The following is a 44,226-nucleotide window of genomic DNA, read 5'->3' as shown; positions in this document are numbered from 1 at the left end:
TCAGCTCTGAGGCTTGCTCTTCTGTCAACACAATCTCGGGGGCAACTCGCACTGGCGCACTCCATTTCAGGCCGTAGTAGACCATTGGAGTCACCCCAAATAATTAAGTTCAATTAAGAATCAAACACTACACTAGCTTGACGTGAGCGGACGCTAAATGCAACACGCCCAGGCTTCGGTTGCGGGAGGAATGCGGCCTGGGCAATGCCCGAAAAGCCCGCCCGCAGGGACTCTCGCCTGACTCGTTCAACGAGCGCCGATCTTGAGCTTCGCTCGGATCGCGGCCAAATGCCGCAGTGCTTCCTCGCGCGTTGAACGCTCCATCCCTTCTGGGATGCTCAGCCCAAGCACCTTGGCGACGTTCGAGACGAACGGTCTTCTGGCTCCGGCCAGTTGATCCACCGCCGCAGCAATGGCCTCATCGCTCACCCGACTGCGCAGCCAGGCGAGCGTTCGCCGGTCGCGGTCATTGAGCACAAGGATGCAGTCCTCCGGGCTGCTGCCTTGCAAACTGCCCTTGCCGGTCTGCTGACCGGCTGCGGACGGCGACTCGCCTGCTGGCTCGCTCGCCGAAGTTTTTGAAGATGTCAGGGCGGAAGGCATTGGAAAACCATAGCACACAGCCTCAAGTTTGCGTATAGTTTTGCACACACGCAAACCACAAAAGACCAGCCCCAGATGCAGTTCAAGATCATTCGCTATCGCGATCAGCAAGGCGTCTATCACGAGGGCAATACTGTCCAGTGCCTGCGCCGAGCGCGAGAAGTGACGCCGGACTTTCCCGAGGGGAAAAACGTGCAGCGCGTGGTCGCCAAGTTCGACCGCGCGGTGCGCGAGCTGCCTGCGGACGTGGCGGACATCCTCACCCCCGAAGAACGCAAAGAGTGGGCCGTCTGGCGTGAACGGCAGGATGAGGCGCACCTGCAATCGGTAGCTCAGTACGAACTGGACACGCTGGCCGAGAGCGTGCGCGTCGCCCGAATTGGGCTCGCCAAAAGCTACGCCGCGACCACGATGCAGAACGCCGTCAACATCCGCAAGGAAGTTCGGGCACTACTGCGTGTCATGACTGAACAGGGCTTGATGCCGGAACCTGTGCGTGGCCGCCCTGAAAAGGACGAAGAGAGCGAGATCGAATGGCTCCCCAACTTCGCCACGCCGGGCACCCCTGAATTCGAGTCCTACCAGCGGCTGCTTGAAAAGCACGCGCGCCGGAAGGCAGATAACCAAGGAGGCTGACATGCGCTACTGGACTTTCGATGCCAACACCTGCCGCTTCGAGCGCGCGAGCAAGCAAGCCGCTTTGCATGTGGCCGACGTGGCCGTGGTCAATGATGACAGCGACGTGCAGGTCATCCGCGACCACCAGCCGCCCAAGCGCTGGCCCAGTGGTGAGCCGCTGTTCGTGGCTGGAGTGGAGTTCGAGCGCGAGCTGTTCGAGTAGCTTAGTACGTCCTAGCGTAGATATGAACGCACACACGCACGGATTCAAGGCCATCGCACTGGACGCCTTCGGGACGGTGATCCAGTACGGCCAGCGCCTGGCCCCCTACTCCCGACTGCTCGCTGGACGAGGGGAGGGCGCGGCACGCCTGCCCTTCCTGACCCGCGACGTGCCGGTGGCCACCTTCGCGGCCGAGCTGGGCGTGGAGCACTTACTGCCCGACATCGAGGCCGACCTGGCTGAAGAGTTGGCCGGCCTGCGGCTTTTCGCCGAGGTGCCCGAGCTGCTGGCCCGAGCGCGCCGCGCCGGGCTGCGCCTGGCTGTATGCAGCAACCTGGCGGCCGAGTACGGCCCGGCCGTGCGCGGCCTGCTGCCTGACATGGATGCCTACGTCCTCAGTTACGAGGTCGGCGTGGCCAAACCTGACCCGGCCATCTTCCGGCGCGTGTGCGACGCGCTGGGCTGCGCGCCTGGTGAGGTGGTTTTCGTGGGGGACTCCAAGCGCTGCGACGTAAACGGCCCGCGAGCCTTCGGCATGCAGGCCCAGCACCTCGACCGCAAGCGCGGACAGACACTGCTCGATGTGATGGACGACCTGGAGGACTTGGCCATCGCAGAGCAGCGCCTGGCCGACATTCATGCGGGCAAATCCAAGACCGTACCCCTGGACGATGTGATGCAGATGTTCGGTGACGCCTACGACTCGCTCAAGGCAAACCCCGGTGCGGGCCTATCTGCTGACCAAGTTCGCGCCCGCCTGGCGGCACAGGGCGGTCAGGCACCGGACATGGCCAGCATTCCTCGGCGACCAGAGCCAATGACAGTCGCCGACCTGATCTCGACCCTGCAAGGGTTACCGCAAGACCTCCCGGTGATGCTCGCGGCCGAGGACGGAATCGACCACGCGCGCTCAGTTCGGGTCGCCGACGTGGCAAGACACCAGCGTGATTGGGCCGGTACGCCTGTTGGCCAGTACCGAGAGCTGCCCGATGACGACACGACGGGAGCGCCTGTCAGCGCCGTCATCATCGACCTGGACGGGATCACGCCATGAGCCACGCTGAAACACTCACACCGCCACTGCCAGAACGGTTTGCGGCATCCTCCATCGCCGAAACGGCACGCCTCGAAACTGCCGCCGAGACACTGGCTGAGTACATCGGGTACTTGAGCGTGGAGATCGACGTGGAGCAAGAGCAAGCGATGCCCAACGCGGAGCGAATCAAGGCGCTTGAGCACGAGCTGACCACTGTTCTGGGTGAGCGCCGGGCGCTGACGCCAAGCAATCGCAACATCATCAACCGGGCGCTCTACATCTATGCCCCGGTGTTGAAGCGGATGCGCGGGGGCACACCGTGACGCGCGACGAATTGCTGGCAGCCGTACCTGTTCGCCGCACTGCGGCCGATGGCCCCTTTATCGCCCTGGCCGACATTCCTGCGCCGTGGCGCGACCAGTTCGAGCAGGCGCTACGTGGTAGCGCCGCCCCGGCCATGCCCGATGTAGGCCCGTGTGCGTGGGCATGGGACTGGCAACAGTGGGTCATGGGGAGTTGGCACCGCGACAGCCGCGTTGAGGGCCTGCAACCATGACCGACTACGCCGTCATGCAAGCCCTCTACCGCCTGGCCGACTACCCGGTTCTCGCGGCTCTGGCCAGCACGAGGACGGCCGCAACAAGGCTTGATGGCCGTGCCTGCCTGCATCTTTACAAGGAGGCGCTGGGAGCTATCGACTGGCCGACCGTCTCCGACACCGAAAAGAACTTGATGCGCCGGCTCGGGCTGTTCGCCATCTGCCCGAGCTGTGGCGCTGCCGCCTTGGTGCGCAATACCCGCGACCATGCAGTCACCCGCAGCGACGGCCAACCTGTGACCATCAAGGCGCTAACCGGCGACTACTGCGGTGCATGCGGCGAGGTGATCCTGGACGCGACGGAGGGACAACGCTACATGGACGCGATGCGACGGGAGGATGAGCAATGACGGCCGCCGAACTGATTGAGCACCTGCGCCAGGTGCCTGCTGACACGCCTGTACTTGTGGAGGGCTATGAGACGGGCTGGGACGCCATTCACGAGGTAAAGACATCCAATGTCGTGCGCTATCGGCGAGCCCAAGCCTGGGACGGCGAATTCAAGGATGCCGCCGAGTTCGGTCAGGAGGGCGATGCGGCCATCGTCGTCGTAGGACGCCGGGAGGCGCACCGAAGATGATCCTATTCCTGGACTACGACGGCGTGCTCCACCCAGACGCGGCCTACCTGGTACGCGGACGGCCAGAGCTGCGCGCCGATGGCGAGCTTATTATGTGGGCGGGCCACCTGGTGGACGTGCTGGCAAGCGCGCCTCAAATCCGCATCGTCCTGAGCACGAGTTGGGCGCGCGAGCTGCGTTTCGCCCGCGCCCGCGACTACCTGCCCGCCGAGCTGCGGCAGAGGGTCATTGGTGCCACCTGGCACTCCGGCATGTCAACTGACGACGAGCACCGGCCGCTCGGCCGAGACACCTGGTGGGACACGTCCACGCGCTACCAGCAAATCCGCCGCTACGTGGATCGCGCGGGCATCACTGACTGGATCGCCCTCGATGACCAGCCGGAAGGCTGGGCCGATGCCGACCGCGACAAGCTGGTGGCCACCGACAGCAATCTTGGCCTGTCCGCGCCTTCGGCGCGCGCTCGCCTTGCTGCGGCCGTTGGCAACATGGCCAGCGCGTGGGCCGTGGCTGACGCGATGGCTGAAGTGCTCACCATTCCGCAGGTCGCGCGTAGCGCGTCCTGCGCTGACCTGGTGCAGTGGGTCGAGTGGTGGCAGTCTTCCTACCTCAGTGCCATCGATCTGTAAGCGTCTGGCGAACGCATCTTGACAGCCCGTCAACCGGACGGAATCAGGCGGAGGCAGGAACCCAGCAATGCGGCAACAGCTCGCCAATCTGGTTGGCCTTGTGCGTGGGCAGTCGCCGCAACACATCGCGCAGGTAGGCATGCGGATCGTGCCCATTGAGCTTGGCCGACTGAATCAGACTCATGATGGCAGCCGCACGCTGCCCCGCCAGCAGCGAGCCCGCAAACAGCCAGTTCTTGCGCCCAATCGCAATCGGTCTGATCTGGTTCTCGATCCAGTTGTTGTCGATGGGCAGCCGGCCGTCGTCGATGAAGCGCGTGAGCGCCTGCCAGCGCTTGAGGCTGTAGTCCAACGCCTTGGCCGTGGCACCACCATTGGCCACCTGGCTGCGCTGCGCCAGCATCCAGCCGTGCAGCGCATCGGCAATGCGCCGTGACTTGTCCTGGCGGATGGCTTGGCGATCTTCGGCGCTGAGGACCTGGGTTTCTCGCTCGACGTCGTATAGCAAGCCAATGGTCTGCAGGGCTTGCCCCGCGATCTGGCTGCTGCCGTTGGCATGCAGCTCGAAGAACTTGCGCCGGGCATGCGCCATACAGCCTACCTCGGTGATGCCGTTGGCGAAGCTGGCCTTGTAGCCGCCGTAGTCGTCGCAGATCAGGCTGCCCTTCCAGTCGCCCAGGAAGGCGCGCGCATGCTCGCCTGAGCGGCTTTCTGCAAAGTCGTAGACCACGGCCTTCATGGCTTCGAACACACCGGGGCTGTAGGCCCACAGGTAGGCCCGGTGCGTCTTGCCTGTTCCGGGCTTGAGCATCTCTACCGGCGTCTCGTCGGCGTGCAGCACCGAGTAGGTCAGCATCTCGGCCTTGAGCGCGTCGACCAGGGGCTGAAGCTGCACGCCGCATTGCCCCACCCACTGCGCCAGCGTTGAGCGTGGCAGCGGCACCCCCTCTCGGGCGTAGATCTCTTCGAGCCGGTACAGCGGCAGGTGGTCGCCATACTTGGCCACCAGCACGTTGGCCAGCAGGTTCGACGTCGGGATGCCCTTGTCGATGATCTGCGCAGGCACGGGTGCTTGCACCAGCTTCTGGCAGGCCAAGCAGGCCCACTTGCCGCGCACATGGCGCTCCACCGTAAAGGTGCCGGGCGTGTAGTCCAGCTTCTCGCTGACGTCTTCGCCGATGCGCTTCATCTGGCAGCCGCAGCCGGGCGTGGTGCAGGCGGTGCTCTCGGGCTCGTGTTGGATCTCCACGCGCGGCAGGTGTGCGGGCAGCGCAGCGCGACGGGGCTTGGCCTTGGGTGTATCGGCCGTGTCGCTCTGCTCGGCCGGTGTTGGGCTCAGCGCCTGGAGTTCGGCCTCCAATGCGGCCAGGTCGGCATCCAGGGTCTCGTCGAGCAGGCTGCGCTGGTCGGCATGCAGCTTCTCGCTCTTGGCGGCGAACTGCACCCGCTTGTAGCGGGCGATCTCGTGCGTGAGCAGGTCGATCTTGGTCTGCTTGAAGTGGATCTCCTGATCCTTGCCGACCAAGCTCTGCTGATGTGCAGCAAGTTGTTGATCCTTGTCCACCAGCTTGGCCATCAAGCCCTCGGCCAGGGCGCGCAGTTGCTGCGCGTCCATGTGCTGAAGTTGCTGGGGATCGATGACCATGGCCGTCATCATCACAGCCATCCGGCATGTTGGCCATCGTGGGCTTGAGGGATTGCGCCACAGTTGATGCGATGTCGAGCACTGCCATCCAGCCACCCGATGAACAGGCCAGCCAGTGCGCGTTCACACCACCCGGATGGCGCCATCGGCCTGCAAGCGCTGCCAGGGCAGGCCCATGATCAAGGCTTGCCACTGCGCCGGGTTGAGCTCGATCTGTGCAGCCAGGCCGCCCTGCGGCCACACGAATCGGCCTTGGTGCAGGCGTCGCGCCAGCAGCCACAGCCCCTGGCCGTCGTGCACCAGTACCTTCATGCGCGTGCCGCGCTGGTTGGCGAACAGGTAAGCGTGGTGCAGGCGTGCGGCACCAAAGACTTCGACCACGCGGCCCAGGGCCTTGTCTGGCCCGGCGCGCATGTCCAAGGGTGCTGTGGCCAGCCACAGCGCGTCGATGCGGATCATGTCGGCGGCCTCGTCTCATCGCAGCCACTCGCGCAGCCAGGCACCGCACTCGGCTGCGGCGGATGCAGGCCATTGCATGATCACGGTGCTGGAACCTCGGCGCAGCTCCAGGCGGATGGACTCTGTGGTCGATGAACTGACCCGAGGCATGGGCACTTCGACGAAGGCGCTTGACGTTGCGCTAACGACGGACACCGCACCCCTTGCCCTTGCCCCTGCGCCATCTCGCAGCCAGCGGCGTACCAGGTTGGCATTGAGGCCATGGGCCAGCGCCACACCGGCCACAGATGCGCCCGGTTGTTGGCAGGCCAGAACGACCTGGCTCTTGAGTTCTGGCGCATGGTTGCGCCGGGTGCGCTTCGCTGGAGTGTTCTGCATAGTGTCCACTTGTCTGCTTGGTGGACACTATCCTCACGGTTCAGGATGGGGCGCTCAAGATGCCTTCACCGGACGCATACATCGATCTAACACCCGCTCAAATTGCCCATGCGAAAGCCGGTCGCTGGTGGCCGCCAGTGTCTGACGAGCAAATCCGCGAGATGCCTCCTGCCATCGCTCAGAGGCGCATCCCATGACAGCCCGCGACAACGAAGCCGCGATGCTGGAATGCTGCGCCCTGATCGCGACGGGCGCTCTGGACTCGCCGCGCACGCCAGCGGAAGCGAACGTCTGTCGCGTAGCCGGAATGATCCTGGGCCGACACCTGTATGACGCCCGTCAGCGCCTGTCTCAGGCCGCCGATGCGTACTTCGCTGCGCACCCCTCCGAGCTGCTGGAGTCCGCAGAGACAGTGCGGCGCGGCTGGATCACTAACCTGCCACGGCTCCGTGACCGCTTGGAGCGTCGCTTGCAGGAAGTGGGGCAGGGGGCGTCACCGTGATCTACTTTCTCGGCGACACGCATGGCTGCTTCGATCACGTCCTCGACGTGGTTGGCCAAGATCGACCGGCCGCCATCGTGTTTCTGGGCGACTTGCAGGCGCAGCGCCCCCTGGAGATCGAGCTGGCCCCGATCCTCGGCATGACCGAGGTCTGGTACATCCACGGCAACCACGATACGGACTCCGAGGCCGACTACGACAACCTATTCGGCTCGGCCTTGTCCGACCGAAACCTGCACGGCCGAGTGGTTGAGATCGACGGGCTGCGGATCGCTGGCCTGGGCGGCATCTTTCGAGGCCAGGTGTGGGCACCGCCTGCCGAGTGGCTGCATGAGCGGCCGGATGACTTCGCCGCACGCTGCGGCAAAGGCAACCTCTGGTGCGGCGGCGTGCCGCGCAAGCACCGCAGCTCGATCTTCCCGTCCGACTACTTCGGCCTGGTCGGGCAGCGCGCCGACATCCTGGTCACGCATGAGGCCCCCAGCTCGCATCCGCATGGGTTCGACGCCATCGACGAACTGGCCCGCAGCCTCGGCGTGAGCAAGGCATTCCACGGCCATCATCATGATCGCCTTGACTACAGCAGCCATCGCCAGCGGCTTGGGTTCGATGCCTTCGGGGTCGGATTCTGTGGCATCAGCGACGCCAACGGCCGCACAGTGCGGCCTGGCGACTTCGACGAGGCGAGGGCGCATCGTCAGTCCACGTAGATACGTATTGGCGTACTACGTAGATACGCACAAGCATCAGTTCATGTGGCGCGGCCGAGTGAAGTATGGTAAGGTAATACCCAGTGATACTTTGATGGAGGCCGCTATGACCGCTGCTGCCGTTCGCCCCGTGGCGATCAAACTCGACGAGGACACCAAGGCCCGCGTGAAGCGCCTGGCTGATGCGCGTGATCGCACGTCGCACTGGCTGATGCGCGAAGCGATCACCCAGTACGTTGATCGCGAGGAAAAGCGCGAGGCCTTCCGCCAGGACACCCTCAAGGCCTGGGAAGAGTACCGCACCACCGGACTGCACGCGACCGCCGACGAGGTGGAAGCCTGGTTGTCGAGCTGGGGCACGGATAACGAGTTGCCCGCGCCCACATGCCACAAGTAAGGTTCTCACCGCCCGCCATTCGTGACTTGGAACGCCTGCGCGAATTCCTCCGGCCGAAGAGTCCCATTGCGGCCAAGCGGGCAGGTGAGGTGATCGTCAAGGCTGTACAGGTGCTGGGCTTACAGCCCAAGCTCGGCCGCCCCATCGAGGACATGCCCGACGAGTTCCGCGAGTGGATCATTGACTTCGGCGATAGCGGCTACGTTGCCCGCTACCGCATCGACACGGATGCCATCACGATCCTCGCCGTGCGGCACCAGAAAGAGGTGGGCTACTGATGGCGACACGCTTCGGCCGCCGCGCTGCGGATGGCACCTTTGAGTACCACGACAGTCACGAGTCGTTGGTCGCTGCCAAGCGCAGCGAAAACAGCGACGCACGCGCTGGCCTGTTCGGGTTCATCGGATTGCTGATCGGCGGCGTGCTGACCCACATCGCGCTGCTCAAGCTCGGCACCGATTGGCCCAAGTGGCTGCGCTTCGGCCTCGTGGTTGTCGGTGCTGGCGGCTCGGCCTACGTGCTGGCCAAGCTCGCCGACCTCATCTGGAACATCATCCTTACGCTCGTGCTGCTCGGCGTGCTCTACGGCATCGGCTCGCTGATCTGGAAAGCGGTGTAGTGGTGGCTGCTGAGATCACACCCAGTTCGGGCAACGTCTTTGCAGACCTGGGCCTGCCCGATGCCGACGTGCTCAAGCTCAAGTCGGGCCTGGTCATCGACATCACCAAGGCAATCCGCGACCTTGGTCTTTTGCAGGAGGACGCTGCCGAGCGCATGGGCATCAGCGCCGAGCAGCTCGCCAGCCTGACGCACAGTGGATTTGCGACCTTCGCTGAGCAGGACCTGCGCACCTGGCTCGCCCGTCTCAAAGGCTGAGGCCGGAAAAAGAGCGGCCCCGCATTGGGGCCGCCGAACTTCGCTTGGCGAAGCCCGCCGAGGGAGGAGCGACGGGGGCCGAAAAAAGGGAGGTTGGCCGGGTCGGATTATCGGTGCAACCTGCGATGGCGTTGCACCTCGTAACCACCCAGCAGCCGCAACACCACCTCAGCGCGGGGCGACCAGCGAGCTGATCGGCACCCACTCCTGCTGCGGCTTGCCGAACATCTGGCGCTGCATCGCGTCGTACTGGATCAGCGCGAGCGGTGGCCGCAAGTCGATGATGATGCCCTGGTTGGTCTTGTCGCCGATCTTGGGCTCTGCGCGCAACCGGCGTGTGTCCGCAGCCTCGCGCTCCATGCGCTGCTGCAAGTCCTTGCGGGATTCCTCGGCGCGCTCCTTCTCTCGCGCGTTGTAGAAGTCCGCGAACTTTGACGCCTGCTCGGGCGTGTAGAACGCAATGACCGGCGCAGGCAGCTTTTCCGGCTCATAGGGACCATTGCGATAGCCGCTGTAGGTGCGCACAAGCATCACAGCGATCAACTGCGCAGGCCCTGTCAGTGACGCCTTGCCGTCGAGGCAGAGCAGCGTCGTGTGCCCGTACCGTTGGCCGTACAAGACCAGCTCCTGATTGGCCCAGGCGGAGACAGCAGCATAGAACGATTGCGCTACGCCGCCCGTCTGGGGCAAAGGCACATTCAGAGCCTTGCCACCGTGGGCCTGACACCATGCGCCGAAGCTCGCCTTGGTCTGCTCCAAGCCTGGCGTGTTAGCACGATAGGCGCTGCGCTTGAGCGTTGGCGTCTTGTACTCAGCATCGCCGATCACCGTGCCTGGCACCGATGCGATGAATGCTGGCCAGTCCATCGAGGCTTCCCTGGCGACGGGTGCGGCGCACCCTGCCACGATCACAGCGGCGAGTGCCGCAAGCGTCATTTTTGTCATCACGTCTCCCTGTGGGTCAATGGTTCGTTGGTCTGGGTCGCACTCGCCTTGTGCGCCGCCCATATTCTCTTCACCTGCGCCGTGCTGCATCTCGCCCGCTTGGCGGTCGTGGCGATGCTCAGGCCGTCACCGCGCAAGTCAATCACCAACCGTCGCAGGTTGGGGTCGGCTCGTCGGCCCTTGTACTTCCCGGCGCTCCTGGCCAGCTCGATGCCTTGGCGTTGCCGCTCACGCCGATCCTCGTAGTCGTCGCGGGCCATTTGCAGCGCGAGCTTCAAAAGCAACTCCTGGATGGACTCCAAGACGATGCGCGAAACACCTTCGGCGTTCGCAGCCAGCTCAGAGAGATCGACGATGCCAGGTACGGCCAGGCGCGCGCCCTTTGCACGGATCGCTGCCACCAGCCGCTCGGCTTCGGCCAGAGGCAGGCGACTGATGCGGTCGATCTTTTCGGCCACCACCACTTCGCCAGGTTGGAGGTCATCAATCATGCTTAACAGCTCGGGCCGGTCGGCCCGCGCGCCGGAAGCCTTCTCCTTGTAGACCTTTGCGACGTAGTACCCGGCCGCACGGGTGGCCTCAACGATGGCGTCCTGGCGCTGCAAGTCCTGATCGTCGGTGCTGACGCGCAGATAGACCCGCGCACCTATTGTGCTGGTCATGTTGGCTCTTTTGGGCATACCGTAATGAGCGCATTCTATCGACGTAGGCGCGTTTATGGAACCACAATCTAAATGCGCCTAGCTCAATAATGCACTCTATATGAGCCTATTGGGTGATGCTTATGCCATGCATGGCATAATGACGCATGACCACACCCAAGCCTCGCGCCTCGTCTGACACCTCGCGGTCTGCACCCGATCCCACGACGACCCGCGTGCGAGATGAGCTGATCGCCAAGATCAAAGCCCAGATCGCCGCAGGCGGCTGGACGCAGCAGAGAGCGGCGGAACTGTCGGGTCTCACGCAGCCGCGCATCAGCGACCTGCTGCGCGGCAACACGTCACGGTTCTCGCTTGATGCGCTGGTCAGCATCAGCGCCGCGTTGGAGCGGCACCTGTCAACAACCGAAGGGGGCACGATGGAATACACCGAAGCCGATGGGCAGCGCCTGGTTGCCGAGTTCATGGCAAAACTGGCAGCACGGCCCGTCAAAGGCCGCTACCCGGCCGCCACCGAAAGCTCGACCACCGAGCGCGGCGGCAAGCTCATCGCCACAAGCGGCTTTTCCACCATTGGCGGCCGTGTCGCGATGGTGGGGGACATCGTGCGCTACGCCGACGGCAGCGAGGCCCGCATCGTCTCAGGTGCCGGTATAGCCGCAGTCTACGAGGGCCGCCCGCTGGCCTTGGTGGGCAGCGAGCTGGACAACGGCGACCGCATCACCGGGCCGGTTCACAACGGCATGGTGATCGTGCAGTACGCCGACGAAGAGCCGATCAAGGGCCTGCTCGATCCAAGCTACGTCCCCGTGCTCCCCAATGGGAGTCACCCATGAGTCGGCCGTTCATCGTGATGGGCGACAAGACCAGCCACGGCGGCACGGTCATCAGCGCCGACTTCACCAGCGACATCCACGGCAAGGCGATGGCCCGCGTGGGTGACATGGTGGTGTGCCCCAAATGCAAAGGGGTCTTCCGCATCAAGACGGGGGCCGAAGACATGGTGGACGGCGACGGGCGTGGCTACGCCCGCCACATGGACACCACGGAATGCGGCGCTTACCTCATCTCAAGCCAGGCCACAGCCACCTGGTCGAACAAGTCGTCGATGGGCGACCCAGCGGCCGATGCCAAGACCGAAGCCCTCGGTGCGGCCTCCCAGGTCGCGGCATCGACCGACTCCGGCATCTGCCTGGACTGCCTGCGCAAGGCCGCCCACTTCGGCAGTCCCACCGTGATCCGGGAGTGACGATGCTCGACGTGCAATCACGGTGGGAGCACCTACACAACACCATGCCTGCGCTGCGGCTCTACGCCCTGGTCGATGGCGTGCAGTACCAAACCCAGCTCTGCAAGCGATTCCAGCCTGGCAGCGGGCTGTTCCCGCTGTTCGCTGGAACGCCGGACGCGGCACTGGCCCACGCAGGCCCTTGGCTGGTGGACACGGCCATTGCAGGTGAGGCGACGGTCGCCGAGCTGGCCACGCTCGAACGTGATGCGCCGTCGCTCACCTGGCTGATCGCCCCACAAGACATCGAAGGCCTCGGGCAACTGCTGCAACTGCGGCTCGACGTGAACCTGCCAGATGGCCGCAGCGCCTTGCTTCGCTTCTGGGACCCGCGCGTCCTGGTCAACCTGGCGAGCACGCTCGACGGCACGCAGCGTGAAGAGTTCTTCGGCCACATCCATGAGTGGCACCTGCTGCACGAAGGGCAGCGTGTTTGGATCGGGAGGCAACATGCTGACGCTCACTGAGGCGCAGTGGCAGACCCTGCAACAGGGCGAAGCCCGCCAGTTCGTGGCGGCCGTGTGTGATGAGTTCCTGGCCAACCGGCCGGAGATGCGCGAACAGCCGGGCCGCGAGGTGGTACTGGTGCGGATGCAAGACGCCTACGACTACGCTGCCCGTGCAGGCTTCACCAGCACGCCGCACATCGTGCGGCTGATGTACCTGTCTGCGGACGCTCCGCGCATCCACGATGACCCGCTGGTCGATCACTACCTGCGCAAGCCTGGTGCCACGCCGGAACAACGGCTCGACGATCTCGATGCCGTCATGAAACACAAACTCAAGGGAGATCGTTGATGGCGTCACTGGCCGTACCGCTGATCGAGGGCGTGGTCGTCCGTGTCTTGGCTGCACTCGGCGTGGGCGTCGTCGCCGGCGCGGCAGGTGAAGCCGCGAAGGAACAGGCGCGCAAGCGCCAAGAGGAAGCCGACAAGGCGAAATCTGCGCCCATCGCTCGCACCGACGCGACGACAAAGACTCGAACAAAGTGCAAGGACTGCCCGCCAGACAAAGGGGCTCCGTTCCAACGCAACTTCACTGTTCGTAAACCGTGGGTTGACTATCAGGCCAGGATCACAGGGATGCCGAACGGCCCGACGTTCATCATGGAATGGGCCTTCGCCGGTACGAGGTTCGACGGTTTCGTGTCGGCCGAGTGCCTGCTACAGGACGCCAAAGCGGGATACGACCAATTCTTCAATGAGTGGCGCGAGTTCAAGTACGACTTTCAGGAGCGAATCTTTGTCGAGATGACCGAGGATGCCGTCACTCAAAACGCCAAGGCAGTTCCTAAGCCCCCCGTGCAGCTTTGGTGGTACTTCCAGGAGCCAGTCTCCTACCGATACATGCAGCGGATTCTGCAAGCCGCCGCCCCTCAAATCGAGGTCGTGTTCCAGCCATGAATCCACACCTGAACCACCAGATCGAAGTCCGCTTTAAGACCAGCGGCGCGGAAGGAACATCGTTTGAGTTCCACCTGCAACGGATACAGGCTTTCTTGAGGTTTGTCGCGAAGTTCGACCCTCTCCTTCAAGATACCGAGTGGCTGATCGCAACCGGCGTCCGGGACACCTCGTACCTGTACTCGGTGTTTGACGCGAACGGGCCGACTACATCGGCGCTCGCTGTGCTTCAAGAGCGGTCGAAGAAGAACGATGCGGTCAAGAGCCTGACCTTGTGGAACGGGCAAGAGGATCGAGCAAAAGGGGCATCCATCACCTGCATGTTCGGCCGCCAAGATGGAGTCGCAAGCAGCTTCAAGCTGTCCATGAGATCGCCCAGAGACCAGATGCGGCTAGGAGGCTGGAGTCAGGTGGGGGAGGCGCTTAGCTCAGCAGCAAGCGTCTTTGCGCCGATATATGGGGTGGTAGAGACGATGTACTACGACGCCGTGTTCAAAGATCGTCCGGGTGTCGGATGGATGCTCTACCTTCCCCGTGTGCTGACTGTCCAGCAAGTCCCCGAGGCACGCGCGCTCGTGCCTGTCATGGGCAAGGACGAGAAGGGCAAAGACAAGCAGCTCGGGACGATCATCGTCAGCGTCACCGATGAACCGTTCTCGGACGAGAACCCCGAGCACGCCAAGATCGCCAACGCCATCGAGATTCGGCTAGTCGATCAAGATTTGCTGCCTCGCTTCACGGACTTGTGACGATGACAACGACATACTGGGTCGTCGATGTAGAAGTAGAACCCGACCAGGCGCAGGAGTGCGCGGTCAGGGTGCAGCGATGGCTGATCCAAGAAGGCATCGTCCTTCCCTCCCGACCTCAAACGACAGAAGCTTCCTCCATGAACTTTCGTCGCGGATCAAAGGTGCTGCTTCCCCCTGGTCCGAAGGCGTTGGATTGGTGTGCAGCCAATGAGGTATTCGGGTCTTCCTCCTGGGTTGAGATAGTGACCCAGAAGCGGGTTTTTGACCCAGGGGCCAATTTTTCCGATCTGATTGAATGCTCAAACTGCGCATCCCGTTTTGACAGCGGCAAGCTGGAGTGGATGACTGCCATCGATGGTTGGTGGGAGAGAGATGATGGATCGCTGACTTGTCCCGCGTGCAAGACCACGAACGACATCGGCCAGTGGCGATTTCCAGACTCCAGTTGGGCATTTGGCTATCTGGGCTTCGGCTTCAACGAATGGTATGTCGATGAGCGCATCATGAAGGCCATCAGTTCCGTGCTCCAGCACAGGTGCGTGTTTGTATGGAGTCACATCTAAATTAAGAAAGGCCATCATGCCCCAGCTCGACGAACTGAACCCCATCAACCTGAGCAAGGCCCAGCCGCCCATCACGTTCGCGGCGGCCAACGCTCGCTTCCTCTCCCAGTTCCCGGACGGCGCGGACGAGCTGTGGTCGGCCGACATCAAGGCCTGCCGCCACGGCGCGCTGTGCGAGGTGTTCGAGGGCATTCTGTTCGTCGAGTCCACCCGCTCGGGCCACGGCACCGCTCACATCTTCGGTATCGAGTTCGAGGACGGCTACCCCAAGGGCCTCAATCCAGCGCTGGCCACCAAGCAGCAGGCTTTCATCGAGTTCCTGCGCGGCGAGAACGCGAAGGACGATGAGGTGCTGGGCTGGACGCGCAAGCTCTTCACCGGCCACGAATACGCGGCCGAGGGCAAGGCCACGGCCGCGTACCTCGCCGTGCGCGAGTCGAAGCTGCACATCGGCGTCGGCTACCGCAACGACGCGGGTGAATACGAGCTGGTGGCCGTCGAGTCCGAGAGCTGGGTGGAGGCCGCAGGCCTGCCGTTCGACGAGCTGGGCAAGGACTGAGCATGCTGGGCTGGTGGATCGTCATCTCGACGCAGAGCCCGGAAGAGCGCGACCGCGCCGACCAGGACAGCAGACGGGCCGCGATCCTGGCCAACTGGGAAACCAGCGTCAACGGCAGCCGCTGGGTGCATCAGCTCGTGGAGCAGGGCAAGGCCACGCAACTGTCATCCGGTGGCTACCCCAACCGTTTTACCGCCAAGGCCTGCGACGTGCTGCCGCTGATCGCCAACAGCCTGCCCCAGCACGACGGCCCCCCGGTCATCGGCGAAGATTACGTGTTGCCCGGAAGCTGGACGGGCAACGTCATCATCCACCCCGACCGGATCGCGGCTTGTCCACCCGACAAGCTGCTGACCATCGACGTGTGGGATCAGTCATAACCCATCAAACCAAGGGAGCCCATGAAAATCAAAAAGCAACTTGCCATCCTCGCCGCCCTCGGCACCGTCACGCTGGCCGCCTGCGGCAGCAAGACCGACGCCAACGAAAAGAACTTCGGCGCGGCACTGACCCAGTATTTCGACAAGAAGGGCGACCTCTGCCTGAACACCAAGCGCTGGCCGGTGGATCTCAACGAGTATGACGTGCGTTTGCAAAAGACCACCGCGACAGGCCCTGGCGGGCAGATGGCCGCGCTCGAAGCCGCTGGCCTGGTCAAGGGCGAGGACACCGAGGTGGACATCATGGGGATCATGGGTAAGCCCACCGGCACCAAGGCCAAGGTCAAGCGCTACACGCTGACCGACGCGGCCAAGCCCTTCGCGCAGGAGCGCGAGGTGTCGGCCATCGGTCTAAACGGTCGCACCACCGAGAAGCAAACCGACCTGTGCTGGGGCAAAAAGGCCCTGGACAAGGTGGTGAAGTGGGAAGGCCCGATGAAGCTGGGCGACTACCAGGAGGCCAGCATCACCTACCTCTACAAGGTGAACAACGTCGCCGAGTGGGCGAAGCGGCCCGACGTGCAGGCCTCGTTCCCGGTGGTGAAGAGCATTCTCGACGCCGCTGGCACCAAGCCCGCCAAGCACCCGATCAAGCTGACCAGCGAGGGCTGGGAGGCCAAGGGTCTGGACTGATGGCGCTGCCCGCCTTCGACGACGCCTGGCGCGGCAAGCAGCGCATCAAGCCTCCCGTCTGCGTGCTGGAGGTGCGGGATCGGGACAAGCCCGATGGCGAGCCGATTGCCAGGCTCTTCGTTCACCGCGAGGAAAGCTACCGGCTCGACGACAGGGACGGGCAGGTGTACGAGGCCTCGATCCGCCTGTCGTACCAAACCATCGAGCCCAAGCACTCGCTTCGATCCCGCGTCAGCGGGGATTTCAAAGCCAGCTACTCGCGCGGCTTCCGCGAAGGCGAAGCATCGGTGTCGCTGGTAGATGGCGCGCTCTTTTTCGATCCAATCGAGCTGCGCGGCCAGCGAATCGGCACCTACCTCATGAACGAGATTGTGGTCTGGGCGCAGCAGTGGCCCGAGGCCAGGGTCAGGTCGATCAAGCTGCTGTCCGGCCAAGCGCAAGACGACAACCGGGCCAGGCGCAATCGCTTCTACGAGCGCTTCGGCCTGACGTTCGCGTACAGCGATCCCGAACATGAGGAAGGGGTGTCGAAGCCCATGCCGGTCAAGGAACTGACCCCAGTCACGTCCTGGGAGGCCAACATCCGGGAGCGCGATCCACGCGAGTACCTGGCCGAGCTACTGCACGAGCGCGAGCACATGGTGATGGAGGCGTCACGGCGTGATACGGTCATCAAGAACCTGTCCGCGAGGCTGGACGAGGCCAATCGCCACCCCGTCCGCTGGGCTGCGCGCCGGTTGTGGTGGCGGTTGCAGCCCATCCTCCTGCAAGGCGCAATGCTGCTGGCGGTGGGGGCACTCGTCTGGGTTGGCCTCCGGTCGCGATAACGCAAATACGTATCTGCGTAGTGTGCGTCAGCGAGTGTCGATCAGTTGGACGTTGGCCGCCGCCATGACCAGCGCCCGCACCTCGATGGCATGGACGATCAAACGCGCGCCGTCATCCGCCTCGATCTGCACCATGTCGCGCCCCGTGGCGATGAACTCGGCGCGCAGGGCGCGGCCGATGTCGGCAAGCGCGTCAAGGTGGATCTCACCTGGCACGCTGGCCAGCGTGCCAGTGGCCGCGCCGGTCGGCGGCAGATAGAGCATTTCCAGACCCGAGCCAGGTAACAAGTCGCGCAAAGCGACCACGCCCGGCGACTTGGCCAGGATCGCATCCAGCGCCCGAAACGTGGCCACGAGCCGGGCAGGGGAGGAACCATCGTGACGCACCCTGTCCTCGACCCAGCGCGCCGCGGCTTCCAGCTCCTCGGCCGCAAAGCGTTGTGGCAGTTGAGGTGTGAGCGTTTCAGCGTGCCCAGTCATGCGCCCATCCTCGGCCCGTCGTGGGCCAGCTCGGCGGCCGGGTCACGCCCCTCCAGCCGCAGGAGCTGACCAAGGTACGGCCGCAGCTTCGCGATGCTGGCAGCGGCTTTCGGGCTGTGGAGTGCGTACTCCGCTGTCCGCCGCGCGTAGTCAGCCCAGTTCCGGCTCTCCGGCCTGGCACGGATCGACGGCGCGCACGCCGCGATGGCTTGGCGCACGGCGGCCTCATCGTGTCCGGTGGCCGCCATTCGCTCCGCGATCATGGAGTCCACGATGGACAGGTTGGGCTGGTCGCCGCGCCATCGGGCCATGATGTCCCTGTGATGGGCCGCGTAGACCTCGCTGGGCAGCGTGCCGACAGGCGTAGGCGCAGCGCTGCGCGCCCCGGCCTGGCGAGCGGCTTCCGCGAGCTGCTGGCCGATCTCCTGAGCCAGCGTCTGCGCCTTGGTGCAGGTGCAGGGCACCGCGAACACCAGATTCACCTCGGGGAAGGTGCCGTCCTGACGCTGGTACTTGGGTGCGGGCGCTCCCTCTTCCCATTTGTGATTGCAGAAGCCGGGCGCTCGGTGGGGGTGGATCGCACCGCTCAGCTTCGGGTCGCCATACGCCTTGTTCAGCCGGGCGCTGAGCGCATTGGCCACCGCTCGCTCAGCGTCCTCATCGTCGCTGCCCTTGGACACGTTGAGCACGGCCTGGAAGCGATCAGGGCTCGACTCCAGCACCGCCGCAGGCTTGTGGCCGTCCGCAAGCATGCGGGTGAGCGAGGCACGGGTCAGGTCATCGACGAGGATGTGGTGCATCGCGTCAGACCTGGGCGTGTAGTAGATGTTTTCGCGCTTGGCGTGGGCGGCGATCAGCGCGCCCATGCGCCCGCACACGTCCGCCGCTGCAACACCTTCACGGGGGCCGACGAGTCGGGCCAGCCGCTTGTCGGCCGTCATCTTGATGCAGGTGAGCGTGTACCGTGTTCAGCGAGACGTGGATGTGAATGTTGTCCGTATCCTGATGGACGGCCGCCATCATCTGGTGCCCCTTGCACCCGCTCTCCGCTTCGAGGATGTCGAGCAGTTCTTCGACTTGTTCAGGCGACGGTTCCTCGCCCTCTTTGAACGAAAAGACGTAGTGCTTTACCGGCTGGGCCGCCCGCACGGACTCCATCGCCAAAGCAACCATTTCAAGCTGCTGGCCAGCGAAGGTCTGCGACTGGAACCCCCTCGTGGTGAAGTACATCACCTTCTCGCCTTCATGCGCGGCGTGCTGGTAGTCCGTCAGGTCACGGATCTGCTGCGCCTTGCTACGCCCGGCGGCCTTGTCGGCGTCGATGGGGACTTCCTTGCCGATCACGTCAGTGCACCTCGGCGGAAGGCTCACGCGGGTGGGCGGCAAGCTGGTCGATGTAGTTGCGCACGGCGTGCAGGGCCTGCGCGGTCGAATGGCTACCTTCTCGGATGAGAAAGTAGATGCCGGATTTCGTTAAACCGGTTCTTTTCTCGACCAGCGGCCGACGAAGGATGACGACATCCTGTTGCTCTTTGTTGTTTTCCACTGTGAACCTCACCGCACCTCAATGAACGATGCGATCACAGTAAAAGCGAGTCAAAAAAGCAGAGAGAACGAATTTCGACCGCTTCACCAGCAGCGGAACACGGTTGTCAGGGAATGCGGCTCATTAGGGCAGGAAGCCGTTTCTCCCAGTACGCGACGAGTTCTTGTTGCTTGTGTGTCTCGCGCGCCTCGACGCCATCCAAAGCGGCTGAGAAGTCAGCGGGCAGGTCGTTCGGTGTGTCCAACAAAATTCCATTGGACAGCAACTCATTGGCTGCCTCCCAGGCGTTCACCATCCCCACTATGGGATGCAGGCGCATTTGCACTCGTTGCAGTGATCTCACCAAGGCTGGGGGCTGTTCTTCGTCCGGCAAGCAAGCAACTTGCTCAATGGCCCGCTGCATGAGCGCGGCTGTCCACCGCGCCAAGATGTCACGCATCTTGTGAAAGTTCATCGGCCGACCGTCCTGCGGCAGTCCTCGCATCTGTGGCCTCGCTGGCAACTCGGCGGCGCTTTGATCCTCGTCCGAGTCCAAGGGTGGCAGGGGCGGCTCTTGAATGAGAAAAGGATCGGTGACGGCGAGCTGTCGGATTGCTTCCTTCTTGCCGTACTTGCCATACCAGTTGCGCCACTCCTTTTTCTCGTGAACGTCGCGGCCCCGGTGAGCGACATAGGCGCGCCACTGCGCACCCAAGTTGTCACCGTCCAGGCGCGTCGTGCGCGCAGTGCGAGACGACAAGAGCAGTAGCTCAAGCTCGCTCTGGGTCACGCCTTCCATGCTGCCCTCGATGTAGCGGAGAAGCTCCGCTACCAGTGGGCCAGGAATGCTTCGATGGTGGTTCTGCCGTGCCTCGGCGCGATAGGCGGCCTGGTAGCGAATGGCCTCAAAGACAAGCGCTTGGTCAATCGGCTGCATCGCTGACACTCCCCGCTCGATCCAAGGCGACAAGATGGTCGGCCCATGCCTGCATGATCTCGCGCCGCTCGTTCAGCAACAGGGCCTTGTTGTACGTAGCCCGCACCCGGTTGCTTTCAACATGCGCCAGTTGCCGTTCGATGGCGTCCGGTCGGAAGCCTTGTTCGTTGGCCCATGTTGAAAAGGTGGTGCGCCAGCAGTGCGGCGTCGTGCGCTCGCCGAGGTTCATGTCGCGCATCGCATAGGTCAGCCGGTTCGGCGTCGAGAAGCCTTCGCCGCTGCGATGTGGGAACAGGTAGCGCCCAGCCCCTGTGATGGGCCGCAGTTCTTCAAGCAGCTTTAGGGCTGGCACGGAGAGTGGCGACACATGGTCGCGCCGCGCTTTCATCTTCGCTGCCGGTCGTCGCCACAGTTTTCCCTCGATGTCGAACTCGCCCCACTCCGCATCGGCAGCCTCGCCGGGGCGGCAAGCGGTGAATGCAATGAGGCGAAGGCAAAGGGCCGTCTCGGGATAGCCTCTGTAGGCGCGCAGAGCGCGATAGAAGGCGCGAATCTGATCGGCCGTCAACACGGCCTTGCTTTGGCTCGACGGAATCTTCAGCAGGCCACGCAGGCCGGGGATGGGGTTGGAGTCAACGAGCCCCCTCACAACTGCGTGCTGGAAAATCGCCGAGAGATCTCCTTTGACGTGGATGCTCGCCCAAGAGCCATAAGCCTTGCATGCTTCCAAGATTGGCCGGATTTCTCTGGCACCAATCTCGGTGATGGGCAGCTCATCGAGCTTGGGGGCGAGGTACTTCCGAATGCGGGACTCCTTCGCACGGTAGGAGCCTGGCGTGTAGCTCGCCTTCACCTCGGTCAGATATGCGGCGGAGACTTTGGCAAACGAGATTTCCTGGGCCAGCGCCTCGGCGTGCTTGCGGGCTGTTGCGGCGTCGATGTTGCGCTGCCGCTCGTCCTTGCGATGCTGAGAAGGATTGATGCCTTGTTTCGCCAGATCACGAGCTGCATCACGAGCAGTGCGCGCATCTGCCAGGCCAACCTCTGGATAAGAGCCGACAGCGAACAGGTTCTCCTTCCCGTTAAGCCGGAACTTCCAGCGCCACAGCTTGCTACCTGAGGGCTGAATCAACAGGAAAAGACCGCCGCCGTCGCTGAGCTTGTAGGGCTTCACGTCGGGCTTGGCGGTCCTGATCTTGGCGTCACTGAGAAGGTCTTTTGGCATCCTGGGGGTCTCCATCGAGAGAGTGGCGTACCCCCACTCAACTCGGCTCATACCCCAAAGACTACCCCAAGTTTTCCTGGAATGCCATGAACACTACTGAACCTCGTTGAACATCGGCCTCGTTGAAAATCAAATCAAAATCAACATGTTGTCGTGTTTTTGAGGTTCATGGAGGTTCGTCAAGGTTCAGTAAACGGAGTCAGACGTTGAACAGGAAATTCAGCACATCGCCGTCCTTGACGATGTATTCCTTGCCCTCGGCGCGCATCTTGCCGGCCTCTTTCGCGCCGGACTCGCCCTTGTACTGGATGAAGTCCTCGAAGGCAATGGTCTGGGCGCGGATGAAGCCACGCTCGAAGTCGGTGTGGATGACGCCAGCGGCTTGCGGGGCGGTCGCGCCGATGGGCACCGTCCAGGCGCGTACTTCCTTGACGCCGGCCGTGAAGTAGGTCTGCAGGCCCAGCAGCTTGAAGCCAGCCCGGATCAGGCGGTTCAGGCCCGGCTCGCTCTGGCCCATCTCGGCCAGGAACATGGCGCGATCGTCGTCTTCCATCTCGGCCAGTTCGGCCTCGGTCTTGGCGCAAATGGCCACGACCTCGCCCTTTTGTGCTGCGGCGTACTCGCGCAGGCGGTCCAGGAAGGGGTTGTTCTCGAAGCCGGTTTCCGACACGTTGCCCACGAACATGGCGGGCTTGGCCGTGATCAGGCACAGCGGTTTGAGGATGGCCAGCTCTTCCTTGCTGAACTCGATCGAGCGCACGGGCTTGGCCTGGTCCAGGGCGGCCTGGCACTTCTCCAGCACCTTGACCAGGGCGGCGGCTTCCTTGTCGTTGCCCGAGCGGGCGGCCTTGTTGTAGCGGTGCAGGCTCTTTTCCACGGTGCCCAGGTCGGCCAGGCACAGCTCGGTCTGGATGACTTCGATGTCGGCGATCGGGTCGACCTTGCCGGCCACGTGGATCACGTTGTCGTCTTCGAAGCAGCGCACCACGTTGACGATGGCGTCGGTTTCGCGGATGTGGCTGAGGAACTGGTTGCCCAGGCCTTCACCCTGCGAGGCGCCAGCGACCAGGCCGGCGATGTCCACGAATTCGACGATGGCCGGCACGATGCGCTCGGGCTGGACGATCTCGGAGAGCTGCGCCAGGCGCGGATCGGGCACTTCCACCACACCCACGTTGGGCTCGATGGTGCAGAAGGGGTAGTTCTCGGCGGCGATGCCGGCCTTGGTCAGCGCGTTGAAAAGGGTGGACTTGCCGACGTTGGGCAGACCCACGATGCCGCATTGGAGGCTCATGGTGTTCCTATGGCAGGAGGGGAAAAGACAGGAAGAGATGGGCCGCTCAGCGCGAACGCGTGTCGTTGACGCACGGCAGCAATCGCGGCATTTTAAGCGCCCCGGTGCCAAGGGCCGCTCCGTGCCACTGGCCATCGGGTAGATTACCGGGCGCGGTCTTGCCCGGCACGGTCTGCCGGGGTCACCACCGCTGAGGAAAACCATTTCATGAATTCCCCCGCTGGCAAGCGATTCGATGTGTGCGTGAGCGGCTCCGGTGCCGTCGCCATGAGCCTGGCATTGGGCCTGTCGGCCGAAGGCTTCAGCGTGGCCTGGGCCAGGGCCGAGGCTTTCCAGGCCCCGACCTCGCAGGACGTGCGCACCTACGCCCTCAACGCCCGCGCCATCGATTTGCTGACCCGGCTGCGCATCTGGCCCGCTTTGCAGGCCTTCGCCGCCCCCGTTTTTGGCATGCAGATCCGTGGAGACGACGGTGGCAGCCTCGAGTTCTCGGCCTGGCAGCAGCGAGTCCATGAACTGGCCTGGATCGCCGACGCCGGCGCCTTGGAACGCCTGCTCAGCGACGCCCTGCGTTTTGCCCCTCGTGTGGAGGTCGTCGGCGCCCTGAAAGATGGGCAGGCCCCGGTGCCCTCGTCGCTGCTGGCCATCTGCGAAGGCAAGTTCTCCGATTCGCGACGGGCCCTGGGCATCGGCTTTGACCGCCAGCCTTACGGCCACAGTGGCGTGGCGGCCAGGCTGGTGGCCTCTCGGCCTCACCAGGGCGTGGCCCGCCAGTGGTTCCGCTCGCCGGACGTGCTGGCCCTGTTGCCCTTCAACCAGCCCGAGCCTCAAGCGTCATATGGCCTGGTGTGGTCGGTGCCGCGCGCGCGTGCGCAGGCGTTGACCAGCCTGCCTGCCGCCGATTTCGAGCGGGAGCTGAACCAGGCCATCGAAGCGAGCGACCCGCAAGCCTTGCCGTTGATTGGCGAGCTGAAGCTGAGCTCGGAGTTGGCCTCGTGGCCACTTTCGCTGGCCCAGGCGTCTCGGTGGGCTGGCCCGGGTTGGGTGCTGCTGGGTGATGCCGCCCACCAGGTGCACCCGCTTGCGGGGCAAGGGCTCAACCTGGGGCTGGCCGATGTCGACACCATGTTGAGCGTGCTGGTGGATGCGCGGCGCGCCGAGCCCTGGCGCGAGCCTGGTGATGAGCGCCTGCTGCAGCGTTATGTGCGCCAACGCGAATGGCCCACACGCGCCATGGCTTCCGTCACCGATGGCATGCTGCACCTGTTCGCCGATTCGCGCGGCCCACTGAAAGCGCTGCGCAACGTCGGCATGTCAGCGGTTGAACGGCTGGGGCCCCTCAAGCACTGGCTGGTCGGCCGCGCCCTGGACGCCTGATGCTTTCCCCACCGTTTTTGCTCCCTGCCCCCTGAGGACCGCCCTGATGCCCCGACTCAACCGAATCCTGCGCGCCACGTTGATTGCTTTGGCGATGAGCCAGGGACTGGCCCACGCCCAGGCTGAATTGCCTGCAGCGCAGCTCAATTCGCTCAAGCAGAAGCTCTCGCAGCGCATGCCGCAACTGCCGCCCATCGAAGGTGCGCGCACCACGTCCATGGCTGGCCTGATCGAGCTGCGTGCCGGTGGCCACATTTTCTACACCGACGCCAGCGGCGATCACCTCATCGACGGGCAACTCATCGATGTGCGCAGCCAGCGCAACCTCACCGAGGCTCGGTTGGATGAGATCAACCAGGTCGATTTCGACAACTTCCCGCTGCGCGACGCCGTGGTCTGGAAGAGTGGCAACGGCAAGCGCCGCATGGTGGTGTTCTCCGACCCGAACTGCGGCTACTGCAAGCGCCTGGAGCGCGACATCCAGAAGCTCAAGGACGTCACCGTCTACACCTTCGTCATCGGGATCCTGGGCGACGATTCGCGCACCAAGGCCGACCAAATCTGGTGCGCCAAAGACCGCACCCAGACCTGGTTGAACTGGATGCTCGACGGCGAAGCACCGCCGCGCGCATTGGGTCAGTGCGGCTCGCCCCTGCAGCGCAACCTGGCGCTGTCCCAGAAGCTGCGCGTCAACGGCACGCCCGCGATCTTCTTTGAAGACGGCTCCCGCTTGCCGGGTGCTGCTTCGCTGCAGACCCTGGAGCAGCGACTGGCCAAGGCAGCAGGCAAGGGCGGCTGACACAAGCCAGCCGGGTCGCACCGGGGAGGCGGTCTGTTTGTTGCCAGGCCGGTCTCACGGCGCGGGCGCCGCTGCGCTGGCGGCAGGCCCCTGGCTTGATGGTTGTCCCGGCGTCTGTTGTGGCGCCTTGGACAGGTTCATCTCCAGCCAGACGTCGTCTTTCATCTTCATGGCGATGCGCACTGGCAGGTACTGCAAACCAGGCGCAAACCAGACGTTCGCAGGCAATGCGCCATCGTCCACGATGGCCTTGCGCGGCCGAACGTGCAGCGTCGGGATGCGACCCATCGGGGTGTCGAGCATCACTTCTTCGATCACGTCAAACACCAGCGGCTCGGGTTTGCGCAGGGTCAGCACCGTCATCTCGAAGCTGCTGCCAGGCCTGGCCTTGCTCGGGTCGAGGATGAACTGGAAGGCCACCTGGATCATGAAGCTGGCGGGGTCTTGCAGGCCAGCGGTGCGCGCTTGCAGTTTGCCGTCGGGCAGCTTGACCTGCTCGTCGCCCAGCTCGATCACCTTGGAGCGGGCGCTTCGCACCAGCAAGCGGTTGACGTTTTCATAGCGTTGAGGGTGAAGGCCTTGCGGCCTGATCTCGCCTTCGCTGCTCAGCCGCCACGAGCCCAGCGGTGCGAAGCTCGGGCCCACGCTGGCATCGATGTGAACCTGGTAGCGCTGATCCTTTCGGATCCACTCGACGCTGGACTGACCGTAGACGGGGCCTCGGTAATGGCCTTCCATGATGTAGCTCACGCGCGTGGCCAGGGGCCAGACAAAGCGCTCCGGTGTCTGCCCCGTGGCCGAAGCCACCGAGGATGCGGGTGAGCTGGGTGCCGCCGCCGTGGCTTCCGGTGAGCTGGCGATTTCTGCCGCGCTGGCGGGCTCCTCCGCAACGGCCAAGGAGGGTGTCTGCGACGCGTCGTCTGGCTTGGCCACATCGGCTTGGGATGCCGCAGAGGCTGCCTCCGGCGGTGGCGCCGCTTTTTTGCGCCGAGAGGGCTTGGTCGTGCCCAGTGGCGGCGCAGGGGGGGCCACGATCGGGGCCGCTGGCGGGCTCGTCAACCGGACCTCCGACACGTACTCGGCCTGCATGCGCTCGATGCGGGGTGCGTCGGGCTGCAGCCCGGCCATCTCATCGAGCACGTTGCCCGTGAGCCAAAGGTGCAGCGCTGCCACGAGCGCCACCAGCGTCAGCAGCCTGGTGAAGGTCCTGGGTGAGGTGAGGCCCGCCCGACGCGCCATCAGGCCCTCAGCCAGGCCTTGCGGCGCGCCAGCGCTGCCGGCTCTGCGGCCGCGCTGGGCAGGGCCAGGGTCACGATGTCATCGGCAAAGGGTGCGGCCGCGCCACCGCCCAGTGCTGGCAAGGTGAGGGTCTCCAGGCGCTGATCGCGGCTGATCAGCAGCGCCTGTGACTTGCTGCCGTCGTGCCACTGCAGGAGGTCATCGGTGCGCTTGAGTCGCCAGCCGTCCAGTGCCAGCAGCTCGTCACCGGCGCTGAGCCCTGCGGATTCGGCGTGCCCGTGTCGCATGACCGCCTGCACCTTCAGTGCGCCTGCGGCATCCGAGAGGCGCACGCCCAGCTTTTGCGGCAGGGGGGCGGCCTTGCTCTGCCACTGCACCCCATGGCTGGCCAACAACTCGCTCAGCGGAAGCTCCTCGCAGGTCTCGGTCCATCGGTGCAACAGCTCTGCCCAGCTGTGGGCTGCCGATCTGGCTTGCAGGTGCGCGGGGGTGTCGGGCGGGTGTTGAGCCTCGTCGCCGAGCGCCTGTGCAACGTCTGCCTCGGTGATGGAGCGGCCCAGGCGCCACAGGCGCTCCATGACACCATCGAGCTTGGGTTGGTGACCGTCGCGCACGGGCAGCAGCCGCAAGGCCAGGTCCAGGCACAACGCCACCAGCGAGCCCTTGGTGTAGTAGCTGACCGTGGCGTTCGCGGTGTTTTCGTCCGGTCGGTAATAGCGTGTCCACGCATCGAAGCTGGCCTGGCCGACGCTGTACGTCAGCCGCCCCGGGGTGCCACGCACCTGGTTGACCGTCTTGCCAATCAGCTTGAGGTAGGTGGCGGCGTCGATCAGCTTGGTGCGCAACAGGAACTGGTCATCGTAGTAAGACGTGAACCCCTCGAAGAACCACAGCATCCGGGTCATGTTTTCCCGGCTCAGGTCGATGGGGTCGAAGCCGGCGGGTTTGAGTCGCTTGACGTTCCAGGTGTGAAAGTACTCGTGGCTGATGAGGCCCAGCAAGGTGGTGTAGGCCTCCGTGGCGACAGCTCGACCTTTGCGCGGCAGGTCCTTGCGGGCACAGATCAGGGCGGTGCTGCGGCGGTGCTCCAGCCCGCCGTAACCGTCTTCCACCGCATTGAGCATGAACACGTAGTGATCGAAGGCAGCCTTGCGGCGCCCATGCCAGAACTGGATCTGTGCTTCGCAGACTTGGCGCGTGTCGGCCAGCAATCGATCGCCATCGAAGTCCGGGCTGGCACCTGCCACCACGAACTCATGGCGAACGCCGCGCACCGTGAACTCGCCGCGCCAGAAGTTGCCCAACTCGACCGGGTGGTCGATCAGCTCGTCGTGGTCGGGCGCCTCGTAGAGCCCCCAGCCTGCCGCATTGACCTTCACGGCCTGCAACGCCGTGGCAACCTGCCAGCCTTTGGGCAAGCCGCCGATGCGAACCCGATGGGGCTTGGCCTCGAAGCCTTCGGCCCGCAGGAACACGCTGGTGCCGTTGAAGAAGCCACGCCTGGCATCGAGGAAGGCAGCGCGCACGGAGGTGTCAAAGGCGTGCACCTCGTAGCTCACGCTCAGCGTGCTGCGTCCGTCGGTGGTGACTTCCCAGGTGGCTTTGTCGATCTGCTCGACCTCGCAGTCCGCCCCCCCCTGACGAGCCTGCAGCGGCGTCAGGTGCCTGGCGAATTCACGCACCAGGTAGCTGCCCGGGATCCACACCGGCAAGCTCAGGCGCTGGCGTTGCCTGGGACGGGGCACGGTCATCGTCACCTGAAAGCGATGGCGTTGTGGCTCGGTGGCTTCGATGCGGAATTCGATCATGTCGGGGGTTCTCAGATCTGGGCGGCGGACACGAAGCAGCAAAGGCTGGCAACCACGGTCAGGCGAAAGCGCAGGGTCAGCCAGCCGGCCGCACCCAGCTCCAGGTAGTGCTTGCGGTCGGCCAGGTAGCAGGCGATCAACATGCCGCCCAGCCAGGCCAGACCGGCATGCGGTGGCATCAGCAGGCCCACCCAAGCGATCAGCGAAAAGGCGATGCCCGTCCACAAGGCTCGGCGCTGGTAGCCCGGCACCGGGCCGTGCCATTGCGATGAGGGCATCACCAGTCCCCAGCGCATGCCGCCCAGGAAGGACAGGATCAGCGCAGCGTAGGTCGACAATGCGCGCACGACGAAGGCAAAAGGCTCCTCGTCGATGCGGCCCACGAGCAACCACACGAAGAGTGCGCCAGCGATGAAGGGAATCAGTCCCGCGTAGCCCAGGCGCCTGGCCAGCAGGTTGGGGTCTGCGTGAAGCTGAGGGGACGGGGCAGGGGTCTCGGCGGCAAGCGTCATGGGGTGGGGCAGAGAAGGTCGGCGACAGCGGATGCTTTCTCAAAGGCGCCCGCGTGCTGACATTGTGTCAAGAATGGTGGATGTCAGCAGGCCTGCACACAGGGTGTCATGGCCTGAGTTGTCACGCCGAAAGCCAGGCGAACACGGCAGGCACGTCGTTGGGCAGTTCCAGCTCGCGCTTTCGCCAGCGGGCCACCGTGTCGGTCAAGGTGAAGCCTTGACTGAGGGTCAGGCCACAACTCACGTTGAGCAGCGTCTGGGGTTGCAGGTGTTGCAGCAGCGCCTGCCACATCGTGGCGTTGCGGTAGGGGGTCTCGATGACCAGCTGTGTTTGATGCGCTTTGCGCGAAAGCAACTCCAGCTCCCGGATGCGCTGAGCTCGCAGTGAGGCGTCGGTCGGCAGGTAGCCCACGAATGCAAAACTCTGGCCGTGCAGGCCGCTGCCCGCCAGAGCCAGCACCAGCGAACTCGGGCCCGACAGCGGCACGACCTGAATGCCTGCCTGGTGCGCGGCCTGCACCACCGCTGCCCCCGGGTCGGCCACGCCTGGCAAGCCGGCCTCTGAAATCAGGCCGACGTCGTGGCCGGCGCGCGCAGGCGCCAGCAAGGATGCGAGGGCGACGGCCTGATCATTGGTCTCCTTGCCGCCTTTGTCACCTTTGCCGCCTTTGACCGGGCGCGCTAGCTCCACGATCGACAAGCTCTGCAAAGCCTGGCTCAAGGGCGTGACCTGATCCACGCGTTTGAGAAAGGCCCGGGTGGTTTTCGCGTTCTCGGCAATCCAGTGGGCAATCCGCGCGGCCTCGCGGATCACCCCAAGGGGCAACACCTGCTGCAAGTCTGGCGCATTGCCGGTGACCGGGTCCGGGCAACCCAGGTCGAGGGTGTTGGGCACCAGCAGCAGGCGACCTGCGCGCTCGCCCGTGCGGGGCACGATCTGATCGTTGCTGGGCTCAGCCATGTTTCAGCTCCGAGGCGGTGGTCGGCGCCATCAGCGGATCCCAGCCTGCCTCACGCAGCAGGCGGCTGGTGGCGATCAGAGGCAAGCCCACCAAGGCGGTCGGGTCGTCCGAGTCGATGCGATCGAGCAGCACGATGCCCAGGCCCTCGCATTTGGCGCTGCCAGCGCAGTCGTAGGGTTGCTCGCGCTGCAGGTAGGTTTCGATGATGTCGTCGCTCAGCGTGCGAAACAGAACGGTCACGCTGCTGACGGTCTGCAGCAATTGCTGGGTTCTCGGGCGTGCCACGCACACGGCGGAGTGAAAGCGAACGACCTGACCGCTCAGTGCCCGAAGTTGATCGCGCGCCGCCGCGTGGTGACCCGGCTTTCCCAGCGCGAGGCCGCCGAGGTCGGCCACCTGGTCCGATCCGATCACGATCACGTCATCGTCGAATCCATGGGCCACGGCGAGCGCTTTGGCTTCAGCCAGGCGGCAGGCCAGTGCCAACGGCACCTCGCCGACCTGGGGCGTTTCGTCCACGTCCGGGGATCGGGTCTCGAAAGGCTGGCCCAGGCGAGCCAGCAGTTCGCGACGGTAGGGGGAGCTGGAGCCCAGCACCAGTCGGGGCAGGGCTGAAAAAGCGGAAGCAGGCATGGCGCCATTGTCCACGAGCGGCCGGAGCGGGGCCGATCAGTTCGGCGCAGGGCATACACTCGCGGGCATGAAAGCACGCGTGTTCCTGCCCGAAAAACTCGACGTCAAGGCCTTCATCGAGGCTGCAGCAGAACTGGCCGGCGAAACGCCGATCGCGGGTCTGTCGCGACTGGCCTCTGCCGCCTCGCCCGAGGCCGACCTGGCTGCCGTGCCCCCCGTGCGTTGGCGGGTCACGGGGCGGGCCGTGCCACAGCGTGTGGGCGAGCCCGAGCTTTGGCTTGACCTGGACGCCCATGCTGAACTTGACATGGAGTGCCAGCGTTGCCTGCACCCGGTGCGAGAGCGCATGTCCGTGTCCCGCTCGATTCGGTTCGCACGTGACGAGACCGAAGCCGCGCGGCTGGACGCAGAGTCGGACGACGATGTGCTCGCCGTGTCGCGGCAATTTCATTTGCTGGAATTGGTCGAAGACGAGCTGATCATGGCCCAGCCCATCGTGCCTCGCCATGCCGAATGCCCCAGCGACATCGTCAACCTGATGCACGACGACTCTGAAACGCTGGTGCCCGGTGCACCCCCAGCTGAAGCGGGCAAGGCAGAGCCGAGCCCGGAGCCCAAACCCCACCCATTCGCCGCGTTGGCCGCCCTGAAAAAGGGCTCAGGCAGCTGAATTTGATCAGCCTGCCAGGTTTGTGCTAGAATTTCGGGTTTCCAGGATTTTGTCCAGGATTGTTGCCGCATGCGGGCTGTGGGCCCAGGGTCCGCACGGCATTGACACACCTCGCCCACACATCGACCCCACGGAGTCATCATGGCCGTTCAGCAAAACAAAAAGTCGCCTTCCAAGCGTGGCATGCACCGCTCGCACAACGCCCTGGTCACCCCGGGCACCGCAGTGGAAGCCACCACCGGTGAAGTGCACCTGCGCCACCACATCAGCCCGACCGGTTTCTACCGCGGTCGCAAGGTTCTGAAGACCAAGGCCGACGCCTGATCGGCTGGTGCCCGCGCTGGCCTGATGTCAGGCTGGCGTCAGGTTCCTGATACGCTGATACGCAAAGGGCTGGACAACCCGATCCAAAGGGTTTGCCGGCCCTTGTCTTTTTCGCCGGTTTGCCGCGTGAGCCGTTCGGCTCTTGCCTCAGTCCTGAGAGACTGCGGCTCGCGCCACCGAGCCCCGTTTTCACCACGCCCATGAGCCCTGTCACGTCCGCCTCTTCGCCGCTTTCGCCTGTGCGCATCGCCGTTGATTGCATGGGTGGCGATCATGGGCCGTCGATCACCCTGCCAGCCTGCCAGGCCTTCCTGGCCAAGCACCAGGATGCGGAGTTGCTGCTGGTGGGGCTGCCCGAGGCTCTGGCTCCCGCCCGCAACTGGGAGCGCTGCCGCGTCGTCGAAGCCAGCGAGGTCGTCACCATGGACGACCCGGTCGAGACCGCGCTGCGACGCAAGAAGGATTCGTCCATGCGGGTGGCCATCACCCAGGTCAAGGCATCGGCTGATGCGCCGGCCGCGGCCCACGCTTGCGTCTCGGCGGGCAACACCGGCGCCCTGATGGCCTTGGCCCGCTACCTGCTCAAGACCCTGGAAGGCATCGACCGCCCGGCGCTCGCCACCGTCATGCCCAACCAGAAAGACGGCTTCACCACCGTGCTCGACCTGGGCGCCAACGTTGATTGCACGGCCGAGCACCTGCTTCAGTTCGCCGTCATGGGCTCGGCCCTGGTGTCGGCTGTCGATGGCAAGTCCAACCCCAGTGTCGGCCTGCTCAACATCGGTGAAGAAGTCATCAAGGGCAGCGAAGTGATCAAGCGCGCCGGTGAACTGCTGCGTCGTGCCCACGACCAGGGACTCATCCAGTTCCATGGCAACGTCGAGGGCAATGACATTTTCAAGGGCACTTCGGACATCGTGGTGTGCGACGGCTTCGTCGGCAACGTGGCCCTGAAGACCGCCGAAGGCCTGGCCAGCATGTTCGCCGCCTTCATCAAGCAAGAGTTCACGCGCAACATCGTCACCAAACTGGTGGCTTTGTTCGCGATGCCGGTGCTAAATCGCTTCAAAAACCGGGTTGACCACCGTCGCTACAGCGGTGCGGCCTTGCTGGGCTTGCGTGGCCTGGTCTTCAAGAGTCACGGATCTTCGGACAAGCTGGCCTTCGAAGTGGCGCTCAATCGCGCTTATGATGCGGCCCGTCATCGACTGCTGGACCGGGTTCACGACCAGATCGCAGCCACCGTGGCCAGCCTGCCCACCCTTGTGGAAGCCGGCTCCTCGGAGGATGTGGGGCGCGCGGCCTGATCCCCTCATTAATGTCAGACAGACTGACGGCACACCAGCCAGACCCCCTGCAAGCCTCTACCCAGGCTGCAACCCTGGCGCCTCACAAGGGCGCCTCCCCCCTCAGCAAGTTTTCTCGCATTGCCGGCACCGGCAGCTTCCTGCCCCCGCATCGGGTGCCCAATCAGGAGCTGGTCGAGCGCCTGGCGCGCGATGGCCTGGACACCTCAGACGAGTGGATCGTCGAGCGCACGGGCATTCAGGCCAGGCACTTCGCCGAGCCCGATGTCACCTCCAGCCAACTGGGGCTGCAGGCGAGCTTGCGAGCGATCGAAGCCGCGGGTTGCAAAGCCTCGGACATCGACCTGATCGTTTGCGCCACGTCCACGCCGGACATGGTCTTCCCCTCGACAGCCTGCCTCATCCAGCGTGACCTGGGCATCTCTGGCTGCCCGGCCTTCGACGTGCAGGCGGTTTGCTCTGGCTTCATCTACGCGCTCACCGTGGCGGACTCGATGATCCGCAGCGGCCTTGCCCGCCGTGCGTTGGTCATTGGCGCCGAGGTGTTCTCCCGCCTGCTTGACTTCAGCGATCGCACCACCTGCGTGCTGTTCGGCGATGGGGCAGGTGCCGTGGTCCTCGAAGCATCCGACCAGCCCGGCATCGTCGCCTCCTGTCTGCATGCCGATGGACAGCACGTGGGGTTGCTCAATGTGCCTGGCCATGTCAGTGGTGGCCGCATCCTGGGTGATGCCACCTTGAAGATGGATGGTCAGGCGGTGTTCAAGTTGGCCGTGAGCGTGCTCGACAAGGCTGCTCACGAGGTGCTTGATGCCGCTGGACGAGACGCATCTTGCATCGACTGGTTGATCCCGCACCAGGCGAACTTGCGCATCATGCAGGGCACTGCCAAGAAATTGAAACTTGCCTATGACAGGATCGTGGTCACGGTGGACCAGCATGGCAACACCTCGGCGGCCTCCATCCCGCTGGCGCTGGACCATGGTGTTCGCAGCGGACAGGTCCAGCGCGGGCAGACCCTGATGCTCGAAGGCGTCGGGGGTGGCTTCACGTGGGGCGCCGTGCTCGTCGACTACTGACGCGCCAGCGACCAGGACACCACGCCTCCAACAACAACGATTTGGACAACCAGACATGACTGCTTTCGCATTTGTTTTTCCGGGCCAGGGCTCTCAGTCCATGGGCATGCTCAACGCCTGGGGTGATCACCCCGCTGTGCGGGCCACCCTCGCCGAAGCCTCGGACGCCTTGGGTGAAGACATCGCCAGGCTGATCGCCGAAGGCCCGAAAGAGGCCCTGGACCTGACCACCAACACCCAGCCCGTGATGCTGACCGCTGGCGTGGCCTGCTGGCGCGCCTGGCTGGCAGACACCGGGTTGATGCCGGCGGCCGTGGCGGGGCACTCGCTGGGCGAGTACGCCGCGTTGGTGGCCTCTGGGGCCCTGACGCTCAAGGACGCGCTGCCGTTGGTGAGGTTCCGCGCCCAGGCCATGCAAGAGGCGGTGCCCGTTGGTGCTGGCGGCATGGCGGCCATCCTGGGCATGGATGCCGAAGGCGTGAAGGCGGGTTGTGCCGAGGCCGCTGCCCTCACGGGTGAGGCCGTCGAGGCCGTCAACTTCAATGACCCGAAGCAGACTGTGATCGCTGGCACCAAGGTCGCGGTCGAGAAGGCCTGTGAAGTGCTCAAGGCCGCCGGCGCCAAACGCGCGCTGCCGCTGCCCGTGTCGGCCCCGTTCCACTCCAGCCTGATGAAGCCCGCCGCCGAGCGCCTCAAGGAAAAGCTCGCGGCCACGGCTTTCGCCGTGCCCACCATCGCAGTGATCAACAACATCGACGTGGCCGTGGCAGCTGATCCGGACGCCATTCGCGATGCGCTGTACCGCCAGGCTTTTGGCCCGGTGCGCTGGGTCGAGTCTGTGCAGGCCCTCAAGGCCCGTGGCCTGACCCATGTCATCGAGTGCGGTCCCGGCAAGGTGTTGTCGGGCATGGTCAAGCGCATCGACGCCGAACTGGTCACTGGCTGTGTGCTGGATCCGGCCTCGCTGGCCGAAGTCAAAGCCCTGCTGGCCTGAGGAGCAAAGACGTGAGCAACGAATTCAAAGGTCAAGTGGCGCTGGTCACCGGCGCCAGTCGCGGCATTGGTCGAGCCATCGCTGTCGCGCTGGCCCAACGCGGCTTGAAGGTCGTCGGCACCGCCACCTCCGAGTCGGGCGCACAGTCCATCTCCGAGGGACTATCGGGCTTCGAGGGCTGCAAGGGCATTGTCCTGAACGTGACCGACGCCGCGGGTGTCGACGCAGCGGTGGATGCCATCATCAAAGAGCACGGCGCTTTGCACGTGCTGGTCAACAACGCGGGCATCACCCGAGACATGCTGGCCATGCGCCTGAAGGACGAAGACTGGGACGCGGTGCTCGACACCAACCTCAAGGCCGTCTTTCGCATGAGCCGCGCCGTCATGCGCCCCATGATGAAGCAGCGCCACGGCCGCATCATCAGTATCACCTCCGTGGTGGGCGCCGCCGGCAACCCTGGGCAGGCCAACTACGCTGCAGCCAAGGCGGGCGTGGCCGGCATGACCCGCGCTCTGGCGCGCGAACTCGGCAGCCGTGGCGTGACCGTCAACTGCGTGGCCCCCGGCTTCATCGACACCGACATGACCCGCGCGCTGACCGAAGAGCAGCAATCGGCTTTGAAGTCACAGATTCCGCTGGGTCGCCTGGGGCAGCCGGAGGACATTGCCGAGGCCGTTGCCTTCCTGGCATCGCCTCAGGCTGGCTACATCACTGGCGTCGAGTTGCACGTCAACGGCGGCATGTACATGAATTGATTTGAGATTTTCCTGGGATATCTCAAATTCGATTTTTCGAGCCGGTCAGCGTAATGACATGCTGAGCCGGTAAAATCCCTGGTTTGTTTGCAACCCCTCCCGGAGGAGTCATGAGCGATATCGAAGCACGCGTCAAGAAGATCATTGCAGAGCAACTCGGTGTGGCCGAGTCTGAAGTCAGCCCCGAGAAGGCTTTCGTGGCCGACCTGGGCGCCGACTCGCTGGACACCGTTGAGCTGGTGATGGCCCTCGAAGACGAGTTCGGCATCGAGATCCCCGACGAAGAAGCAGAAAAGATCACCACCGTGCAACTGGCGATCGACTACGCCAAGAACCACGTCAAGGCCTGATCGAACTGCGGTGAGCCAAGGCCCGGGTCTTTGACGGACCCGTTGGGCCTTGCCCCTCTCTCGGATTTCAACTTTCAGCACTGACAAGCATGACCCGTCGTCGCGTCGTCATCACCGGTCTCGGCCTGGTGACCCCCCTTGGCAATCAGGTCCAGGACTCCTGGTCGGCCCTGCTCGCAGGCCGCTCCGGCATCCAGACCATCACCCAGTTCGACGCTTCGGCGTTCGCCTGCCAGTTCGCAGGCGAAGTCAAGGGCTTCAACATCGAGGATTACATCCCCGCCAAAGAAGCCCGTCACATGGACCGTTTCATCCATTTCGGCCTCGCTGCAAGCATGCAGGCCGTCAAGGATGCCGGTCTGCCCACCGGTGAAGCCCTGAGCCCTGAACTTGCCGAACGCATCGGCGTGCTGGTGGGCTCCGGCATCGGCGGTCTGCCCATGATCGAGCAGACCCACACCGACTACAAGGAACGCGGCCCGCGCCGCATTTCTCCCTTCTTCGTGCCCGCCTCGATCATCAACATGATCAGCGGCCACGTCTCCATCCACCACGGTTTTCGCGGCCCCAACCTGGGCGTCGTGACGGCCTGCACCACAGGCCTGCATGCCATCGGTCTGGCCGCTCGCCTCATCGAGGCCGGTGACGCCGACATCATGGTCGCCGGTGGTGCCGAGTCCACGGTCAGCCCGCTGGGCATCGGCGGTTTCGCGGCGTCTCGTGCGCTGTCGACCCGCAACGACGACCCTGCGACCGCTTCGCGCCCGTTTGACAAGGACCGCGACGGTTTCGTGTTGGGTGAGGGCGCCGGTGTCATGGTGATCGAGTCCTACGACAGCGCGGTCGCCCGTGGCGCCAGGATTTACGCAGAACTCGCCGGCTTCGGCATGAGTGGTGACGCGTACCACATGACCGCGCCGGACGTTTACGGCCCGCAGCGCTCGATGATGAACGCCCTGCGCAACGCTGGCATCAACCCCGATCAGGTTCATTACCTGAACGCGCACGGCACCTCGACCCCGCTGGGTGACGTCAACGAAACCAACGCCATCAAGCAGGCTTTTGGTGACCACGCCAAGAAATTGGTGGTGAACTCGACCAAGTCCATGACGGGTCACCTGCTGGGTGGCGCTGGTGGCATCGAGTCGGTGTTCACGGCGCTGGCTGTGCACCACCAGGTCTCGCCGCCGACCATCAACATCTTCAACCAGGACCCGGAATGCGACCTGGACTACTGCGCCAACACCGCACGTGAGATGAAGATCGACGTCGCCGTGAAGAACAACTTCGGCTTCGGCGGCACCAACGGTTCGCTGGTTTTCAAGCGCGTCTGATTCACCACGTCCCCATTGAACCGACAGCGGGAGGTGCAGGTTTTCCCCGCTGAAATCCTGCCCCATCCATGTCCGTTCTGGCTCCTTTGCTGAGGCCTGCGTCCTGGCGTCTTTCGCCTGGCGCTGGTGATGTTCCCTGGCTGCGTCGCCTCGGTCTGGTCTTGTTGATGGCCAGCACCCTGGCGCTGATCGCCTGGTGCGGGGCAACCTGGTTGGAGTCCTGGCGGCATCGTGATGTGACCCTGGCCTCCGTGCTGGCGGTGCCCCTTTGTGCGCTGGGCTTGCATCACGCGTGGCGCCTGGGTCGGAGTTGGCTCATGCCAGGCGTGCCCTTGACGTTGCGCTGGACGGGGCCTGTGGCCAATCTGCGTTCAGGCGAACCATCTGGTGGTTGGCGCGTTGACGAGTGGGGCGCCCAACCCGTGGACGTCAGCCTGGTGTGGGACTGGCAGCGTGTCATGCTCTTGAGGCTCAGGCCCTGGGAGTCGGGCTCTCGCCAGGCCTGGATCTGGCTGCAAGACCATCGTGGTCCACAACCTGGTCCTCGTGGCGATGTGCATCGCCTGCGAACCTTGTTGTGCCTGCCTCCGGCGATGACCCTGCCTGGCAGCGATGCTCGCGTGTTGTCACAAGGTGCATTCGTTTCGCCCCCTGCGGGGTTGGTGGCATCATCGCGGCATGTTGCCAACACCGTTTCCTCTCGCATGAGCCGGTCTTCCAAGCCGGCGCGCCCTGCGCGTCAGTCGCCTCGCTCTGCAGACACACCATCGAGCGCGCCCCTGCGCTTCGAGGATGGCTTCCCCGCCACACAGGTGCTTGAACGCTGGCACGATGACGTGGGCGAGCCCGATGGCGCAAACGGAGGGCGGCCATGATGCCCAAAGATCAGGACCCCGACACGCTGCCGCCAGCGCCCGGCCTGCCTTCCTTTCCGGATGCCGCCGCGCCAGATGTCGGTCCTGCCCGGGTGGGTGTTGATGAGGATGCTTTGTTGGTGGAGCGCGTGCAGCGCGGTGACCAGCGGGCCTTCGAAATGCTGGTCGTGAAGTACCAGCGCCGCATTGAGCGGCTCATCGCGCGCATGGTGCGCGACACGGACCTGGTCGAGGACATTGCCCAGGAGGCGTTCATCCGTGCCTACCGGGCCTTGCCCGGTTTCCGTGGTGAAAGCGCTTTCTACACCTGGCTTTATCGCATCGCCGTCAACACCGCCAAAAAGGCCATGATCGGCCTGCAGCGAGACCCCCTGCGCACTGAGTCGTCGTTGGCAGGCGCTGCGGACGACGACGATGACGCACCGCGCGTCGAAAATGATTTGAGCGATGGCGAGACGCCGGAGTCGATGCTGGCTTCCCGTCAGATTGCCGAGACCGTCAACGCCGCCGTCGAGTCGCTTTCAGACGATTTGCGCCAGGCGATCACGCTTCGCGAGATCGAGGGGATGAGCTACGAGGACATTGCCGAGCTCATGCAGTGCCCGATTGGCACGGTGCGCTCGCGCATCTACCGTGCGCGGGAAGCCATTGCGTCGCGTTTGCGCCCCTTGCTTGACACCCGCGATGGGGAACGCTGGTGACGAATCGACACATCTTGGGAACTTTCTCGCCTGGGGCGGCACAAATCTGACATGCATGGCCTGCGATCCCGGCAGGCGAAAACACCTGGAGCCTCAGCATGTCCGAACGCACGCCCGACGACGTCATCCCCCGCGAGATCCTGTCCGCGCTGGCTGATGGGCAGGCCCATTCCGACGAGGTCGCGCGCGCTTGTGGCGCATGGCGCCAGCAACCCGATGCCCGGGCCACCTGGCACGCTTATTACTTGATCGGGGAGACCATGCGCTCGCCTGACCAAGCTTCTGGCAGCGACAGCGCGGCGTTCTTGCAGCGTTTGCGCACGCGTTTGGCCGATGAGCCCGTGGTCTTGTCTCCGCAGGCTGCGCAAACCGTGGGTCGAGCAGCGGCACTGCCGCAGACCTCACCCGACGCAGCTGTTGGGGGGCAGCCTCTGAAACGACGCATGTGGGCTGGTCCCATGGCGGTGGCAGCCAGTTTCGCTGTCATCGTCGGGGTCCTGACCCTGAACCTGGGGGGGGCGACTGGGGTGCCCGATGGTGCGCAGGTTGCACGCTCCGGAGTCGGTTGGTCCGAGGGCGCTGCCACGCCCGAGGGCGTGAACTCTGCGTTGGCTGCTGGGGGCTCTTTCAGCGCGGTGCGCACGCAGGGCCACGCCTGGCTGCCGGCGGATCCGAAGCTGGAGCAGGCCATGTCCGCTCAGCTGCCTCAACCTCAGCCGCCTCAAACCTTTTCTGACAGGCCTGATGTGATCCGGGTTGGGGTCGAGTCAGATCGCTGACAAACCTGTGTTTTCGCTGCACCGCGTTGGCTCTGCCCTCGCGGTGCCTTGTTTTTTGGGGTGCCGGGCGCATCTGCGAACGCATCTTCACGTCCAACGGTTCACCCATCTTCACGTGCAGACGTGATGGCGAAACGCAATGTCGTCCAAACTCACGCCTGTGACGTTTCGTCATCATCCGCATCGCTTTCACAAGGTCCTGACATCCATGTCATCCAAGCAAATGAGCGTTACCTCCACCCCGTCCGTCATCCGCCGCACGCTCGTCGTCGGTGCAGTGGTGTCCGCTGTGGGGCTCATGCTGAGCTCCAGCCTGTTTCCCCATTCCTCGCAAGCGCAGCAAGCGCCGGTCGCATCGATTGCTCAGGTGGCGCCGGCCAACGCACCTTCGCTGGTCAAGGGGCTGCCTGACTTCACCGAGTTGGTCGAGAAGGTCGGCCCCTCCGTGGTCAGCATCCGAACGACTCAGCGCGTGGGCGACGAGGACGGCGAGGGTGACGAGGCCGATGCCCAGATGCGCGAGTTCTTCAAGCGCTTTTTCGGCGTGCCCATGCCTGATCAGCGTCGCAGCGCGCCTCGCAAGGGGGGAGAGCAGGGCGGCTCACAGGGCGAGGAGCGCCCGCGTGGGCTGGGTTCGGGCTTCATCCTGAGCCAAGACGGCTTCGTGATGACCAACGCCCACGTGGTCGAGGGCGCCGACGAGGTCTACGTCACCCTGACCGACAAGCGCGAGTTCAAGGCCAAGGTCGTCGGCGCCGACAAGCGCACCGATGTGGCCGTGCTGAAAATCGAGGCATCCAGGTTGCCTGCCGTGGTGGTGGGCGATGTCAACCGCCTGAGGGTGGGCGAATGGGTCATGGCCATCGGCACGCCTTTTGGCCTGGAGAACACCGTGACGTCCGGCATCGTCAGCGCCAAGGCGCGTGACACGGGTGAAGAAATCCGCTTCATCCAGACCGACGTGGCCGTGAACCCCGGCAATTCGGGTGGCCCGTTGATCAACATGCGCGGCGAGGTGGTGGGCATCAACTCGCAGATCCTCAGCCGCTCGGGTGGTTTCATGGGCATTTCGCTGTCCATCCCGATTGACGACGCGGTGAAGGTGGCTGATCAGCTGCGCTCGGGTGGCAAGGTCACCCGCGGTCGCATCGGCGTTTCCATCGGCCAGGTCACCAAGGACGTGGCCGACTCCATCGGCCTGGCCAAGGCCGAGGGGGCGCTGGTGCAAGCGGTCGAGCCGGGCACGCCCGCCGACAAGGCAGGCCTCGAAGCTGGCGACATCGTCACCCGCTTCAACGGTCAACCGATCGAAAAGCCCGCAGACCTGTCTCGTCAGGTGGCGGCCACCAAGCCTGGCACGAAGGCCACCTTGCAGGTGTTCCGCCGAGGCGGCTACAAGGACCTGAGCATCACCGTCGCCGAGATGGATGGCCCCAAGGCCAAGGCTGAGCAGGAGGCTGCCAAGCCGGCCAAGGTGGCGGCTTCGCTGCTGGGCTTGAACGTAACCGACCTCAGCGCAGAGCAAAAGCGTGAGCTCAAGCAAAACGGTGGGGTGCTGGTCGAAGATGCGCAGGGCCCCGCCGCTCGCGCTGGCTTGCGGCCCGGAGACATCATCCTGGCCGTCGCCAACGTGCAGATCGCCAGCGCCAAGGACTTCGAGTCCGTGCTGGCCAAGCTCGACAAGAACCGCCCGGTGAGCGTGCTGGTGCGCCGTGGCGACTGGGCCCAGTACGCCGTGATCCGTCCCGGCAAGTGAGCGGGTGCTGACCCGACCCAAGGCCCCTCGGGGCCTTTTTTCTTGCAATCCTGAGCTGTTCATGGGGTTGTTGGGCGGCTCACACATCGGTGAGCGATGTTGATAAGTCCGGGGGCGGCGGGGGTTTGTGGCTACAATCCGCCCTGCCGGAAACCTCCGATCCCACAGCGGAGCCGACGCCCGACTTACCCACACGAGCCTGTGGACAAGATGTGAATAACGTCATCGTCCCGGCCGGCAAGCCACCGCCCGAGGCTTGCAAAGAGCCCTTGCGGAAGGGACCTTCGGTACAATGGAGGTCCAACAAGCAGTTGCCATACGTTTTTGTTGGAAGGCGCGTCACATCTTTGGACGTGCCTTTTTTTTATGAACCACATCCGCAATTTTTCGATCATTGCCCACATCGACCACGGCAAATCCACGCTGGCCGATCGCATCATCCAGCGCTGCGGGGGCTTGAGTGATCGCGAGATGGAAGCCCAGGTGCTCGACTCGATGGACATCGAGAAAGAGCGCGGCATCACCATCAAGGCCCAGACCGCTGCGCTGCAGTACAAGGCGCAGGACGGCCAGGTCTACAACCTGAACCTGATCGACACACCCGGTCACGTTGACTTCTCTTACGAAGTCAGCCGCTCGCTGTCGGCTTGCGAAGGCGCGCTGCTGGTGGTGGACGCCTCGCAAGGCGTCGAGGCCCAGACGGTGGCGAACTGCTACACCGCGCTCGATTTGGGCGTGGAAGTGGTGCCCGTGCTCAACAAGATGGACCTGCCGCAGGCCGACCCCGATCGCGCCAAGGCGGAGATCGAGGACGTCATCGGCATCGATGCCACCGACGGCATCCCTTGCTCGGCCAAGACCGGCATGGGCATCGACGAGATCCTTGAAGCGGTGGTCAAGCGCATGCCGCCCCCGAAGGGCAACCCCGACGGCCCGCCGCGAGCCATGATCATCGACGCCTGGTTCGACAACTACGTCGGTGTGGTGATGCTGGTGCGCGTGGTCGACGGCGTGCTCAAGAAGGGCGAGCGCATCCGCATGATGGCCACCAACTCGGTCTACCCGGCCGAGCACCTGGGTGTGTTCACGCCCAAGTCCACACCGCGTGACGAGCTGCGCGCAGGCGAGGTGGGTTTCATCATCGCCGGCATCAAGGAGCTGGCCGCTGCCAAGGTGGGTGACACCGTCACCATCGAGAAAAAGCTGCCCAACAACGCCGGCCCCGCCACCGAGGCGCTGCCCGGCTTCAAGGAAATTCAGCCGCAGGTGTTCGCCGGCCTCTACCCGACCGAGGCCAGCGAGTACGACCAGCTGCGGGACGCCCTTGAAAAGCTCAAGCTCAACGACAGCTCGCTGCGCTACGAGCCCGAGGTGTCGCAGGCGCTGGGCTTTGGCTTCCGCTGCGGCTTCCTGGGCCTGCTGCACATGGAAATCGTGCAGGAGCGGCTGGAGCGCGAATTCGACCAGGACCTGATCACGACCGCGCCCAGCGTGGTCTACGAGGTCGAGCTCAACGGCGGCGAGGTCATCGAGGTGGAGAACCCCTCGAAGATGCCCGAAGTGGCCCGCATCAACGAGATCCGCGAGCCCATCGTCACGGTGCACCTGTACATGCCGCAGGACTACGTCGGCCCGGTCATGACGCTGGCCAACCAGAAGCGCGGCGTGCAGATGAACATGGCTTACCACGGCCGCCAGGTCATGCTGACCTACGAGATGCCGCTGGCCGAGATCGTGCTGGACTTCTTCGACAAGCTCAAATCGGTCTCGCGCGGTTATGCCTCCATGGACTACGAGTTCAAGGAGTACCGCGCCTCCGACGTGGTCAAGGTCGACCTGCTGATCAACGGGGACCGGGTCGACGCCCTGTCGATCATCGTGCACCGCGCGCAAAGCGCCTACCGCGGTCGCGCTGTGGCCGCCAAGATGCGCGAGCAGATCCCGCGCCAGATGTACGACGTGGCCATCCAGGCGGCGATTGGCGGCAACATCATCGCCCGCGAGAACATCAAGGCGCTGCGCAAGAACGTGCTGGCAAAATGCTATGGCGGCGACATCTCTCGCAAGCGCAAGCTGCTCGAAAAGCAGAAGGCCGGCAAGAAGCGCATGAAACAGATTGGGTCGGTCGAGGTGCCGCAGGAAGCCTTCCTGGCCATCCTGCAGGTTGACGACTGATCGATCACCACAAGCAAACTACACAAATGAGTCTGATCACCGGATTGCTGTACGCGGCCCTGGCTGCGTACCTGGGGGGCTGGTTTCTGGGGCACTGGCACGGGAACTTCTCGTTGCTGCTGTTCATCCTGACCGTCGTGACGCTGGCTTACTGGCTGGCCGAGAAGTTCAAGTTCCGCCCCGATCGCGAGGCCGCTGCGGCCCAGCTGGTGGCGCAGGATCAGGCGCGCCGCGTGTCGCTGGCCACGCAAGGCATCGGCGATGTCGACGGCAACATCGGCATCGCGCGCGACCGCCTGCTGATGCAGCCCTGGTGGCTGGACTGGACCGCCGGCCTGTTCCCGGTGATCTGCGCGGTCTTCCTGATGCGCTCGTTCCTGTTCGAGCCGTTCAAGATCCCTTCGGGCTCGATGATGCCGACGCTGGTGGTGGGTGACCTCATCCTGGTCAACAAGTTTCACTACGGCATCCGCTTGCCGGTGATCAACCAGAAGATCATCGACAACAACGAACCTCAGCGCGGTGACGTGGTGGTCTTTCGCTACCCGGTCAACCCCAGCATGGACTACATCAAGCGCGTGGTGGGCCTGCCAGGGGACACCATTGCCTACGTCAACAAGCGCCTGACGGTCAACGGGCAGCCGGTGGAGCTGGAGGCCGGGGCCGAGTACTACGACGCCGACAGCATGCGGTACACCCAGCAGTACAGCGAGAAGCTCGGCGAGGTCAAGCACAACATCCTCATCGACCGGGATCGGCCGCCTTTTGTGCCGCCGCAGTCGATCGAGGACTTCCCGATGAAAGAAAACTGCAGCTACAGTGGTGAAGGCATGGTGTGCAAAGTGCCTGCTGGCCATTATTTCGCCATGGGTGACAACCGAGACAATTCGCTTGACTCACGCTACTGGGGCTTTGTGCCCGATCGCAACCTGGTTGGCAAGGCCTTCGTCATCTGGATGAATTTCAGCGACGTCAAGCGCATTGGTTTCTTCCACTGAACCTTCGCA

At 64.2% G+C, this 44,226-nt stretch carries 57 protein-coding genes; 39 read left to right on the top strand and 18 right to left on the bottom strand.

The genetic code is table 11. The features are described from left to right. Window positions 1-246 precede the first annotated feature (246 nt). Window positions 247-714, bottom strand: a complete 468-nt coding sequence (locus tag ABG80_RS02915) for a hypothetical protein (RefSeq protein ID WP_235513730.1) — start codon at window positions 712-714, stop codon at window positions 247-249. Here ABG80_RS02915 and ABG80_RS02910 point away from each other — a divergent pair. The 7 genes from ABG80_RS02910 to ABG80_RS02875 all read left to right on the top strand — a co-directional run bounded on the left by ABG80_RS02910 (window position 679) and on the right by ABG80_RS02875 (window position 4,287). Further along, window positions 679-1,239 carry a hypothetical protein gene (locus tag ABG80_RS02910; RefSeq protein WP_058086256.1) on the top strand — a complete coding sequence of 187 codons (561 nt, stop codon included), beginning with the start codon at window positions 679-681 and terminating at the stop codon, window positions 1,237-1,239. The genes ABG80_RS02915 and ABG80_RS02910 overlap by 36 nt on opposite strands. 1 nt (window position 1,240) lies before the next feature. Then, complete coding sequence (locus ABG80_RS02905; protein ID WP_058086255.1) at window positions 1,241-1,444, top strand: hypothetical protein; 204 nt, start codon at window positions 1,241-1,243, stop codon at window positions 1,442-1,444. A 22-nt stretch (window positions 1,445-1,466) separates the two neighbouring features. Beyond that, a complete protein-coding gene (locus tag ABG80_RS21135; RefSeq protein WP_083505753.1) occupies window positions 1,467-2,498 on the top strand; it encodes an HAD-IA family hydrolase in 1,032 nt (343 codons plus the stop codon). Then, window positions 2,495-2,803, top strand: coding sequence for a hypothetical protein (locus ABG80_RS02895; RefSeq protein ID WP_058086254.1), 309 nt, complete (start codon window positions 2,495-2,497; stop codon window positions 2,801-2,803). The genes ABG80_RS21135 and ABG80_RS02895 overlap by 4 nt, the downstream gene beginning before the upstream one ends. A gap of 229 nt (window positions 2,804-3,032) precedes the next feature. Next, window positions 3,033-3,428 (top strand): type II toxin-antitoxin system MqsA family antitoxin, encoded by a 396-nt coding sequence (locus tag ABG80_RS02885; RefSeq protein ID WP_058086252.1) that lies wholly within the window; start codon window positions 3,033-3,035, stop codon window positions 3,426-3,428. Next, window positions 3,425-3,658, top strand: a complete 234-nt coding sequence (locus tag ABG80_RS02880) for a hypothetical protein (protein WP_058086251.1) — start codon at window positions 3,425-3,427, stop codon at window positions 3,656-3,658. Before ABG80_RS02885 ends, ABG80_RS02880 begins: the two co-directional genes overlap by 4 nt. Continuing rightward, window positions 3,655-4,287: an HAD domain-containing protein gene (locus ABG80_RS02875; RefSeq protein ID WP_160322416.1), complete on the top strand. Its 633-nt coding sequence runs from the start codon at window positions 3,655-3,657 to the stop codon at window positions 4,285-4,287. The genes ABG80_RS02880 and ABG80_RS02875 overlap by 4 nt, the downstream gene beginning before the upstream one ends. A 43-nt stretch (window positions 4,288-4,330) precedes the next feature. Here ABG80_RS02875 and tnpC read toward each other — a convergent pair whose 3' ends face one another. From tnpC to ABG80_RS21130, 3 genes are all read right to left on the bottom strand, one after another. Continuing rightward, window positions 4,331-5,932 carry an IS66 family transposase gene (tnpC, locus tag ABG80_RS02870; RefSeq protein WP_058086284.1) on the bottom strand — a complete coding sequence of 534 codons (1,602 nt, stop codon included), beginning with the start codon at window positions 5,930-5,932 and terminating at the stop codon, window positions 4,331-4,333. Window positions 5,933-6,055: 123 nt separating this feature from the next. Beyond that, window positions 6,056-6,391, bottom strand: coding sequence for an IS66 family insertion sequence element accessory protein TnpB (gene tnpB / locus ABG80_RS02865; protein ID WP_058086250.1), 336 nt, complete (start codon window positions 6,389-6,391; stop codon window positions 6,056-6,058). A gap of 15 nt (window positions 6,392-6,406) precedes the next feature. Further along, on the bottom strand, window positions 6,407-6,769 hold the full coding sequence (locus ABG80_RS21130) for a transposase (protein WP_152987425.1): 363 nt from the start codon (window positions 6,767-6,769) through the stop codon (window positions 6,407-6,409). Between the two features lie 193 nt (window positions 6,770-6,962). Here ABG80_RS21130 and ABG80_RS02860 point away from each other — a divergent pair, with 193 nt between their 5' ends. From ABG80_RS02860 to ABG80_RS02835, 6 genes are all read left to right on the top strand, one after another. Then, a complete protein-coding gene (locus ABG80_RS02860) occupies window positions 6,963-7,271 on the top strand; it encodes a hypothetical protein (RefSeq protein ID WP_200964243.1) in 309 nt (102 codons plus the stop codon). Further along, window positions 7,268-7,981, top strand: a complete 714-nt coding sequence (locus ABG80_RS02855) for a metallophosphoesterase family protein (protein WP_058086249.1) — start codon at window positions 7,268-7,270, stop codon at window positions 7,979-7,981. Before ABG80_RS02860 ends, ABG80_RS02855 begins: the two co-directional genes overlap by 4 nt. 106 nt (window positions 7,982-8,087) lie before the next feature. Then, complete coding sequence (locus ABG80_RS02850; protein WP_058086248.1) at window positions 8,088-8,378, top strand: CopG family ribbon-helix-helix protein; 291 nt, start codon at window positions 8,088-8,090, stop codon at window positions 8,376-8,378. A gap of 26 nt (window positions 8,379-8,404) precedes the next feature. Further along, window positions 8,405-8,656, top strand: a complete 252-nt coding sequence (locus tag ABG80_RS02845; protein ID WP_407638725.1) for a type II toxin-antitoxin system RelE/ParE family toxin — start codon at window positions 8,405-8,407, stop codon at window positions 8,654-8,656. Further along, window positions 8,656-8,997 carry a hypothetical protein gene (locus ABG80_RS02840; RefSeq protein WP_058086246.1) on the top strand — a complete coding sequence of 114 codons (342 nt, stop codon included), beginning with the start codon at window positions 8,656-8,658 and terminating at the stop codon, window positions 8,995-8,997. Before ABG80_RS02845 ends, ABG80_RS02840 begins: the two co-directional genes overlap by 1 nt. Before the next feature lie 2 nt (window positions 8,998-8,999). After that, window positions 9,000-9,254, top strand: coding sequence for a helix-turn-helix domain-containing protein (locus tag ABG80_RS02835; protein WP_235513729.1), 255 nt, complete (start codon window positions 9,000-9,002; stop codon window positions 9,252-9,254). Window positions 9,255-9,422: 168 nt separating this feature from the next. Here ABG80_RS02835 and ABG80_RS02830 read toward each other — a convergent pair whose 3' ends face one another. Both ABG80_RS02830 and ABG80_RS02825 read right to left on the bottom strand, forming a co-directional pair. Then, a complete protein-coding gene (locus ABG80_RS02830) occupies window positions 9,423-10,199 on the bottom strand; it encodes a hypothetical protein (RefSeq protein WP_152987424.1) in 777 nt (258 codons plus the stop codon). After that, a complete protein-coding gene (locus tag ABG80_RS02825; protein WP_235513728.1) occupies window positions 10,199-10,861 on the bottom strand; it encodes a recombinase family protein in 663 nt (220 codons plus the stop codon). Before ABG80_RS02825 ends, ABG80_RS02830 begins: the two co-directional genes overlap by 1 nt. Window positions 10,862-11,007: 146 nt before the next feature. Between ABG80_RS02825 and ABG80_RS23350 the strand changes: the two genes are divergently transcribed. From ABG80_RS23350 to ABG80_RS02770, 11 genes are read left to right on the top strand one after another with little or no spacing between them, the layout of a single operon-like run. Next, entirely contained in the window at window positions 11,008-11,697 is a 690-nt protein-coding gene (locus ABG80_RS23350; protein ID WP_083505751.1) for an XRE family transcriptional regulator, read from the top strand. Further along, window positions 11,694-12,110: a PAAR domain-containing protein gene (locus ABG80_RS02815; protein WP_058086242.1), complete on the top strand. Its 417-nt coding sequence runs from the start codon at window positions 11,694-11,696 to the stop codon at window positions 12,108-12,110. The genes ABG80_RS23350 and ABG80_RS02815 overlap by 4 nt, the downstream gene beginning before the upstream one ends. A gap of 2 nt (window positions 12,111-12,112) precedes the next feature. After that, window positions 12,113-12,616, top strand: a complete 504-nt coding sequence (locus ABG80_RS02810) for a DUF4123 domain-containing protein (protein WP_058086241.1) — start codon at window positions 12,113-12,115, stop codon at window positions 12,614-12,616. Continuing rightward, a complete protein-coding gene (locus tag ABG80_RS02805; protein WP_058086240.1) occupies window positions 12,600-12,947 on the top strand; it encodes a hypothetical protein in 348 nt (115 codons plus the stop codon). The genes ABG80_RS02810 and ABG80_RS02805 overlap by 17 nt, the downstream gene beginning before the upstream one ends. Beyond that, entirely contained in the window at window positions 12,947-13,552 is a 606-nt protein-coding gene (locus tag ABG80_RS02800; protein WP_058086239.1) for a Tox-REase-5 domain-containing protein, read from the top strand. The genes ABG80_RS02805 and ABG80_RS02800 overlap by 1 nt, the downstream gene beginning before the upstream one ends. Next, window positions 13,549-14,301 carry an immunity 52 family protein gene (locus ABG80_RS02795; protein WP_058086238.1) on the top strand — a complete coding sequence of 251 codons (753 nt, stop codon included), beginning with the start codon at window positions 13,549-13,551 and terminating at the stop codon, window positions 14,299-14,301. Before ABG80_RS02800 ends, ABG80_RS02795 begins: the two co-directional genes overlap by 4 nt. A 2-nt stretch (window positions 14,302-14,303) precedes the next feature. Continuing rightward, window positions 14,304-14,867, top strand: coding sequence for a hypothetical protein (locus ABG80_RS02790; RefSeq protein ID WP_058086237.1), 564 nt, complete (start codon window positions 14,304-14,306; stop codon window positions 14,865-14,867). A 16-nt stretch (window positions 14,868-14,883) separates the two neighbouring features. Further along, on the top strand, window positions 14,884-15,426 hold the full coding sequence (locus ABG80_RS02785; RefSeq protein ID WP_058086236.1) for a hypothetical protein: 543 nt from the start codon (window positions 14,884-14,886) through the stop codon (window positions 15,424-15,426). 2 nt (window positions 15,427-15,428) lie between these two features. Continuing rightward, on the top strand, window positions 15,429-15,806 hold the full coding sequence (locus ABG80_RS02780; RefSeq protein ID WP_058086235.1) for a hypothetical protein: 378 nt from the start codon (window positions 15,429-15,431) through the stop codon (window positions 15,804-15,806). Between the two features lie 21 nt (window positions 15,807-15,827). Further along, window positions 15,828-16,499 (top strand): hypothetical protein, encoded by a 672-nt coding sequence (locus ABG80_RS02775; protein WP_235513727.1) that lies wholly within the window; start codon window positions 15,828-15,830, stop codon window positions 16,497-16,499. Further along, window positions 16,499-17,326, top strand: coding sequence for a GNAT family N-acetyltransferase (locus ABG80_RS02770; RefSeq protein WP_058086234.1), 828 nt, complete (start codon window positions 16,499-16,501; stop codon window positions 17,324-17,326). Before ABG80_RS02775 ends, ABG80_RS02770 begins: the two co-directional genes overlap by 1 nt. Before the next feature lie 27 nt (window positions 17,327-17,353). Here ABG80_RS02770 and ABG80_RS02765 read toward each other — a convergent pair whose 3' ends face one another. From ABG80_RS02765 to ychF, 7 genes are all read right to left on the bottom strand, one after another. Further along, complete coding sequence (locus tag ABG80_RS02765) at window positions 17,354-17,806, bottom strand: hypothetical protein (RefSeq protein WP_058086233.1); 453 nt, start codon at window positions 17,804-17,806, stop codon at window positions 17,354-17,356. Beyond that, window positions 17,803-18,747, bottom strand: coding sequence for a DNA-primase RepB domain-containing protein (locus tag ABG80_RS02760; RefSeq protein WP_058086232.1), 945 nt, complete (start codon window positions 18,745-18,747; stop codon window positions 17,803-17,805). The genes ABG80_RS02765 and ABG80_RS02760 overlap by 4 nt, the downstream gene beginning before the upstream one ends. Then, window positions 18,704-19,150: a relaxase/mobilization nuclease domain-containing protein gene (locus tag ABG80_RS02755; protein WP_058086231.1), complete on the bottom strand. Its 447-nt coding sequence runs from the start codon at window positions 19,148-19,150 to the stop codon at window positions 18,704-18,706. Before ABG80_RS02755 ends, ABG80_RS02760 begins: the two co-directional genes overlap by 44 nt. 1 nt (window position 19,151) lies before the next feature. Continuing rightward, window positions 19,152-19,352 (bottom strand): MerR family transcriptional regulator, encoded by a 201-nt coding sequence (locus ABG80_RS02750; RefSeq protein WP_152987423.1) that lies wholly within the window; start codon window positions 19,350-19,352, stop codon window positions 19,152-19,154. Between the two features lie 106 nt (window positions 19,353-19,458). Then, a complete protein-coding gene (locus ABG80_RS02745) occupies window positions 19,459-20,268 on the bottom strand; it encodes a hypothetical protein (protein WP_058086229.1) in 810 nt (269 codons plus the stop codon). Further along, window positions 20,255-21,493 carry a tyrosine-type recombinase/integrase gene (locus ABG80_RS02740; RefSeq protein WP_058086280.1) on the bottom strand — a complete coding sequence of 413 codons (1,239 nt, stop codon included), beginning with the start codon at window positions 21,491-21,493 and terminating at the stop codon, window positions 20,255-20,257. Before ABG80_RS02740 ends, ABG80_RS02745 begins: the two co-directional genes overlap by 14 nt. A 199-nt stretch (window positions 21,494-21,692) precedes the next feature. Then, entirely contained in the window at window positions 21,693-22,787 is a 1,095-nt protein-coding gene (ychF, locus tag ABG80_RS02735; protein ID WP_058086228.1) for a redox-regulated ATPase YchF, read from the bottom strand. A 207-nt stretch (window positions 22,788-22,994) separates the two neighbouring features. On the opposite strand from ychF, the gene ABG80_RS02730 reads away from it, so the two are divergent. Continuing rightward, window positions 22,995-24,164 (top strand): FAD-dependent monooxygenase, encoded by a 1,170-nt coding sequence (locus ABG80_RS02730; protein WP_058086227.1) that lies wholly within the window; start codon window positions 22,995-22,997, stop codon window positions 24,162-24,164. Between the two features lie 46 nt (window positions 24,165-24,210). Continuing rightward, complete coding sequence (locus tag ABG80_RS02725; RefSeq protein ID WP_083505750.1) at window positions 24,211-24,963, top strand: DsbC family protein; 753 nt, start codon at window positions 24,211-24,213, stop codon at window positions 24,961-24,963. Window positions 24,964-25,017: 54 nt separating this feature from the next. Here the strand turns inward: ABG80_RS02725 and ABG80_RS02720 are convergent, their stop codons facing one another. From ABG80_RS02720 to ABG80_RS02700, 5 genes are all read right to left on the bottom strand, one after another. After that, window positions 25,018-26,202, bottom strand: a complete 1,185-nt coding sequence (locus ABG80_RS02720; RefSeq protein ID WP_058086225.1) for a DUF3108 domain-containing protein — start codon at window positions 26,200-26,202, stop codon at window positions 25,018-25,020. Beyond that, window positions 26,202-28,010 (bottom strand): M61 family metallopeptidase, encoded by a 1,809-nt coding sequence (locus ABG80_RS02715; RefSeq protein WP_058086224.1) that lies wholly within the window; start codon window positions 28,008-28,010, stop codon window positions 26,202-26,204. The genes ABG80_RS02720 and ABG80_RS02715 overlap by 1 nt, the downstream gene beginning before the upstream one ends. A gap of 11 nt (window positions 28,011-28,021) precedes the next feature. Further along, the gene (locus ABG80_RS02710; protein ID WP_058086223.1) at window positions 28,022-28,522 is read right to left on the bottom strand and encodes a DUF3429 domain-containing protein; all 501 of its coding nucleotides are present in this window, start codon (window positions 28,520-28,522) and stop codon (window positions 28,022-28,024) included. 121 nt (window positions 28,523-28,643) lie between these two features. After that, window positions 28,644-29,483: an SAM-dependent methyltransferase gene (locus ABG80_RS02705; RefSeq protein WP_058086222.1), complete on the bottom strand. Its 840-nt coding sequence runs from the start codon at window positions 29,481-29,483 to the stop codon at window positions 28,644-28,646. Continuing rightward, window positions 29,476-30,117 carry a Maf family protein gene (locus ABG80_RS02700; RefSeq protein ID WP_058086279.1) on the bottom strand — a complete coding sequence of 214 codons (642 nt, stop codon included), beginning with the start codon at window positions 30,115-30,117 and terminating at the stop codon, window positions 29,476-29,478. Before ABG80_RS02700 ends, ABG80_RS02705 begins: the two co-directional genes overlap by 8 nt. Window positions 30,118-30,184: 67 nt before the next feature. On the opposite strand from ABG80_RS02700, the gene ABG80_RS02695 reads away from it, so the two are divergent. The 13 genes from ABG80_RS02695 (at window position 30,185) to lepB (ending at window position 44,217) form a co-directional block, all read left to right on the top strand. Further along, window positions 30,185-30,787 carry a YceD family protein gene (locus ABG80_RS02695; RefSeq protein ID WP_058086221.1) on the top strand — a complete coding sequence of 201 codons (603 nt, stop codon included), beginning with the start codon at window positions 30,185-30,187 and terminating at the stop codon, window positions 30,785-30,787. Window positions 30,788-30,928: 141 nt separating this feature from the next. After that, entirely contained in the window at window positions 30,929-31,111 is a 183-nt protein-coding gene (gene rpmF / locus ABG80_RS02690; protein ID WP_058086220.1) for a 50S ribosomal protein L32, read from the top strand. Between the two features lie 200 nt (window positions 31,112-31,311). Then, on the top strand, window positions 31,312-32,418 hold the full coding sequence (gene plsX / locus ABG80_RS02685) for a phosphate acyltransferase PlsX (protein ID WP_058086219.1): 1,107 nt from the start codon (window positions 31,312-31,314) through the stop codon (window positions 32,416-32,418). Window positions 32,419-32,429: 11 nt separating this feature from the next. Next, window positions 32,430-33,497: a beta-ketoacyl-ACP synthase III gene (locus ABG80_RS02680; protein ID WP_083505749.1), complete on the top strand. Its 1,068-nt coding sequence runs from the start codon at window positions 32,430-32,432 to the stop codon at window positions 33,495-33,497. A 55-nt stretch (window positions 33,498-33,552) separates the two neighbouring features. Continuing rightward, entirely contained in the window at window positions 33,553-34,491 is a 939-nt protein-coding gene (fabD, locus tag ABG80_RS02675; protein WP_058086218.1) for an ACP S-malonyltransferase, read from the top strand. Between the two features lie 11 nt (window positions 34,492-34,502). Beyond that, on the top strand, window positions 34,503-35,249 hold the full coding sequence (gene fabG, locus ABG80_RS02670) for a 3-oxoacyl-ACP reductase FabG (RefSeq protein WP_058086217.1): 747 nt from the start codon (window positions 34,503-34,505) through the stop codon (window positions 35,247-35,249). Between the two features lie 110 nt (window positions 35,250-35,359). Continuing rightward, window positions 35,360-35,599 carry an acyl carrier protein gene (acpP, locus tag ABG80_RS02665; protein ID WP_058086216.1) on the top strand — a complete coding sequence of 80 codons (240 nt, stop codon included), beginning with the start codon at window positions 35,360-35,362 and terminating at the stop codon, window positions 35,597-35,599. Between the two features lie 89 nt (window positions 35,600-35,688). Then, complete coding sequence (gene fabF, locus ABG80_RS02660) at window positions 35,689-36,933, top strand: beta-ketoacyl-ACP synthase II (protein ID WP_058086215.1); 1,245 nt, start codon at window positions 35,689-35,691, stop codon at window positions 36,931-36,933. A gap of 871 nt (window positions 36,934-37,804) precedes the next feature. Further along, window positions 37,805-38,509 carry an RNA polymerase sigma factor RpoE gene (rpoE, locus tag ABG80_RS02650; RefSeq protein ID WP_286742749.1) on the top strand — a complete coding sequence of 235 codons (705 nt, stop codon included), beginning with the start codon at window positions 37,805-37,807 and terminating at the stop codon, window positions 38,507-38,509. Window positions 38,510-38,607: 98 nt separating this feature from the next. Further along, window positions 38,608-39,288: a sigma-E factor negative regulatory protein gene (locus tag ABG80_RS02645; protein ID WP_058086213.1), complete on the top strand. Its 681-nt coding sequence runs from the start codon at window positions 38,608-38,610 to the stop codon at window positions 39,286-39,288. A gap of 298 nt (window positions 39,289-39,586) precedes the next feature. After that, window positions 39,587-41,044, top strand: a complete 1,458-nt coding sequence (locus ABG80_RS02640; protein ID WP_407638726.1) for a DegQ family serine endoprotease — start codon at window positions 39,587-39,589, stop codon at window positions 41,042-41,044. 366 nt (window positions 41,045-41,410) lie between these two features. Beyond that, window positions 41,411-43,219, top strand: a complete 1,809-nt coding sequence (gene lepA / locus ABG80_RS02635; protein ID WP_058086212.1) for a translation elongation factor 4 — start codon at window positions 41,411-41,413, stop codon at window positions 43,217-43,219. 26 nt (window positions 43,220-43,245) lie between these two features. After that, the gene (lepB, locus tag ABG80_RS02630) at window positions 43,246-44,217 is read left to right on the top strand and encodes a signal peptidase I (RefSeq protein WP_058086211.1); all 972 of its coding nucleotides are present in this window, start codon (window positions 43,246-43,248) and stop codon (window positions 44,215-44,217) included. Window positions 44,218-44,226 lie beyond the last annotated feature (9 nt).

Origin of the sequence: Aquabacterium parvum, assembly GCF_001447195.1 — a bacterium.
Taxonomy (GTDB): domain Bacteria; phylum Pseudomonadota; class Gammaproteobacteria; order Burkholderiales; family Burkholderiaceae_C; genus Aquabacterium; species Aquabacterium parvum.
This window is presented reverse-complemented; position numbering and strand designations above follow the sequence as displayed.

What these genes read in the sequence shown, in the direction of transcription:
- rpoE (WP_286742749.1), top strand. Translation starts at nt 37,805, where the DNA reads ATGATGCCCAAAGATCAGGACCCCGACACGCTGCCGCCAGCGCCCGGC.
- ABG80_RS02780 (WP_058086235.1), top strand. Translation starts at nt 15,429, where the DNA reads ATGCTGGGCTGGTGGATCGTCATCTCGACGCAGAGCCCGGAAGAGCGC.
- ABG80_RS02710 (WP_058086223.1), bottom strand. Translation starts at nt 28,522, where the DNA reads ATGACGCTTGCCGCCGAGACCCCTGCCCCGTCCCCTCAGCTTCACGCA.
- ABG80_RS02850 (WP_058086248.1), top strand. Translation starts at nt 8,088, where the DNA reads ATGACCGCTGCTGCCGTTCGCCCCGTGGCGATCAAACTCGACGAGGAC.
- ABG80_RS02640 (WP_407638726.1), top strand. Translation starts at nt 39,587, where the DNA reads ATGCTGAGCTCCAGCCTGTTTCCCCATTCCTCGCAAGCGCAGCAAGCG.
- ABG80_RS02775 (WP_235513727.1), top strand. Translation starts at nt 15,828, where the DNA reads ATGAAAATCAAAAAGCAACTTGCCATCCTCGCCGCCCTCGGCACCGTC.
- ABG80_RS02885 (WP_058086252.1), top strand. Translation starts at nt 3,033, where the DNA reads ATGACCGACTACGCCGTCATGCAAGCCCTCTACCGCCTGGCCGACTAC.
- ABG80_RS23350 (WP_083505751.1), top strand. Translation starts at nt 11,008, where the DNA reads ATGACCACACCCAAGCCTCGCGCCTCGTCTGACACCTCGCGGTCTGCA.
- tnpB (WP_058086250.1), bottom strand. Translation starts at nt 6,391, where the DNA reads ATGATCCGCATCGACGCGCTGTGGCTGGCCACAGCACCCTTGGACATG.
- acpP (WP_058086216.1), top strand. Translation starts at nt 35,360, where the DNA reads ATGAGCGATATCGAAGCACGCGTCAAGAAGATCATTGCAGAGCAACTC.
- plsX (WP_058086219.1), top strand. Translation starts at nt 31,312, where the DNA reads ATGAGCCCTGTCACGTCCGCCTCTTCGCCGCTTTCGCCTGTGCGCATC.
- lepA (WP_058086212.1), top strand. Translation starts at nt 41,411, where the DNA reads ATGAACCACATCCGCAATTTTTCGATCATTGCCCACATCGACCACGGC.
- ABG80_RS02770 (WP_058086234.1), top strand. Translation starts at nt 16,499, where the DNA reads ATGGCGCTGCCCGCCTTCGACGACGCCTGGCGCGGCAAGCAGCGCATC.
- ABG80_RS02790 (WP_058086237.1), top strand. Translation starts at nt 14,304, where the DNA reads ATGACAACGACATACTGGGTCGTCGATGTAGAAGTAGAACCCGACCAG.
- ABG80_RS02860 (WP_200964243.1), top strand. Translation starts at nt 6,963, where the DNA reads ATGACAGCCCGCGACAACGAAGCCGCGATGCTGGAATGCTGCGCCCTG.
- ABG80_RS02730 (WP_058086227.1), top strand. Translation starts at nt 22,995, where the DNA reads ATGAATTCCCCCGCTGGCAAGCGATTCGATGTGTGCGTGAGCGGCTCC.
- ABG80_RS02745 (WP_058086229.1), bottom strand. Translation starts at nt 20,268, where the DNA reads ATGCAGCCGATTGACCAAGCGCTTGTCTTTGAGGCCATTCGCTACCAG.
- ABG80_RS02830 (WP_152987424.1), bottom strand. Translation starts at nt 10,199, where the DNA reads ATGACAAAAATGACGCTTGCGGCACTCGCCGCTGTGATCGTGGCAGGG.
- ABG80_RS02810 (WP_058086241.1), top strand. Translation starts at nt 12,113, where the DNA reads ATGCTCGACGTGCAATCACGGTGGGAGCACCTACACAACACCATGCCT.
- ABG80_RS02880 (WP_058086251.1), top strand. Translation starts at nt 3,425, where the DNA reads ATGACGGCCGCCGAACTGATTGAGCACCTGCGCCAGGTGCCTGCTGAC.
- ABG80_RS02695 (WP_058086221.1), top strand. Translation starts at nt 30,185, where the DNA reads ATGAAAGCACGCGTGTTCCTGCCCGAAAAACTCGACGTCAAGGCCTTC.
- ABG80_RS02825 (WP_235513728.1), bottom strand. Translation starts at nt 10,861, where the DNA reads ATGACCAGCACAATAGGTGCGCGGGTCTATCTGCGCGTCAGCACCGAC.
- ABG80_RS02785 (WP_058086236.1), top strand. Translation starts at nt 14,884, where the DNA reads ATGCCCCAGCTCGACGAACTGAACCCCATCAACCTGAGCAAGGCCCAG.
- ABG80_RS02805 (WP_058086240.1), top strand. Translation starts at nt 12,600, where the DNA reads ATGCTGACGCTCACTGAGGCGCAGTGGCAGACCCTGCAACAGGGCGAA.
- ABG80_RS02700 (WP_058086279.1), bottom strand. Translation starts at nt 30,117, where the DNA reads ATGCCTGCTTCCGCTTTTTCAGCCCTGCCCCGACTGGTGCTGGGCTCC.
- ABG80_RS02910 (WP_058086256.1), top strand. Translation starts at nt 679, where the DNA reads ATGCAGTTCAAGATCATTCGCTATCGCGATCAGCAAGGCGTCTATCAC.
- ABG80_RS02795 (WP_058086238.1), top strand. Translation starts at nt 13,549, where the DNA reads ATGAATCCACACCTGAACCACCAGATCGAAGTCCGCTTTAAGACCAGC.
- ABG80_RS02740 (WP_058086280.1), bottom strand. Translation starts at nt 21,493, where the DNA reads ATGCCAAAAGACCTTCTCAGTGACGCCAAGATCAGGACCGCCAAGCCC.
- ABG80_RS02840 (WP_058086246.1), top strand. Translation starts at nt 8,656, where the DNA reads ATGGCGACACGCTTCGGCCGCCGCGCTGCGGATGGCACCTTTGAGTAC.
- ABG80_RS02705 (WP_058086222.1), bottom strand. Translation starts at nt 29,483, where the DNA reads ATGGCTGAGCCCAGCAACGATCAGATCGTGCCCCGCACGGGCGAGCGC.
- ABG80_RS02725 (WP_083505750.1), top strand. Translation starts at nt 24,211, where the DNA reads ATGCCCCGACTCAACCGAATCCTGCGCGCCACGTTGATTGCTTTGGCG.
- ABG80_RS02815 (WP_058086242.1), top strand. Translation starts at nt 11,694, where the DNA reads ATGAGTCGGCCGTTCATCGTGATGGGCGACAAGACCAGCCACGGCGGC.
- fabD (WP_058086218.1), top strand. Translation starts at nt 33,553, where the DNA reads ATGACTGCTTTCGCATTTGTTTTTCCGGGCCAGGGCTCTCAGTCCATG.
- lepB (WP_058086211.1), top strand. Translation starts at nt 43,246, where the DNA reads ATGAGTCTGATCACCGGATTGCTGTACGCGGCCCTGGCTGCGTACCTG.
- ABG80_RS02905 (WP_058086255.1), top strand. Translation starts at nt 1,241, where the DNA reads ATGCGCTACTGGACTTTCGATGCCAACACCTGCCGCTTCGAGCGCGCG.
- fabF (WP_058086215.1), top strand. Translation starts at nt 35,689, where the DNA reads ATGACCCGTCGTCGCGTCGTCATCACCGGTCTCGGCCTGGTGACCCCC.
- ABG80_RS02715 (WP_058086224.1), bottom strand. Translation starts at nt 28,010, where the DNA reads ATGATCGAATTCCGCATCGAAGCCACCGAGCCACAACGCCATCGCTTT.
- ychF (WP_058086228.1), bottom strand. Translation starts at nt 22,787, where the DNA reads ATGAGCCTCCAATGCGGCATCGTGGGTCTGCCCAACGTCGGCAAGTCC.
- ABG80_RS02875 (WP_160322416.1), top strand. Translation starts at nt 3,655, where the DNA reads ATGATCCTATTCCTGGACTACGACGGCGTGCTCCACCCAGACGCGGCC.
- ABG80_RS02800 (WP_058086239.1), top strand. Translation starts at nt 12,947, where the DNA reads ATGGCGTCACTGGCCGTACCGCTGATCGAGGGCGTGGTCGTCCGTGTC.
- tnpC (WP_058086284.1), bottom strand. Translation starts at nt 5,932, where the DNA reads ATGGTCATCGATCCCCAGCAACTTCAGCACATGGACGCGCAGCAACTG.
- rpmF (WP_058086220.1), top strand. Translation starts at nt 30,929, where the DNA reads ATGGCCGTTCAGCAAAACAAAAAGTCGCCTTCCAAGCGTGGCATGCAC.
- ABG80_RS21130 (WP_152987425.1), bottom strand. Translation starts at nt 6,769, where the DNA reads ATGCAGAACACTCCAGCGAAGCGCACCCGGCGCAACCATGCGCCAGAA.
- ABG80_RS02765 (WP_058086233.1), bottom strand. Translation starts at nt 17,806, where the DNA reads ATGACTGGGCACGCTGAAACGCTCACACCTCAACTGCCACAACGCTTT.
- ABG80_RS02895 (WP_058086254.1), top strand. Translation starts at nt 2,495, where the DNA reads ATGAGCCACGCTGAAACACTCACACCGCCACTGCCAGAACGGTTTGCG.
- ABG80_RS02760 (WP_058086232.1), bottom strand. Translation starts at nt 18,747, where the DNA reads ATGACGGCCGACAAGCGGCTGGCCCGACTCGTCGGCCCCCGTGAAGGT.
- ABG80_RS02680 (WP_083505749.1), top strand. Translation starts at nt 32,430, where the DNA reads ATGTCAGACAGACTGACGGCACACCAGCCAGACCCCCTGCAAGCCTCT.
- ABG80_RS21135 (WP_083505753.1), top strand. Translation starts at nt 1,467, where the DNA reads ATGAACGCACACACGCACGGATTCAAGGCCATCGCACTGGACGCCTTC.
- ABG80_RS02720 (WP_058086225.1), bottom strand. Translation starts at nt 26,202, where the DNA reads ATGGCGCGTCGGGCGGGCCTCACCTCACCCAGGACCTTCACCAGGCTG.
- ABG80_RS02645 (WP_058086213.1), top strand. Translation starts at nt 38,608, where the DNA reads ATGTCCGAACGCACGCCCGACGACGTCATCCCCCGCGAGATCCTGTCC.